Consider the following 42,115-nt stretch of genomic DNA (forward strand, 5'->3'; position numbering starts at 1 on the left):
AGGTTATCGCCACGTTCATCACCGGCTTTATGCCGGGCAAAGACCAGCTCAATCCACAATATTAACCAGCGGTCAATGCGTAACTTCTAAAGGCATATTAATAGGAACACGGATGAGACGGATTAGCACGGATTTTTACGAGACTCACTTATTATCCGTGTCAATCCGTACAAATCCGCGTCATCCGTGTTCCATCTTTAAAAGATCTTAGCGTCTGTCATTATTAATTCCACTTAAGTGGATTAGACTTCTATATCGATAGCGCAACCCAACAAAAGCAACCGGATATTGATTTTCGGTAATTTTAATCATGCAAAAGAAACAGCTCATCCAATCGGGGAAATAGTTTATGGTCAGCAGAAGACATTTTATCAAGAAGACCGCGGGCGGCTTGGCAGCGCTTGGCGGCTTAACTCTGTTGCAACGGTCAGGTCTGGCTGCAACCACGGCGGCAGCAGCGATTATGGATGCGCTTCCCGGCAAACAGCCGCTAATCAAAAAAACGTTCCGTCCGCCGAATTACGAAACACCGGTTAATGCTTTCGATACGCCGTTCACCCCCAATAATCTGTTCTTTGTACGTTACCATAACGCCGCCGCTCCCGAAATAAAAGCCGGCGACTGGCGGCTGCAGATAGGCGGCGACGCGGTTCATAGTCCATTGGCGTTCAACCTTGAACAATTACGCAGCGACTTTGAACAAGTCGAAATCGCCGCTCTGTGCCTATGTTCCGGCAATCGCCGGAGTTTGTTCGAACCGCCCGTGCCCGGACTACAGTGGGGACACGGTGCGATAGGCAACGCGCTCTGGCGCGGCGTCCGGCTGAAAGATGTGCTTGCGCAGGCCAAAATCGCCCCGTCCGCTCTGGAAGTGAGTCTGGCCGGAGCCGATTCCGGGGTAATACAAGCGACACCGGATTTTGTTAAAAGCCTGCCGCTGGCCAAAGCATTGGACGAAAACACGTTAATCGCTTTTGAGATGAACGGCGAACCGTTGCCGCACTGGAACGGCTTCCCTGCCCGGCTGATCGTTCCCGGCTGGACCGCTACCTATTGGATGAAGCACCTGACTGCGATTAATGTCATCTCCAAACCCTTGGACAATTTCTGGATGAAAACCGCCTATCGTCTGCCTAAGGACCGATTCCCCGGCGCGCAGTTCGCTTCCCAGCAAACCGAAACCAGCCGGCCCGTCACCGAGATCGTCGTCAATTCGTTGATCACCAACCTGGTCGACGGCCAAACATTGCCAAGCGCCCAGCCCATCGAAATCAAAGGCGTCGCTTGGGATTGCGGCGACGGCATTGCACGAGTCGAAGTGTCTACCGACGGCGGCAACAGCTGGCAGCAAGCGCTATTGAAGCAGGATTACGGACGCTTTTCCTGGCGCCAATGGCACTTTGCTTTCATGCCAAAACATCCGGGGACTTATCCAGTCATGGCAAAAGCGGTCAGCCGTTCCGGCGCAAGCCAACCGCTGGAGCCTATCCCGAATCCTTCCGGTTACCAGCACAATGCCGTGCAGAAAATCAGCATTCAGCTGGTTTAAGGAGAATATCATGCGAGTACTGATTTTATTGTTATCGTTTTTCGCCGCCACGGCTACTGCCGGTGAAAACCAGGTATTCCTGAAAGAGCGGCCGGGTAAAAGCCAGGTCGTCGCGCAATGCGCGATATGCCACAGCCTGGACTATATCACCCAACACGCCAAGATTCTGGACAGGGCCGGCTGGGAAAAAACAGTCGGCAAAATGATCAATACGATGGGAGCGCCGGTCAACGATACCGACAAGCGGATTATCATCGATTATCTGGCGCAAAATTACGCAAAATAAAAATAGACCTTCCAGGTTTTACAAAACCTGGAAGGTCTAACTACCGAGCTTTTCCTTTCAACCTTTCACCCTGGATTTTAAATGCTCCGCAAGGCGTTTCATTGCTGAAGAAGAATCATCGGCCGATAAATGAACGTTAATAATGCTGGGCATGGTTTGGTTGTTCAACGCACTGATCAGCGCGGTTTCAAACGCCTCTTCCGTCGTGACGTCGTAGCCGGCTAGAGGACCGAAGACTTCCCCCAACTTATCGAATCGCCAACTGCTAATATCGTTAAAAGGCCCTTCAAGGATGCCGCGCTCGGTGCTGTATCCCTGATTGTTAAAAACCACCACAATCGGATTCAAACCAAAGTGGGCATGTGTCGACAGCTCCGTGCCGGTCATTTGAAAAGCGCCGTCGCCGACCAGAACCAAAGTCCGATGATCGGGGCGGGCAATTTGCGCGCCGAGCGCGGCCGGCACGGCAAAGCCCATCGTCGCATAAAAACCGGAAGCTAAAAACTCGCTCTGCTCGTGTACCTGTAAATCGATAGCCGCAAAAAGACAATCGCCGACGTCGCAAACAACAATCATCTCATCGCTGAGCGCCCGGTTAATCCGCTCGATCAAGCGGACTATCGTGATGGCTCGGCCCGTTTCCGGAAATGCGCCTGACGCCAATGGGGCGGGCTTCACGGCATAGGCTTCGTTGCACGTTTTAACCGAGTCCGTCAATTTTGCTAAAAAATCGGCCAACGAGACGCGAGGATAACGATGGGCGCTAATCACCACTTCATCCATCGAAGCGCGGATCATCGAATGAGGATCGAGCTTTGCGGTATAGATGCCGGTATCTATGTCGGTCAACGTCACGCCCAGCATCAGCAGCAAGTCGGATTGCTCTACCGTATAACGCGCGTTCTCCGAACTCATCGCCCCTTGATAGATACCGAAATAAGCCGGATGCCGCTCGGCAATGACCGACTTGCCGGATAGCGTGGCAACAACCGGCAGTTTAGTCCGCTCGACAAACTTAACCAAAGTTTCCTGGAGCTTGTGCCGATGCAACTCAATGCCCGCTATGACCATCGGCGAAACCGATTTAGCCATCAGCTCCACCGTTTCGGCGATAGCTTCGGATAACGCGCCCTGATCGCTGGCGAACCATTCCGTGGCTACTTCCGGCATCGGATAGCCTTCAACCATGACCATATCGCGGGGAATTTCTATATACACCGGTTTACAGCAACGGCGAGCGGAGGCGATGGCGTGATCGATCTGACGAAAAGCAATCACCGGATCATTCAGCACCACGGATACGCAGGTAATGCGTTCGAAAATTTCGCGTTGGAACGTAAACGGACCGAAACGGTGATGGATCAACGGATCGTCCCGTTGTTCGCGCACTCCGGGGCCGCCGCTGATAACAACCACCGGCGACGATTCCGCATAAGCGCCGGCCACGGCATTGACCGTATTCAACGCCCCGACCCCGTAAGTGACTGCCAATGCCCCCATGCCCAGGCAACGCGCGTAACCGTCGGCCGCAAAAGCGGCGCTATCTTCCCGCGTGGTGCCGATATGTCGGACCGGGCTCTTGACCATCAAGTCGTAAAACCCAAGCACATAGTCACCCGGAACGCCAAAGATATGTTTAACCCCTGCCTCATAAAGACGTTTGAGCAGGTATTGTCCAATCGTGTCGAATTTAGCGGTGCTCATGACGATTCATCCTATAAAAAAGGTAACGATTCAGCATATATTCAATGGAACACTGATGACACGGATCAGACGGATTTGACACGGATTTTTAGCCCAAGCCAAATTCGATGACGCTTTTGAAATCAGTGATGATCCCCGCCTCGGCAGCGTTACTAAGCCACAGGGAAGCGGGGAATGCAGATATTGCATAAGACCATGGATGGTCTGTAGTAGAGCAACGCAGGAGCAGTTGCCGAGGAGCAAATATCTGTCCGTGCAGTCATTGAGGCGCCTACTTTTGGCATCCATGTTCCATTTCATTTTTCGCTGAGTAATTACTAAAAAAGAACTCATCAAACAAGTCGAACGACCAATCTTCCAGGCAAATAGCAAAGCCCGGAAAAACTGGAATTCTAATTACACTTTTAGAACGTTACACCTTTCCAATCTTAGTGGGCAAGAGATTTTGCAAGCATTGGGGCAGTAAGCAAATTAATTGGGTTTATAGGCGAACGCTCGTGCGACTCATCAAAGCCTGCCGGGTTGTGGTCCTGCCTACAAACGCGTGACTACGCAATTGCCGCTTGGTATGATTGTAAGACACTAATGACTTCCATCCGGCCTTGTGGCCAAGTAACAGGCAACGCCGAACCGCCAGCTAACCAGCTGTATTTAAAAATCAACCGGTGATTCCGAATAATCTATTAGCAGAGAAATATATTTATGAAGGGTATAGTCTTTACTGAATTCCTGGAAATGGTCGAAGCCAAATTCGGCGATGAAATGGTAGACAAAATCATTGACGATGCCGCCCTTCCCTCCGACGGCGTCTACACAGCCATCGGCACTTACGATCATCAAGAACTTCTTAGCTTGGTCGCGCTGCTCAGCGAATACACCCAGTTACCGATTCCCCAGCTTGTAGAAAAATTCGGACACCAGCTCTTTGGTCAATTTCTCGCGGGCTATCCGGGCTTTTTTTCCGGAATAAATTCCGCTTTGGACTTTCTCGCCAACGTAGAAAATTATATCCATGTCGAAGTGCTCAAACTTTATCCCGACGCCGAGCTGCCCACTTTCGAATACGACCGCTCCATCCCCGGCGCACTGGTCATCGTCTATCGCTCTACCCGGCCATTCGCTTCCCTCGCCTTGGGGCTGATCAAAGGCTGCATCGAACATTTCGGCGAAGAAATCGAACTCGAAGCAGAAGACCTCTCGTTTGGCAAAGGCACGGCTATGAAGTTTACCCTCGTCAAACAGGGCTAGAAAACATGGAGAAACTGCAGCAGGAAATCGAGCGGCTTAGACGCCGCTTGGAAAGAGAAAAGGCTGCCCGCAAGCAAGCCGAAAACTTGGCCGAAGAAAAGACTCGCCAGCTTTATAAGACCAACAATGAATTAACCCTACTCTCTACCGACCTGGAAGCCGCCGTCAGCAAGGCCGTTGGCGTCATTACCAATGCTGCCGAAGGCGTCATCATCACCGATGAAAACGGCATCATCACCACTTTCAACCCGGCCGCGGAAAAAATCTTCGCCACTACGGCCGCCCAAGTGGAAGGACTGAACATCAGCCGGCTAATGACTGGAGAGGATGCGCGCAATCACGACCGGCATATCCAAAAATACCTGAACACCGGAGAAAAACGCGCCGTCGATCAGGGCGTGCGTGAGCTTACCGCTCGCCGCGGAGATGGGAGGCTGATACCCATTGAACTGACCATTAGCGAGATGCATGTACAGGACCGCCGCATGTTCATCGGCATGGTCCGGGACATCACCGAAGCGAAGAAAGCCAAGGAAGAGCTTAGACGGGCCAAGGAACAAGCGGAAGTCGCCAACCAGGCAAAAAGTAATTTTCTCGCCAACATGAGCCATGAAATCCGCACGCCGATGAACGCGATTATCGGCTTTACGGAAGTGGTGCTCCAGGACCGGACACTTTCAACGCAAACCGTTCAGCACATCCGTACCATCCATAATGCCGCCAAGGGACTGCTGGGGATCATTAACAATATTCTCGACGTTTCCAAGCTGGAAAGCGGCAAGTTTATCTTGGAAAGCGTTTGTTTCCATCTCCCCAACATGATGACGGATACCCTTCGAACCGTACGTCAGCAAGCGGCGGAAAAAGGTTTGGTGATCGATTTCGTATGCGCCGCCAATGTTCCGTTGCGTGTACAGGGCGATCCGACGCGGCTACGGCAGGTGGTATTGAATCTCGTCGGCAATGCGATCAAATTCACCGAACAAGGACGCATCACCGTTTTAGCCGACATGGAGAATCGAGCGGACATGATTCATGTCTCGGTATCAGACAGCGGCATCGGCATGACGCCGGAACAGGTTGCGAAAATCTTCGAGCCCTTTTCGCAGGCGGATGCGAGCACCATACGCCGCTTTGGCGGCACCGGCTTGGGCACGTCGATTTGTAAGCAAATTGTCGAGCTGATGGACGGAAACATTTGGGTCGAAAGCAAGCTGGGTACGGGTTCCACCTTCCATTTCACCGCTCGCCTACCGGCAAAGCAGGATAGCACCGATTGCCTATACGAAGAAGCGGAGAGCATTGTCGAAGGCTATATTTCGCCGCGGCTGTTTAAGATCCTACTGGCGGAAGATGTCGAAACCAATGCGACACTGACCATGCTACGCCTCAACCAGCAAGGCCACGACGTCGAGTGGGTTAAAGATGGCAGGGAAGCGCTGGCCGCCTTCCAGCGCGGCGGATACGACGCGATCCTGATGGATGTGATGATGCCTAATCTCGACGGTTGCGAAGCAACGCGCAAGATACGGGCGCTGGAAAAAGAAACGGGCAAGCGTATTCCCATCCTGGCGCTGACCGCCAGCATTACCAATGAGGATCATCAGAACTGCTACCAAGCCGATATGGACAGCGTCCAGGCCAAACCGATAGATTTCGATGCCCTGCTTGCCGCGATGGAGTACATTATTCCCGCAGGAGCAGGAAAGCCGAATACGCACCATAAAATCGAGATCGGAAACACGGCCGATATTGACTTTTCCGTATTGAGCCCGGTAGCCGACTATCCAAAAGCGCTAAGCACCTGGAGAAATGCTTCGGCCTATGCCAAGGCGCTGTTGTCGTTTGTCCGCGAACACTCAAACGACGCGCAGGAAATAGAGCGCCTGCTAACCGCTTATCCCGAGCAGCCCGGACCGGCCCGCACGCTGGCCCATACTTTAAAAGGCACGGCAGGAAACTTGGCTTTACAGCAAATCGCCGGCCTTGCGGCTGAAATCGACACCGCTCTTAAGATTAGCTTGCCGGATAAAGCTTTACCGCTGTCGCAAAATCTCAACGATTCGCTTAACGAAGCGGCCGCCGCTATCGGCAAGCTTCGCCTGCCTGCAAGCCTTGAGGCAGAAAAAACCAAAACATTCGATGCCGAAGCGATCGGCGGACTTCTTGAACAATTGTCCTCGGCCATGGAAGAGTTGAATCCCGATGCGGTCGAGCCGATTCTCGCCCTATTGGCCGACTATCTGTCCGCTTCGGATCTCGCCCCGATCAGCAAATCGGTGGAAGCTTTCGATTTCGATGAAGCGCAAACCAGAACTCTCGCATTAGCTGAAAAACTAGACTTAACACTATGAAGAAAATTCTCGCTGTCGACGACGAGCCCAACAACCTGCAAGTGCTGCGGCAAATCTTAAAAGATCACTACCAAGTCATCTTTGCCAACAGCGGCGAAAAAGCCCTGGAAGCCGCCGGCAAACACCAGCCGAACCTGATCCTGCTCGACATCATGATGCCCTCGATGGACGGCTATGAGGTTTGCAAGCGGCTAAAAGACGATCCGGCGACCAAAGACATCCCGGTGATTTTCGTCACCGCGATGAGCGAGGAAGAGAGCGAAATCAAGGGTTTCGACGCCGGAGCGGTCGACTACATCCAAAAACCCGTTTCCGCTCCTATCGTGCTGCGGCGGGTACAAACCCACCTTTCCTTAGTGCATGCCCAGGAATTGGAAGCCAGCCAACGGGGGGCCATCTCAATGCTGGGCAAAGCCGGGCATTACAACGACACCGACACCGGCGTACACATTTGGCGCATGGCGGCCTACGCCCGCGCCTTGGCGGAGGCTGCGGGCTGGACGAAGTCGATGGCGAACTATCTTGAACTCAGCGCGCCGATGCATGACACCGGCAAAATCGGCATCCCGGATCATATCCTGAAAGCGCCTCGAAAATTAACGCCGGAAGAGTGGGAAATCATGAAGACGCATGCGGAGATTGGCTTCGCGATCGTCAGTTTAAGCGATACGCCGTTATTCCGGATGGCTTCCGAGATTGCCCTTTGCCATCATGAGAAATGGGATGGCAGCGGCTATCCTTCCGGACTTGCCGGAGAAGCTATTCCCGAGTCGGCACGAATCGTTGCTGTGGCCGATGTTTTCGACGCCTTGACGATGAAGCGCCCTTATAAGGAACCCTGGACCACGGCCGAGGCCATCGATGAAATCAGGCGAGGATCGGGCTGTCATTTTGAGCCGCGGCTGGTAAAACTTTTTGAAAAAATCCTGCCGGAACTTTTGCGGATTAAGGACGAGTGGGGACTAAAAGAATAACCGGACAGGCTCCTCATATCTGCCTGTCACGATAACCGGGCTCCCTTTACGATGCCGCTAAATTCTAAAATCCTCTCCTATAAGTATCTGCACATATTGAGTATCGAGCTCGATCTTATATATTGTTAATTTTAGTTATTAACAATTATTAACCGGATATTTTTTACATCCCAAACAGTATCCGGAGCATCATTTCAAGCCGAACCGCTTAATGCCGGCGGAAAATTTGACCGTCCTTGCGGATTGAAGCTTGATCATCAATAGTGAATAAAAATTCAATATTTTCAGCATATTGAATTCAAATACCACTAACTCTCAGCGGGCAAATGTAACCAAACTTCAAGAGGATCAACCATGAGTCTGTTTAATTCTATTCTTGAAAAACTGGGCATTCGTAGCGCCGGCGCTGCGAAAGCGCCTGACGTAAGCCAACAGCCCGCCCCGGTAGCCGCCGGCGGAATTTCCGAGATTGACGTCGTCAGCAAATTGGAAGGATTAGCCGCTTCCCATGCTGAAAAATTGAACTGGAAAGTTTCGATTGTCGACTTGTTGAAATTATTAGGGCTTGATAGTAGCGTAACTGCACGAAAAGAGCTGGCGACAGAATTGGGGTGTCCAGCGCAAACAATGACCGACTCGGCGCAAATGAATACCTGGCTGCATAAAACCGTATTGCAAAAACTCGCACAGAACGGCGGTAACATCCCCCAAGAGCTGTTGAGCTAAACGGCTGGATTCAAAAAACTTACTAAAGCCCTAACCATATTGCCGGGATTTATCTTATGTAGATTTCACGAGGAGAAACCTTATGAGCCTTTTTACAGAAATCGTTAAATCCGCCACCGGAGCCGATAATGCTTCGGGACAAGTTGAAAACAAGACCCACAACTTAGTAAACGGCGCGTTGGAAATGCTTGAGAAAATGGGCGGCGTAGACGGGCTGGTGAAAAAATTTCAACAATCGGGAATGGGGAATGTTGCCTCCTCCTGGGTTGGAACCGGAGAGAACAAAAGCATAAAGCCCGATCAACTGGCCCATGTTCTGGGTAAAGACCAGATTGCCGATCTTGCCCGGCAGGCAGACATTCCTGAATCCCAAGGAGCATCGGTGCTATCGCAAATTTTGCCCGCTATGGTCGACAAACTGACGCCGGAAGGAAAAGCCCCCGAATCAAGCAATCTCGCAACATGGGGCAAAGTGCTTCTGGGCGCGGCGGGAGCTGCGGTTGTAGGGAAAGCCGCCGCCTCTTATTTCGGCAATAAAGAAGATCAGGAGCTATCGCCCACTCCCGAACAACAAACAACAAACGCCGCTGTTGCTGAAACAGAAACCGGCTCGACCACCACATCCGCCCGAACCTACACCGTATCCAGCGGCGATACGCTTTCTAAAATTGCCAGACACTTCTACAACGACAGCAACGAATGGCAACGTATTTTTAATGCGAATCGGGATGTATTGAGCAACCCGGACCGCATATATCCGGGCCAGCATTTACGCATTCCTTAAATTTAAGACGATTACCTGGTTTCCGTTAAAGGTTGGATGAGAGCAGAAAGGATTAATCCGATACGCCGAGTCACGGCCATTATACAAGGAGTGCAAGCTTTGCTTGCTTTACTATAAAGGCTACGGACGCAGCCGCCCTGTAGCTTTGCTTGCCGCTATTATGACTTTGCTGCGCGAACACCGGCCGTTACGTATTCATGTCGAAGATGAAGACCAGGCATACGATTTGCGCACACTGATGATTTTCGTCAGCAATAACCGGCTGCAACTCGAACGCATCGGGCTTCCCGAAGCCAAAGCCTTGGAGCAAGGCCTGCTTGTGGCCACCGTACTTAAGCCCGTCACGACGATAGCCTTGCTGCAATTGATGCTGCACGGTGCACTGGGGCAATTGGCAGATGCCGAACACATCTTCAGTTTCGCGTTCCGGCAAATCACGGTACATCTTGCGCCGGCACTGCTTCGGCGCAGACAGCGTATTAAAGTGGCAATGGACGGCGAAGTGGCCTTGCTAGAGCCGCCTTTGTGTTTCCGTTTGGCGCCGGAAAAATTACTGTTGCTGAAGCCCGAAGTTCCGCCGGGCGAAAATCCGCCGGACCCCGACAGCCAATGACGCTGCTGATGCAGATTTCCGATACCCACTTCGGCACCGAGCAGCCCGCTGTCGTCGAAGCGCTGGTGCGCCTGGTTCATCGGCAAGCGCCTGAAGTCATTGTGGTTTCAGGCGACATCACCCAGCGCGCCACACGCAAGCAGTTCGATGCGGCAAGCGCATTCTTTAAGCGGCTGGGCAACATTCCGATACTGACAATCCCAGGCAACCATGACATTCCTTTGTTTAATCTTGCCGCTCGTCTGTTGGCGCCGTTCGGAAACTACAGCCGCGCATTCGGCGACGATTTGGAGCCTGTATTCAGATCGCCGCGTTGGCTGATCGTTTGCGTCAATACCACGCGCGCCTACCGTCATAAGGACGGCGAAGTATCGTCAGCTCAGGTACAACGCGTAGCCGATCTGCTCCAAACCGCGGCTCTGGAGCAATTGCGGATCGTCGTGGTGCATCAGCCGGTCGCGGTAATTACTGAAGTGGATCGGACTAATCTTCTGCATGGCCGGCATGCCGCCATGCGTGGTTGGGCCACGGCCGGCGCCGATATTGTCATGGGCGGGCATATCCATGTGCCTTATGCGCTGCCTCTGCACGAATGCTACGAACATTTACCCGGCCGGTTGTGGACCGTACAGGCGGGCACGGCGGTTTCCAGGCGCGTACGTCGCGAGAGTCCCAATTCAGTGAACCTGATTCGATATTCCGGACCGCGCCAGTGCATTTTGGAACGCTGGGACTGTAAAGAACCGGAGCTTGGCTTTCAATGTTATAGCGCGCTAACGCTTGCTTGAGTCATGACCAATTAGCACTCTCGGTTTCTTCAATAGACAAAAATGCTCAAACTAATTACATTGATCATTTTAATTAGCTGAGTATTGGGGTGGGGAACCTATGGAAATCCTGAACGCAACCGACGCCAAGCGCGAATTCGGCGATGTCTTGTTAAAAGCACAAAAGGAACCCATCGCCATTAACAAAAACGGGAAAACCGTGGCAGTTGTTATGTCCGCCGTTGACTATCAAATGCTGACAAACCAGCAGGAATCCTTGCTGAAGTTAGAACTGCAAAAAGGCATGGACGATCTCCAGGCCGGTCGGGTTGTAGACGGCAATACCGTCATCGAACGCTTGAAGAATCGGGTTATCAATGCCCCGCTATGAGTTTACCGCACAAGCCGAACGTGATCTTGAGGCCATAGTCGATTATACCGTGGAGCAGTGGAGCTCGCGGCAGGCGGAGGACTATTTAAATGGTTTGGGTAAATGGCAACTGGCGTGTCACGTTTGAATTTCATGACGGTCATGCCTTCGTTATCGATTACGAGGATTATCACTAAATGACTATGCACAATCCACCTCACCCAGGCGAGTTCATCCGGGAAGTCTATTTGGAACCATTCGCTATTACCGGCCGAGAACTTTCCTCGAAACTTGGCGTTTCGCCTTCCACTCTGAACCGTATTTTAAAAGGCAGCAGCGGTATCAGCTCGGAAATGGCGCTTCGGCTATCGAAAGCCTTGGGCCGCTCTCCGGAAAGCTGGCTGATCATGCAGGACAATTACAATCTTTGGCATGCAAGGCAAACGGTTAACCTTGATGCGGTTGAAAGGATTGAATTCAGGGCTGCATAACTAATCAGCCGGGCTGCAATAGTTAGGTAGGGGAGTAACGCTTTTCTGCCCATCAATCAACATTCGGGGTTGTTCTTTTTGATCCATCCCCAACGTGCCGAATAGCGCGTATCGCCTTCCGGCAGCGTCAAGATGGCATGAAGATGATCGTCAAGCAAAACCATCGCATCAATCCGAAACGGCCAGCGTTGGCGGCATTCACGAATCGCAGTTCGCAGAAAAACGCGGGAGATATCGGTACAAAGAATCGGAGCGCGCCGTTCCGTCACCACGGTAAAGAAGAAGGAACCGCCTGGAACATAAGCACGCCGAAAGTGGGACATAAACGCAGAACCGAAACGTAAATCAAAAAAATGTAGGGTACGCTGCGCGTACTTCACAATGGACGAGGTTGATTCTAGCACGGCAAGCCGGATGTTTGAGATCATGATATGATGCGTTAGACTTAAAGGTACGCACAGTGTACCCTACCGCGCTCGATGCATTAATTCATACAATTTTTTGGGATCAATTCATATGACTTTCAGCCGTGAAATCGAAGCTTTTGTCAAAGATTTCGTCAAAGACTTAGAAGAAAACAATGTAGCAGTTTTCGCTGGAGCCGGAATGTCCAAGAGTTGCGGCTACGTAGATTGGCCCGAACTGCTCAGGGACATCGCTGACGAATTGGGGCTTAAAGTTGAAAATGAACACGACCTCATCTCATTGGCTCAATTCCATGTGAACGAACGGAAAAGCAGTGCAGGACTCGCGAAAAAAATACTACAGGAATTTTCCGAACAGGCAGAGCCATCGGAAACCCATGAAATACTTGCACGCTTGCCTATCGGAACATACTGGACTACGAATTACGACAGCCTAATTGAAGATGCCTTGAAACGTGCCTATAAAGTGGCCGATATCAAGCATAGTGTCAGCCAATTGAATACAACTCGTCCGAAACGTGATGCAGTTGTTTACAAAATGCATGGTGATGTCACAGTCGCAAATGAAGCTGTAATCTATAAGCAACAATATGAACGATATTATCAGACCCACTCTTCGTTCGTAACAGCTCTAAGCGGGGATCTCGTTGCAAAAACTTTTCTCTTCATTGGCTTTAGCTTTACAGATCCGAATCTGGATTATGTTCTAAGTAGACTTCATGTCAATCAACCGATGAGACAGCACTACTGCTTCATGCGACGAGAGATGATGCAGATAGGAGATGACGATGAAGTCGCGAAGTACAAGCAACGTAAGCAAGAACTTCGGGTAGACGACCTCAAACGCTTTGGAATCCAGACGCTGCTCATAAATGATTACGTGGAAATTCCCTGTATCCTAAAAGAAATCGAAACTCGCTTTCGGAAGAAAACTGTCTTTATTTCAGGAAGCGCTGAGGAATTCGGTAACTGGTCTAGACAGGAAGGTCAAACTTTTGTTCATACATTGACTGCTGGCCTTGTACGTGAAGGTTTCAGAGTCGTAAACGGTTTTGGATGGGGTATCGGTAGCGCTGTTATAAACGGTGCACTTGAGGCAATTTACTCAAATCCTGAGAAATTATCCGAAGACCAGCTCGTGATGCGCCCGTTCCCACAATTTGCGAGTAGCCCGCAGGACCTGCAACAGCTTTGGGAAGAGTACAGGCAGCGAATGATCTCGCTGGCTGGCATAGCTATTTTCGTTTTCGGCAACAAGCTTGTCGACGGTAAGGCTGTCGAGGCAAACGGTGTTATTAGAGAGTTCGAAATTGCTGTACAGAAAGGAGTTATTACGATACCAGTTGGAGCTACCGGTTATGCAGCGAAAACAATATATGAGACGGTCATTGGCACCCCCGAGATGCACTATAAGGGCATCGAATGGGTCAAACAGCTCATCACAGAATTGTCTGACCCGGAAACACCGCATGCCGAATTAGCTCAAAAATTAGTGCAGCTCGTTAAGAAGCTAAACAAATAAGACGATCACTTAATCAATTTCACCCTTACACATTTTTTTCAATAAGGAACATACTAAATGGCTAGAAGAACTTTTTTCTCGTTTCACTATAAACCAGACGTTTGGAGAGCTTGGAACGTACGGAACTGTTGGGTTGTAAAACCGGAAGAACAAGTTGACAGCGGTTTTTTCGACAGTAGCGTCTTCGAAGCTTCCAAGAAAGAAAGCGAAGATAATCTTAAAACTTTCCTTAGAAATGGACTAAAGAATACTTCAGTCACTTGCGTACTGACCGGTGCAGAGACTTCGACTAGACGTTGGGTTAGGTATGAAATTGTCCAGAGTGTCTTGAAAGGAAACGGGTTGCTTACCGTCGACATTCACAAGGTTAAAAATAAGGACAGTCAGACCTCTACTAAAGGAGTAGACCCGCTCGCTTGCATCGGATTATATAAAACGGAAAACGGAATTTACTTCGCCGAGAAGAATGGGGATAAATGGATAAAATACAGTGACTACACACGTCCTATTCCAGAAAGCGACCTGTGGTTCGATGCTCCGACAAGCAATCAGGTAGTCGCACTTTCTAAGCACTATGAACGTTACGATTTTATAGCCCAAAACGGACGGGAAAACATAGCCGGATGGATAGAATTAGCCGCAGCCCTGACCGGGCGGCGGTAGCTTAATTTGTCAAACGGCCGATTGACTGGCCGTTTTCTACATTTCACCGGTATGTGCAAACCGGTGTATTGCCAGAACATTGGGCTAGCGATCTAGCGATTGAAGATGTTACCTGTGGCGAACGGTGAGTTGTTGGGCTTCATTGCATTCAGCCCAACCTACAGCCTATTTAAGCTATCACATCCAGCCCTTTGTTCTCGACAATAGACAGCAATTTAAGCGTTGCCCCGGTCGGTTTGGCTTCGCCTTGTTCCCATTTTTTTACCGCCCTGTCCGACACATTCAAATAAGCGGCAAAAACGCTCTGGCTTAAGCCCAATTTATGCCTGAGTGCCGCAATTTGAGTTGCCGTATAGTTCGGCACCGGCGGTAATGCATTTATATCAAAGCGTCTTAATGTGGTTTTATCGATGCCACCCACGCTATAGAGGTCTTTTGCCATTTCGCTAAGGGTTTCCTGGATTTTACTCATTTGCAAGCTCCACTAAATTCCGTTTGTTAATCAATATATTGATCTGTTCATCGGTTAAATTAAGGAAAGCTTCCGCCATTACCTTAAAACCTTCAAGTTCGTTTTTTGTGATATTGTCTTTTTCGCCTTTGGCAAATCCGTAGGCAAAAATAATTTTATCGTTTCGTTTCATCAAAAGCAGGGTTCGATGCGCTCCACTTTTCCCTTGTCCTTGTCTGCCAATACGCTTTTTATAAACATTGCCGCCTAAATTAGCATCGATTAATCCGTTTTCTATTTCAAGAACGGCTTTTTTCAAGTCTTCATCATTCAAGCCTTGTTTTTCCGCCCATTTTTCAAACGTTTTATATTTAAAAATCCTCATATCGAAAACAATCCCCCTACTACAGCCAAACTATACCCTTCTATTCACTGAATTACTATTCTTGTTCCGTGAATAGAAGGCAAAATCCGGTACGCGTCAACCACGGAAAGCTAGCCCACTCTGGAAATCCCCAACTTCAACATCCTAGACCGCAACGTATTCGGGTTCATGCCCAATATCGCCGCCGCGCCCTTGGCGCCGGAAATCTGCCAGTTGGCCGCATCCAGTGTGCGCATTATGTGTTCGCGCTCCACCGCCTCCAACGTCCGCAAGCGCACTGGTTGAACGCCGGCCAGACCGAGAACCGACAACGGCGCAATCTCCAGCAGCGGCCCTTGGGACAAAATCACCGCCCGCTCGATCACGTTCTGCAATTCGCGGACGTTGCCGGGCCAGGCATACTGTCTTAACTGCTCCAAACCGGCGGCATCGATGTCGTCAAAACGTTTGCCGAATTTTTTCGCGTATTTGCTCAGGAAAAAACGCGCCAGTAGTGGAATATCGGCCGGCCGCTGCCGCAATGGAGGTATCTCGACAGGAAATACGTTCAGCCGGTAATACAGATCGGAACGGAAGCGCCCTGCCCCGACTTCATCGGCCAAGTTACGGTTGGTCGCGGCAATGACCCGCACATCGACGCGGACGGTTTCGTTGCCGCCGACCCGTTCGAATTCCTGTTCCTGCAACACCCGCAACAGTTTGGCTTGCGCCGATAACGACAGTTCGCCGAGTTCGTCCAGGAATAGGCTGCCGCCGTCGGCCAGTTCGAAGCGGCCTTTGCGCTGCTGGGTTGCGCCGGTGAACGCGCCTTTTTCATGACCGAACAATTCGCTTTCGATCAGTTCGGCGGGCAGCGCCGCGCAATTGACTTTGACCATGATGGCCGCGCTACGGTCGCTGAATTCGTGGATCGCACGCGCCAGCAATTCCTTGCCGGTGCCGGTCTCGCCGAGAAGCAGAACCGGCGTATCGGTGCGCGCGACCATCCGCACTTGCTCCATGACGGTCCGCATCGGCTTGGAAGCGCTGACAAAATCGTCGGGATTGTGATCGTCGTTGAGCACTTCCTGCAAATAGCCTTTTTCCTGTTGCAGCCGTTCCAGTTTTTGTTCGGCAACGCGGCGGTCGTTCACGTCCCGCAGGATGATGGTGTAGAGTTTTTGGCCGTCGGTTTCCAGCGGCGAAAAAGTGGCTTCGATAGGAAACTCCTCGCCGTCCGCGCGCCGGGCGCTCAGGCCTTCCGGCGCCCAGGCTTGGTTTTTTGCGGCGGCGTTATCGAAGTCGATAAATTGCATGAACAGTTTGCTGCAATGCGGCGCGATAAAACGCTCGACCGGCTGGCCGAGCGCAAAGTCGGCCGCGCAACGGAAGATTCTGGCTGCCGCCGCATTGAACAGCGTGATGCAATGTTGCTGATCGACGGTAACGATCGCGTCCATCGCCGAACCGAGGATAGAGGAAATCCGCTGCTCGCTTTCGCTCAGCGCCTGCATTGTCAGCCGTTGCTCGGTGCGGTCGCGCTGGGTTTCGACAATCGCGACGACCTCGCCCTGCCCGTTGCTGATCGTGCCGGCATCGATAACCAAATACAGCCTGCGCCCGTCCGGCATCAGGCACCAGTTTTCGGTATGGCAAATATCGGAGTAGACGTTAAATAAGCTGGCCTGTTCGTAAAGATCGGTCACGTTGCCTAAGGTGCTGTCGAGCAGCAAATCCGCAAGGCACGGGCGCTTTTCGGTGTAAAAGCCGCGCCAATGCTGATCGCTACCGATCATGTCCGCGGCTTTCAGGCCGGTCAATTGCTCGCAGGCTTTGTTCCAGAGTACGACTTGATGGTTGGCGTTCAACACGAAAGTCGATACCGGCATGTGTTGTAATAAATGCTCGGCGGGTAGGTTTGGAATTAGCGGGTTTACTTTCATATGGGATTCGCCGGAAGGTCTGTTGCGTCTAACGGGGACGCTAAGACAGGTATTTTACAGCAATGTGCGCCGGAAACACCGGTTCGAGCGATAACAAAAAAACAGTGTTTCCGACCAACAAGTCCACAAGACTGGAAACCGGCAATAAACCGGTTTACTATGCTGTGCAAAGAGAGGATGCCGGCATTCACTGCCTTCTTCACACAAAATTAAGGACAGCTTTTAATGAACGACAAGATTGTGTGCCTAGACGTTAGACGCTATCCGACTTCTAGGAGCCTATGGTAACTAACAACATACACAAACTCGGCTTGCCGGTATTTTCCACCGGCGGCAAAGTTGTTTTCATTATCTCCCTGTTTGTGCTGATTTCAGTATTGCTGGGCGGAATGATCTTTTGGTACGGCAATATTTTCGACGGCGTTCGCTCTTATGTCAGGGGCGAAGGTTTGTGGGCTAAAGCGCAGAAAGATGCGGTCTTCTATTTGAGCAGTTATTCCTATAATCGTTCCGAAACCGACTACGCCGCTTATCAACAAGCGCTAAACGTGATCAGCGGCGATAAGAACGCCCGCTTGGCATTACTGCAATCCCCGCCAAATTACGAAGCCGCTAAAAAAGGCTTTCTACAGGGCCAAAATCACCCGGACGACGTCGATTCGATGATAACGTTCTTTTTAACGTTCCAGCACGTCTCTTATATGCGCGATGCTATTTTTGTCTGGCAGTCCGCCGATCAAACCATCGACGAATTGAAGCAGTTAAGTGAGCAAATTCGGACTGAAATCCGCACTAACCCAAATCCTGGAAAAATAATTGAATTGAGAGAACGCTTACGGCATCTGAACAGTGATCTTTACCAGATGGAAATTCGTTTTTCGTTGATTCTGAGTGAAGGGGCGCGATGGGTTAAACAGACAACATGGCGCATTACTGTTCTGGCGCTGGTTTTATTTATCGGCATAGGGTTATGGGTCAGCCGTCAGATCATCAACAGCATCACTAAAGCCGAGCGTGAGCTTATTATCAGCGAGTCGCGGTTTCGCAGGCTCAAGGAGTCGAATACGATCGGCATTATTTCCTGGCGGATAGACGGCACTATCGAGGAAGCGAACGATCTTTTCTTAACCATGCTCGGCTATAACCGCTCGGATTTCTTGGCCGGCGTCGTCAATTGGCGGGATATTACGCCGGTTGAATTTCAATCCAAGGATCAACAAGCCATTGATGAGCTTTTGACGCACGGCCGATGCGAACCTTATGAAAAAGCCTTGATACATAAACAAGGGCATTCGGTACCGGTCTATATCGGCGCGGCGATGCAGGAAGGCAGCCGGGAACAAGGCATTGCCTATGTGATGGACCTGAGTGAACGCAAAAAAGCGGAACAACAATTGAAATTGGCGGCAACGGTTTTTGCCGGCACCAGTGACGGAATTTTGGTAACGGATGCGTCGGCGCGCATCGTTTCGGTTAATCAAGCGCTGTGTAAGATAACCGGATACGATGAAAGCGAGTTTTTGGGCCAAACTCCGTCTATCTTACAATCGGGCTATACCAGCGACGAAGAATATAAACGCATGTGGGAATCGCTGTATGCCACCGGCCAATGGCAGGGAGATGTTATCGACCGCATGAAAAACGGCGGCTTAATACCGATGAGGATCAGCATTAACCAGGTAAGAAACGCCGATAACCAGCTCACGCATTATATCGCCATTCTGTCCGACATCTCGGAGCGCAAAGCGGAAGAAGAGCATCTGCGCCATATCGCTCATCATGATCCGTTGACCGGGCTGGCTAACCGGGTGCTATTCAATGACAGGCTTGAACAGGCCATTAAGTCGGCGACGCGCAATAAGACTCAGTTTGCCGTACTGTTTCTGGATTTAGACAAATTCAAACCGGTTAATGATCTTTTCGGGCATAAGATCGGCGATAAATTATTGCAGGCAGTGGCCGACAGGATGGTTCGCAACACCCGTAAAACCGATACGGTCGCGCGATTGGGCGGGGACGAATTCGTCATTCTGCTGGAAAACGTTAGCAACCGAAAAATGGTTAAAAAACTGCTTAACCATATTACCGATGCAGTATGCAGGATTTACCCCATTGATCATTACGCTATCGAGATTGGCGTTAGCGCCGGAATCAGCATTTACCCGGATCATGGAAGCGATGCTAAAACGCTGTTGCATCATGCGGATATACAAATGTACGAAAGGAAGGAAGCCAAGGGATCGCTCCCTTAAAATTATAAAATGTCAGTATCATCCAATAATTTAGTGATCGCCTCGAAATCAAATTGATTGACCCGGCCTGCCAATACTTCAGCTAACGATTCATCAATTGTTTTAATCCGTTCGATCACCGCCAGACTTTGCTCTATATCCAAACTGACCGCAGCTTGCTGTAATTCAGACAACAGCGCTTCGGGAAGCTGCTTTAAATGCTGTCCATTAAGCTCTTGCTCAGTAGCGGTTTTCTGACCGGCAAGTTCATCGTAGACAAAGCGCACGCCTAAATGCTTGGTCATGCAAGCGAAAATCTCGGCATCGCGATAGGGTTTGCCGACAATATCCTCGACGCCTGCATCTATGAACTCTTGCCGTTGCTCGGTAAAAACCGACGCGGTCACGGCAACGATTTTCACTTTATCGCCGCCGGGCAATGCGCGAATTTTTTGCGTAGCGGTTATGCCGTCCATAATCGGCATGCGTCTATCCATCCAAATAAGATGCGGCTGGCAGTGTATAAATTGTTTTATGCCTTGCTGGCCATTGACGGCTTCAAATACTTCGAAGCCAACGGATTCCATTAATTTTCTGAGCAGCAACCGGTTTTCCAATTGATCTTCAACAATCAAAATACGATAGTTGGGCTGCCCCGGCGCCAAGCCGAGAATTTGCTTACCGTCGAGGACCAGTTTATCGATAATCTCCGATTGATTGACCGCGGTAACCGGCAGCTTCAACGTAAAAGACGAGCCCTTATTCAATTCACTGGTCACAGTCACTTGGCCGCCCATTAGTTCCGCGTATTGCTTGGTAATGCGCAGGCCTAAACCGCTGCCTTGCTGATCGGATTCCCTGCCGACTTGGACAAAGGTATCGAAAACAAACGGCAAATCATGTTCTGAGATGCCGATCCCGGTGTCTTTAATCTCGAACAGTAACAAGCATTTTTGTATTTCAGGCAGGTCCTCGGCCGTTAAACGCATGACCACTTGACCTTTTTGCGTGTATTTAATGGCGTTGCCGACCAAATTCAGCAAAATTTGCCGTAATTTTGGCTCATCGCTGCTAACAAAACGCGGAAAATCGGATGCTTGATCCAATAGCAATTCCAATCCTTTCGCTTCGGCTCGTTCGTGCATCATGTCGATGATGCTAAGAACCAGCGCGCCAAGATCAAAATTACCGTTTTCAATGACCACTCGCCCGGCTTCGATTTTCGCCATATCCAACACGTCGTTAATCAGTTCCAGCAGATGTTTACCGCTGTTATTGATGATATTCAACGTCTCGCGTTGCGACGGACTGAGATCGCCGTCTCTTTGCATTAATTGCGAAAAACCCAACACCGCATTCATCGGTGTCCGTAATTCATGGCTCATGTTGGCCAAGAATATACTTTTGGCCCGATTCGCCGCTTCCGCCTCATTTTTTGCTGCGACCAGTTCCCGCTCGGTTTGCTTACGAATAATAATTTCTTGCTGTAACAGGCTATTAATATGCTGTAAGCGGGTATGCCCGAGAATTTCGTTTTTTAATACCAGCGCCGCATAGTTAAAAAATAACGGCAATTGGCTATGCAGGTCGCGCATTGCCACGTGCAGGCTTTCCATTTTAAATACGCCGATTACGGTCGAACCGACTTTGAGCGGGTAAATCCAGGTATAGGCATGGGTAAACGCCGGCGTCAGCATCCGGGTATCGCTAAAATCATGCTCAAATTCGCTGGCCTCTCCTGTTGCAAAAGCATCGCTGACGCGCTGATCGTCGACTCGATGCAAATGATGCTTTTCGCCATAGACATCGGCAGAAAAAATATCGGCATCGATTTTGTAATACAGGACCAGGTTCGCTCCGCCGATAACATCGACGATCGAACGCAGCATATTGTCGATCACATTGTTCAGGCCGGAAGCTTCACCCATTTTTCTCATCAACTGCATAACCAGTTGTTGATTGGATTTATCCAAAGCGAGCTTGGTTGCGCGTTGTTTGAGTTTCTCCCACTCGGCAACGGAAATGGTCATTTGCTGATCAGGCATGCACGGTATCCAATTTACGGCTGATGGCGGTTTGCAAGACGTTTTCGAGATGGTCCAAGTTTACATCGCGCCATTGCACGGGCAGTTCCAGCATAGCGCCGATGCGTGCGGCTTCTTCGCTATAATCGTCGGATAGCGGCGTGCGCAGGCATAACAGATAACGGTGCTGGTCATGAAAAATGTCGCGAATAACGTTAATATTCGAGCCGAAGGTTTTAGCAATCGCATCATCCCAACCACGAACCCAATCATTCAATAAGAAGTACGCGCCGTTAGCCAGCTCGCGATTAAACTCTTCCGCGCCCAGCAGCATTTCAATGCAGTTTTGTCCCAACGTCCGCAAGGTACGAGCCTGATCCAGCATATTATCCATCATCGGATGGCAGGCCCCGTAAAAGACAACGGTTTGTTCGCCTGCATGTCGAGATAAACCTTCATGCAGCGCGTAGGCCAAGCGATCGAAGTCAATATGCAACGATGGCGGTAAAAAATCCGTCGTTAACGGCCAGTTATTTTTTGCAATTAAAAAACTCACTTCTTTTTGCAAAATGCCGCAGCCGACCAGGCTTAGTGTTGATGATGACATTGTTTTTACGATTAATTAAAACCGCCCATATTCATAAACAGCATCCAGCATCGCCCTGATGTTGCGTTCGGGGATTTTGTACGGCATCAGAATAGTGCCGAAAAGAAATTTACCGCCGGCCATACCGGCCGTCAACATGCGTTTTACTTCCTGTTTAACTTCTTCTTCCGACCAGTCGATCAGCTTAATATCGTTGATAACGCCGCAGGTTAGGCCTCGACCGTTGATAATCCGCTTGCCTGCGCCAATATCATCCAACGGGCTTAAATAATAAGTTTCTATGCCGATTTCAGAAATAACGGTTTCAATCACCTGATTAAAACGGGCTCCGCCGCAGTAATAAACGATACCTTGCAGCCCTGCGCTTAAGTCTTGTTTCATCCACGGTATCGCATTTTTAATAATGTACGGGAAAGGCACAAAATCGGTGGAACCGAACGGATTGGCGTAAACAATCACATCGGCGCCCAATTCTCTCAACGCGGCAATATGGCGCCGGCAAAATAACGAACATTTCGTCAATAACTCATCGCGTACTTCAGGCGGTCCCATGAACAATAATTCGAACCATTTGTCCATGCCCATCAACAATGCCGGCAACGCCATGCCGGCAGTGACATAACCGCAGATCGGATAACGCCCGCCGACTTCCCGCTTCAAGATTTGCAGGCACTTTAATTCTTCGGCAAAAACAGGGTGATGAATAAAATCGTCCGGAATCTCCAGGTTGTGGATATCGTCATAGGATTGAATCACAAAATGTTCAACATTCGGCGGCCCGTCGGGCGAGAACAAAATCTTTTTACAACCTAACAGTTCCGCTTCCTTGCCGACGTAAAACAAACTCCAGACATTGTCGTAACCGTATTTTTCGCGCATTTTCAACTGCCCTTCGGCAACATATTCACCGCGCTGATAATATTCGTATAAAGATTTTAAACCCAGCTCGTTAACGCCTTGATCCAATAAATTGCAAAATACCGGAATGCGATCCGACTTTTCGCCGTTTATTGCAGCAACCAACCTATCCATTCCAGTAATCATTTACGCATCCCCACAATTAAATCCTTAATAACTTTTCCTGCCGAAACACCATCGCTCGCCCATGCGTCGGCCTGGACAATTTTATAAAGCTCAGTATCCCAAGTATAAGGCGCACCGCCGACGACGATTTTAATACGGTCTTCCAAGCCGCGTTCCTTCAATAATTGCCGTACCGCCAGACAGCCGTGTTCGCTACGCGCGGTATGCACCATCATCGAGGAAATCGCGATGATGCTTGCGTCATGCTCCAATGCCGCATCGACAAAACGCTCCGCACTGACATTAACGCCTAAATCGACCACATCAATCATCAACGAACGCAGACAACCGCTGACAATGCGCTTGCCCAGCGTATGCATATCGCCATGCGAGGTGCCGATAACGATACGACCAATGGTTTCGGGACTTGATTGAAACAGCGCCACCATTTCATCGGTGACTTGGGACGCGATTTGCGACGCCATGAAGTGTTGGGCGAGATTGGCGTCGAAATCTTCGCTGATCGCTTTAATCATCAGTTCCATGGCCGGAATGACCACCTTGAAAACAATATCCTCGGGCGTAAGCCCCTGGGCCATGGCTTCGTGAATGACTTCAAAGGCTTTATCACGATCCGTATCAAAAACGGCTTCGTTATAGGCCGCGATAACATTTTTCAATATCATAGATTTTTTAGCTAAGGTGAGTCGTTTTGTCGGAGCGGTTTTAAATAATCATGTTCAGGGCAACAGATTGTAACTCTGTTCAAGAAAAAGACTCTGGCAAGCATCCACTACCTCGGGATTGTACATGATGCCTTTGTTACGCGTAATTTCATCCAACGCCGCCTCGACCCCGAGCCCGGCACGGTAAGGGCGATGCAAGACCATGGCTTCGACGACGTCGGCTACTGCGACAATCTGGGCCTCAAGCAGGATTTCACCGTCTTTTCGTCCATGCGGATAACCCGAACCATCAAGCCGCTCATGGTGCTGCAATACGATTTGCGCAATCGGCCAAGGGAAATTGATGGATTTGAGTATTTCATAGCCGGTTACCGGATGCTCCTTGATCAGGCCGAATTCCAACTGGCTGAGGCGCCCCGGCTTGCTGAGTATTTCAGCCGGAATCCGGATCTTGCCAATATCATGCATCATGCCGGCCAAGTTAAGTCCTTCGATTTGCTCGGCCGGTAGCTGTAACTCCCTGGCCATTGCCGTAGCCAAATCGGCGACGCGGCGCTGATGGCCGGCCGTATAAGGATCGCGCATCTCAACCGTGGCGGCAATTGCGGTGACGAAATCCAACAGGCTCGCCCGCAGCATTTTTTCGCTTTCCCTAAGCTCGCTGGTACGCGCTTCGACCTGTTCCTCCAGATGGTTACGCAAACGGTCGACTTCCAGGTGAGTACGAACCCTGGCCAGCAACTCTTCACGCTGAAAAGGCTTGGTGACAAAATCCACGGCACCCAGTTCAAAACCTCGCACTTTCTCCTCGATATCCAATACCGCGCTGACAAAAATGACCGGCACGTCGTGGGTTTTAGGATGTTTTTTGAGCTGCCGGCAGACTTCAAAACCGTCCATCTCAGGCATACGGATGTCCAGCAGAGCCAATTCCGGCGGATTGTTGAAGGCGGAATGTAAAGCCAGTTCCCCGTTAATCGCGGAGCGCACTTCATAACCTTCTTCCATCAGAATGTCCGACAACAATTTGAGAGAAGCCGGAGTATCGTCGACGGCTAGAATTTTGCCTTTGTCTGTCATTAGGTTCTCAATCGGTTTCCCGCAATGCTTCCAGGATCGCCGGATAATCAAAATTTTCGGCAAGATAAGCCAGTACTTTATGTAATTCCAAGTCGATTGGAGCAATCTGACGGATAAGCGAAGCAATGCGTTTGCTCTCCAGATTCTCCAGCGCATCCTTTAGCTGGCTACGCAACGCCTCGGGCAATGCCGCCAGCATTTCCGACGTCAACGCCATGCCCGGCTTATCGGCTTCGGGAGCGCCTTCGTAAATATATCGTACGCCCAATTGCTGCGAAAGACACCCGTAAATTTCATTAAACCGGTAGGGTTTTCGCACAAAACCGTCCATGCCGGCATCAAGGCTTTCAGCCCGTTGCTCGATAAAGGCGGACGCGGTGACAGCCACTATTTTCACGGCCTTGCCTCCGGGAAGACTGCGAATCGCCCGCGTTGCTTCCAGCCCATCCATGACCGGCATGCGGCGATCCATCCAGATCAGATGCGGATGCCAGCTCTGGAACAGTTGCACGCCCTGCTCGCCGTTCTCGGCCACCTTGACCTGGAAACCGACCGACTCCATCAGTTTTGCCAGCAGCACCTGGTTTTCAAGCTGATCTTCGACAATCAGGATGCGGTATTCGGGCTGTCCTTCAGCCAAGCCCACCACGTCGCCTTTTTCCACTTCCCTCGCTTTGGCGATGTCGGCTTCCATGACCTCAACCAAAGGCAAATCGATTCTAAATAACGCCCCCTTGCCCGGCTTGCTTTCCAAACTGATATTTCCGCCCATTAATTGCACGAATTGGCGCGTAATACTCAAGCCCAACCCGGAACCCTTGCTGTCCTTCTGTGAACCCAGTTGCACGAAAGGCTCGAAGATACGCTGTTGATCTTCCGATGCAATGCCGGAACCGGAATCCTCAATTTCAATCACGAGATGCGAAACGCTGTTTTGACGCGTGCCCAAACGTAAGGTAACGCCTCCTTGCTGGGTAAATTTGACCGCGTTCCCTATCAAGTTGATCAGTATCTGGCGCAGACGGGCCTCATCGCCAACAATGTAACGGGGAAATTGCGAGGATTGGTCGACCTGCATCCGTAGGCCTTTTTCCTCGGCACGCACCTGCATCATGTCGGTAACATCCCGCACCATGCCGCCCAAATCAAGCGGGATATTTTCCAATTGCACCCGCCCGGCCTCGATTTTGGCCATTTCCAGTACGTCATTGATCAGGGCCAGCAGGTGTTCGCCGCTACGGTTGATAATGTCGAGATTCTGCCGGTGATTCTCCGGCAACAACATGTCTTTCCGCATCAGGTTGGAGAAGCCGAGAATCGCATTCAGCGGCGTACGCAATTCGTGGCTCATGCTGGCTAGGAACACGCTCTTGGCTTGATTCGCCGCTTCCGCCGCATTGCGCGCCAATACCAAGTCCGCAGTACGCTCAACGACCCGTTGCTCGAGTTCTTGATTGAGCTTATGAATTTCATCTTCAGCCCGCTTACGCTCAGCAATTTCCCAGGCTAGACCTGCTATCAGCGAAACGCTCTCGACATCCTTTTCTAAATAGTCGGTAGGCTTATTGCCGACTCCCAAAATGGCGGCTATTTTTTCGCCGCGCATTACAGGCACAACCAATTCGCGCGTCACAGCGACATCGCCTTCCGGCATGCCGCTACGATGAGGAAGCGATGCATAGTCGTTATGGATAACCGCTTTACGCTGATGGATGCAATCAACCCACACGCCGGCGTCCGCTATTGCGTAATGCAAGTCCTGCCCTTCCGCTTTGCAAAACCTCGCTTTGGTTCCGGTTGACCAATTCTGAAGCGTCAAGGTGTTCTGGTCCTCTTCAACAAAATGATAAAAACCGATCTCGCTGCCGGTCAGTTTCTCGGTTTCATTCAGTGTTTCCTCAAGCAATTCGTCCAACGAATGCGTGAGCGAGAATTGCACCAAATGCAATCGCGCGGCATTGACGGCTTCATTCTGTTTACGCTCGGTGATGTCCCTAACGATCGTTGAAATCCCGGTGATACTGCCGAAAGCATCCTTGATCGGCGAGAGTGTCAACGCAACATTGATCAAAGCCCCGTCCTTGCGGATTCTTTCGGACTCGCGATTGACAACGGTCTCGCCCATTCGCGTTTTTCCCAGAAATTCATGAATCTCGTTATAACGCGAAGCCGGCGCCAGCATAGTGACGGGCTTGCCGATGATCTCTTCGGCGGTATAGCCGTATATTCTCTCGGCGCTTTTGTTCCAATGGGTGATGATGCCGTCCGGCGTTTTGCCGACAATTGCATCGTTGGAGGACTCGACAATCGCGGCCAGTTGCGTGCGCATCGCTTCCGCCTGCTTGCTCTCTGTAATGTCGCGCGCCGCTGCAAATACGCCCAGCACTTGGCCTGCCTCGTCGCGATAAACACTGGCGTTATACAGTACGTCGGTAATATGCCCGTCCTGGTGACGGATGGCCAGTGGGCAATCGGTGACCGAACCCTCGAAAAAAGCTTGCAGGTAGCCGTCACGCGCTTTGTCCGGCTCAGTAAAATAGCCTGAAAAATCCGTCCCGATCAGTTCCGCCCGGCTTTTGCCGGTAACTTGCTCGGTTGCGTAGTTGACATCGGTGATGATGCCTTCCGGGCTGATAGTCACCAATGGATCAAGACTCGCTTCGATCAAACTCCGGGTATATAGGGATGCCGTTCGCAGTTGCTTTTCATTTTCTGCCAGCACATCCAACATACGGTTGAAGTTATCGGCCAGCATGCTGATTTCGTCCCCGCGTCCTGGAATATGCGCGCGGGTATTTACATTCCCGGCCTGCACTTCCTCTGCCGCCTGCATCAATAAACCGATGCGCGCGCCCAGCCGCTTCGCGATAACTGTCGCGGCCAGCAAGGAGAGCATAGTGGCGAGTAACACGAAAACCGTATTGTCGATTAGCATTTTACGCAACTCGCCGGCAATACCATTCCGTCCCACTGCCACTCTGGCCCAGCCTATATAGCGCTTGTCAATCTCGATAGGCACGGCAACATCGATACCCGATTCGGTGGCCGCCACCACACGGCTCTCAACCGGGGCCTTAAGCAAGGCCAAACTGGAAGCGTCGGACAGGAACAGGCCCACTTTGCTTCGGTCGCTATGCGCAATAACGCGGCCCGAGGGTGAAATGACCATCGCATAGCGCAGCTCCGGATAGGCTTGAAAGGCATTGACGACTTCCTGCAAGCCCATCAAGTCATTCGCCAAAACCCACGAACGTGAGCTGACCGCAAGCGATTGGGCCACGCCTAGCGTGGTGCTATTAGCGTCTTGATAACGGTAAACGCTTTCGGTCTTTATCATGTAAGCGGCGAATGCGCTAATCAAGCAAAAGGAACCGACCACGAAAGCAAGAATGATCTGCCGTTTGAACGATCCCGGCAGCGAAGATTTTCCTGTCAACGCTGTCATTGCTGCCGCCCCGGCAAAGGCCGAACAGCCTGGCTGAACCGACTCAGGAAATCATCGATTAAGCGGTAACGCCGATCGTCGGCAAGCTCGAAGCGGGATAACGGCATGCGTGCCAATATGGCTTTGCCTTCCTCGGTCGTATGCAAAGTATCCAGCAGTTGAGCGACCTGCCTGACCAGCGGTTCAGGCAGGTCGTCCCGCGCCACTACGCTGTTATTAAGCAGCGGCTCGGTTTCCCATTTGACTTCCAGTTCTTTCGCCTGGTCCAGATGTTCATGCTGGAAAGCTTCCCAAGGCAGCGGCCAAGTGGCGCCGGCAGCTACGTCGCCGAGATAAACGTTCATGATCGACGACTCCTGCGAGCCGACATACAAGTTCTCAATGTCATGATTGACGTCCAGGCCGTGAGTTTGAAGATAATATTGCGGCATCATCGTCGCAGCCAGCGCCGTCGCGGCGGGATACGATACTTTCTTGCCTTTCAGGTCGGTGATTTTTTCGATACCGCTGTCGCGCCTGATCAGGATAATGCCGGTGAATTTATAGTCGTCGCCCATCTTGGCAATCACATGATAGCCGTGGCCGAGAGCCTTAAATGTCTGGTAAGGGTTGGGTAACGCGAATGCAAGCTCGCGCCGGTAAAGCTTGTTTTCGAACGCCTCGTAATTGCGCGAAGCCTCTAACCGGAAAACAGCGCCGGAAATATGCCGGTTCAAGTAATCGATCAGCGGTGCATAAATCTCGAACAAACGCGTCGGATTGTGCAGGGGATGAATCGCAAAAACATATTCCCGGTCAACCTCCGGCTTTTGCGTAGAATATTGAGGTTCGGTTGTCCCGCTTTCTTCGTTCTGTCCACAAGCGGCAAGCATTAACGCAATGCACGCAAACAATAGATTCCTCATACCTCACCCCATGCGTAAAAGCCCCGGTGAACCTGTCCTCATTACCGATGCCTAGCCAGCAATTGAAAATTGTTTGTAACTATTCAGCGCGGCAAAAGAATTGCCATTGTGGCGAGATTTGCTCCCTCTCCTGCCGGAGAGGTTTTTTGAGCTTCGCACTGAATAGTTACAATTGTTTGATGTAATTGAGAGGCTTGGCGTTTTAACATACTAATCAGGCGCCGTATATTCATTCCTGATAGCGATAAACTCGTCCAGATGATCGAAAAACAGCGTAACCATATCCGGATCAAAATGCCTGCCTTTTTCCAGCTGGAAAATTTCCAGAATCTCTTCCAGGCTCCGAGAGGGTTTGTAACACCGCATAGCGCCGAGCGCATCGAACACATCGGCAACAGCCGTAATGCGTCCCGCAACACTGATTTCTTCGCCTTTAAGACCGTAGGGGTAGCCGCTGCCGTCCCATTTTTCGTGATGTTCCAACGCAATAGTAGCCGCTAATTTAAACAACGGCCGCTGAATCGTGTGTTGTGACAGGTTGAGCATCTGAAAACCCAAATGGCTGTGAGTCTTCATTACTTCCCATTCTTCCTCTGTCAACTTGCCGGGCTTGTTTAAAATACTATCGGGAATAGCGACCTTGCCGATGTCGTGCATCGAAGCGGCTTGCTTCATTAGCTCCAGCTCTTCAAAGCCATACAGCTTTGCCAATAAATACGAGTATTCGGCGACGCGTTTTACATGTTGCCCCGTTTCGTGCGAACGGGTTTCGCAAATCTGCCCCATCGTAAAAATCAGCTCTTGCTGCGTATCGATGATTTCCTGATTCAACGCTTCAATTTCGCGAATGCCAAGCGCTATTTCCGCGGCCATGTCATCTTCATAGGCTTTTAAGCGCAAATGCGTGGCAACGCGGGCTTTTACTTCCTCAAATTGAAAGGGCTTATTAATATAATCGAGCCCGCCTGCATTGAAAGCTTTGACTTTATCGGCAACGTCGTTCAAGGCGCTGATAAACAAAACCGGTACGTTTTTAGTTTCGGGATTGCTTTTTAATGCCGAACAAACTTCGTAACCGTCCATTTCAGGCATTTTGATGTCCAGCAAAATTAAATCCGGCTTTTTTTTAGCGACCGCTTGTAAAGCTAGAACGCCACTATTAGCAGGACGTACTTTATATCCTTCTTCTTTTAATAGGGTCGATAATAGCTGTAAGTTGGCTAACGTATCATCGACGATTAAAATGTCCGCTGTATGTTCCAAAAGGTAACCCTATCTAATCTAAATAAATTTTTGATGAACCTGAAATTTTTGCATAAAAATAGCACGTAGCGCTTCGTTTCCCAACACACAACCACGCCCATCAGGCAGATGCCTAGTACTCAGTCAATGCTATTTTGACGAGTAAAAGTAAATCCGTTCGTCCTGAATCCTTCGATAAACTCAGGAGAGCCTTGTCGAAGCCTGTCATGAGCTTGTCGAATGGGATCAGCGGATTTACGCTGAGTTAAATGCTTTGTACTCGACATATCAATACTGACTGAGTACTAGTCACTTGTATTCGTCCGCAAGCCAAGCTCCTAAAAACTCAAAACGAATTAATAATAGCTAAATAAAACAGAAACACTATCAGGTTTTGCGGCCATCCGCCGTCCCGGCCAGATGAATAATCCGGTCAAATTGATATTGTTGAGCCAGCCCCTGAAAACCGTCGGCAACATCGGGAGCTAATGCACGAATTCGCTCGATAATAGCATTGGTTTCTTCCATATCCAGATTAAGCGCGGCCTCGTGCAATTGCTGCCGTAAATCTAAAGGCAGCTTGGCCAGCATTTCAACCGTCGTCTCCGGGACAGGCGATGGCACAAGAACCGGAGCATCCAGATAAACAAATCTAACTTCCAGATGTTTTGCTAATTCGGCAAAAATTTCCGGTATATGAAAAGGCTTGTGCAACACCTCGTCGCAACCTGCATCAACAATGCGGGCGTGCTGTTCCTTAAAAGCACTGGCTGTCAGGGCGATGATTTTAACGTCATCGCCACCTTGTAATTGGCGAATTTTCGCGGTGGCTTCATAACCGTCCATCAGCGGCATGCGCATATCCATCCAAATTAAATGCGGGCGCCATTGCTCAAAGAGTTTAACGGCTTGTTGGCCGTTTTCCGCCTCGCGCACTTGGAAACCGGCATCTATCAGGATGCTGGTTAGTAATAAGCGATTGTCGGCATTGTCATCGACGACTAGCAAGCGCAAAGGAGGCTGGCCGGGTGCTATGCATTTAACCGGATGCCATTCTTCTTCAATGGTAATACGATCAACGCTTGCGATAGCCACCGGTAATTCAATCTTAAATGTCGAACCTCTCCCTAAGACACTGGTGAAACCGATACAGCCGCCCATCAATTTTACTAAAGATTTAGAGATGGCTAAGCCCAAGCCCGTACCTTTAGTATCTGAATTTTCCTGTACCAATTGCACGAAAGGCTTAAATAGCTCCTCTTGCTTGTCTTCGGCTACACCCACCCCGGTGTCGGCCACTTCAATTCTCAGTGTTGCCATAGCCATGGCAGGCAATGGCCGGGTATCGGCACGAAGTATGACTTCGCCCTGCTGAGTAAATTTTATCGCATTACCCAGCAAATTAATCAGGACTTGCCGCAATTTTCCGCTGTCGGCTTCAATATACCGCGCTATATCGGACGCTATTTCCAATCTAAAACTTAGCTGTTTGTCGTTAGCGCGAACACTGATCATGTCGCCAATATCTTGCAACAGGCCTATCAGATCGAGAGCCTGAACATCCAAATCAAGGCGTCCGGCCTCAATTTTCGAAATATCCAACACATCGTTAATCATGCTCAGCAAATGCGAGCCGCTGCGCTCTATGATAGCTAACGTGTCTTGCTGTTTGGCTGTCGTAGCGCCATCCCGGCTCATTAATTCGGAAAAACCCAAAATCGCATTTAACGGCGTGCGTAATTCATGACTCATCGTGGCGATAAAAGTGCTTTTGGCAATATTGGCGGCTTCGGCGGATTCCTTGGCAACCGATAGCGCCGCAGTGCGTTCTTCGACCAATTGTTCCAAATGGTCATGATGCCGCTTAAGCTCGGCTTCCGCCTGTTTACGCTTGTAATTCAAGCGATACTCGCGCCGATAAGACAAACCTTGCCCTATAAAACCTATCAGCCAGATTAGGCCGTGAGATAAGGTCAATTCGCTGCTTTGTTTTTGTTCCTGCTGCAAATAACCGCTTAATAAGATAGACGTGCCGATACCGCCGCGAATCTCGCCTACTTTGTAACCCTGGATTGCATGACATTTCATACAGTCCGGCTCAACGGTGAAAGGTTGCATCAATCTCAAATAAGACTGCCCATCTATCTGTTGCTCTTCCATTAACTCTTTACCGCCGCGTTCGAAACCCTGTAGCGCTTTAGTTTCCCAGTCATCGGGGCCATTATGCGGATTGAGAGGTTTTAAGCTGGTCAGGTGGCTGCGATTACCGTATTCATCGCCAAAGTTGCTTTGCAATTCGCGCAAGATGTAGGCGGGATTCATTAAGGTCAAAGTTTTACCCGTTGTAGTAACTACATCGCGTTCGGGCAGTTTAAGGTAAGGATTAGGCGGAGTGATTTTTGTGGGCGGCACATAAACGCCGCCGTGGGAAGCCGCCCACTTGCGAAATGTAATGTCTTTGTTCAGACTGGTACGTGCAGCGGCTGCGGCAGTCAACAGCGTGTTTTCATGGAGTTGGCGAATATTCCAGAGCAGCGATAAGGCAATCAGTGCGCTCCACACTATAAAGAAAAAAATGTATTTGCGCTGCTGAATACTAATTTTAGGCAGCGGCAATAATTTCATTAACTTAGGCATCGCACTACCTTTGGGATTTCGCCGTTTTAGTTAACATCCTCTGCCTCGCTAAAATAAATGATCCGCCAAATACTGTTCTCATAAACCATCGCCAGCCTCGGAAACGTGGACGCTCAGCGTTTCGCGGCGCACTTCCCCGAACACAAAGAAAATTGCTGTTTTATGAAGTGATTGCCGCATCCCATACGGATTATTAAAGAGAATGGTACGGCAAAGACTGCGTTCGTCAATAGCTACCCGGAATTAATCCCAACAATGTGAATTGATTTGATAACGGGATGACTAAACAAGCATTAACTCTGTAAAATAACCGCTTTTTATTGACCAACTCGTTAAAATACAATGCGTACTTCTCAATTCCCGCTCAATACTGTTAAAGAAACACCGGCTGATGCTGAAATAGCCAGCCATCAACTGATGATCCGCGCAGGCCTGATCCGCAAACTGGCCGCCGGTCTTTACAGCTGGTTACCCTTAGGACTGCGGGTAATGCGCAAAGTCGAAAAGATCACCCGCGAAGAAATGGAAAAAGCAGGCGCATTGGAAGTGTTAATGCCCGGCTTGCAACCCGCCGAGTTGTGGCAGGAAACCGGCCGTTGGGAACAATACGGCCCTGAGCTGGCACGCTTAAAGGACCGTCATCAGCGCGATTTCTGCCTGGGGCCTACGCATGAAGAAATCATTACCGACCTGGCGCGTAACGAGATCAAAAGCTACAAGCAATTGCCTATCACCTACTATCAAATTCAATCCAAATTCCGCGACGAAATCCGTCCCCGCTTCGGCGTGATGCGTTCGCGCGAATTTATCATGAAAGACGCCTACTCCTTTCATCTGGATCAGGAATCGTTGCAGCATACCTATGATACGATGTATCAAGCCTATACCAACATTTTCAACCATTTGGGCTTAAAGTTCCGCGCTGTTATCGCCGACTCCGGTTCAATCGGCGGCGCGGTGTCGCATGAATTCCACGTACTGGCCGATTCGGGCGAAGATGCAATCGCGTTCTCGACCGACAGCGAATATGCCGCCAACGTTGAAAAAGCCGAAGCCGTCGCGCCTACCGGCTCTCGCGCTACGGCGACGGAAGCCTTGACGCTGGTCGATACGCCTGACCAACACAGTATTGAAGAAGTTTGCGGCTTTTTAAACATTCCCGCCACGCAGTGCCTGAAAACACTGATCGTCAGGGGCGAGGAAGACACGTTGGTTGCGCTGCTGTTACGAGGCGACCATAACCTTAACGAAATCAAAGCCGCAAAAATCGACGGCGTTATTTCCCCGCTGCAATTCGCCAGCGACGAAGAAATCGCTGGCGCATGCAACTGCAAACCCGGCTCTATCGGCCCGATTGGCCTAAAAATTAAAGTGATTGCCGACCACAGCGTTATCTTGATGTCCGACTTTGTTTGCGGCGCGAACCAGGACGGCAAGCATTATAAAGGCGTCAACTGGGAACGCGACCTGCCGGTCCCCGATCACGTTACCGACCTGCGCACGGTAGTTGAAGGCGACCCCAGCCCGGACGGCAAAGGCCAGATCACGTTGGCGCGCGGCATTGAAGTCGGCCATATTTTCCAATTAGGCACCAAGTACAGCGAAGCGATGAAAGCCGGCATCATCAATGAAGGCGGCAAGAACCAGATCATGATCATGGGCTGTTACGGCATCGGTATTTCCCGCGTCGTTGCGGCTGCGATCGAACAGAACCATGACGACAAAGGTATCATCTGGCCGGCCAATCTTGCGCCGTTCCAAGTCGCGCTGTGTCCGATGAACATGCATAAATCGGAACGTTTGAAAGAAGCATCCGAAAAACTGTACCGGGAATTGCAGGCCGCCGGCATTGAAGTATTATTCGACGACAGGAAAGTTCGCGCCGGCTTCATGTTCTCCGACATGGAACTGATCGGCATCCCGCACTGCATCGTAGTCGGCGACCGCGGACTGGATTCCGGCACGGTGGAATACAAGGCCAGGACCGCCGACGCAAACGAGGAAATTCCGTTTGCGGATGTTATAGACTTTTTGAAAGCTAAGCTGGCTTAAAAACTTTATCCGCCACGAAGAGAGTTTCGTTTCTCTTCGTGGCACTGTAGTTTACCGCCGCTCACGTCGTTATCGAAATGGCGGCAAAGCTTATCCTAATTTAAAAAAACCGATTTCCTGATTCAAAATCCGGCTCTGGTCGTTCAACATATGCGCAGTTGCCGACAATTGTTCCGACGCTGCCGCATTCCGCTGAGTAACGTCATCAAGTTGCTTCATCACCTCGCTAATTTGTTTAATCGATGCAGCCTGCTCATCCGACGTAGTGCTGATTTCCTGAACCAGTGTGGCGGTTTTCAAAATGTCCGGCAACATACTGGTAAATAATTGCTCAACTTTTTGTGTCACTTGTCCGGAAATTGTAATTAAGCTGCGAATTTCTTTGGCCGAATCATGGCTGCGGCCGGCCAATTTACGGACTTCAGTAGCAACCACTGAAAACCCCAAACCATGGCGGCCGGCCCTAGCTGCTTCGATGGAGGCATTCAACGCCAAAATGTTCGTCTGATAAGCAATATCTTCAATCAAACCGATTTTTTCGCTGATTTTCTCCATAGCGTCTACAACGTCCTCAACCACCTGATAGCCCTGCTTAGCCGAATCCGCACAGGTTTGCGCAATTTTTTCGGTAGCTTGGGCATTGGCGAAATTATGTTCTATCGAGCTACGCAATTCATCGACTGACGCTGTCGTTTGGTCGATACTGACGGCCTGGTGACAAGTGCTCTGACTCAACGATCCCGCCGCCGAACTGGTTTCTTGCGCGGCATCTAAAATCTGCTGGGCGCAACCATGTATTGTCTTAATAATATTGTTTAACCGCGACTCCATCATACGCATTGCCGCGAAAATGCCATGATGACGCTGATGATCGTTATGCTGCAATAAGTGGCCTTCGGCAATATTCTCCGCCATTCTATAGACTTCGGAAGGCTCGCCGCCTAGTTGACGAGCAATATCCCGCCGCAGAACGACAAACAGACTTAATGCTAAAAATACTAATAAACTAACCGTAACGCAGATCAGAGTTAAATAGGTTTCAGCCTGATTTTTTAACGCGCTGGTTTTATCAAACAACAATGAGGCTAAATGATCCTCTACTTTCTTCAAAAGATCGATCTTACCGGTTTGCATGCTAAACCAGTATTTTGCATCAACGGCGAACTGCCCTTGTTCTGCCTGTTTAAGCGCAATTCCACGCATACGCTGGGTTTCATCGACATATTGACCGCTGAGTGTCTGTTGATAAACCTGCAGCGCGGGCTGATCGGCAAATGATAAAAACACGTCCATGAACGTGTTTTGAATAGCAATCAAACTGACTAATCGCTCATACATTCCCGGCCCGAAACGATCCATGGCGAATGTATTCGACAGAACCGCCCGCTCAATGCCGGCCCGTTCTTTACTTTTAAGAAAATTAGCATAAGCCGACAATTGAGCGCTCATGGCCGTGTCGAGACTCAACTTCGGCAAATAAGAAATAATGTCCAAAAACAGCCCGTTAACGTCCGAATAATAACCAATCGCCTGAGCGGCGGGTACGGATAAGTTGATAATGTTTTGACGCATTCCTGCCAATCGATCCAATTCCCCGAACGCTTTATGCAAACCTTCCGCAAGACGTGGATCGGATTGAATAGCTAAACGCTGCAAATTTTCCTGCAAGGTATTCAGCTTTTCCGTGCTTAACTGCTGCTGCGCCAATAACTCGCTTTGGAACTGTTGGCCTTTGCTGCCCAGAAAGCCTGCCGACATGCCGCGTTCTTTTTGCAATTCATGCACCAAGGCACTGGCGTGAAATGAAAATACAGTCAATTCGCTGACCTTATCCGCCGCTGACATTGCTTTAAATTGCTGTGTGATGGTAAGTGCGGATAAACCCAGCACCCCTAACAGAGGAAAAATCACTAAAACGATGATTTTCTGATTGAATGATAAACGCTCAACTAACATTATCCGCCCTCTTTGATTTTTTATTATGTGGACTTAACTTGGAGCCTAACAGTATTCGGAATCACCGTAAAAACAATCTTTCCTGCATAGAACAGGACTGTCCCTATTATTGATGTTAAACATGGAACGCTATGTATTTTATTTTAGACCGATTTATTGTTGCTGAATCAGGCTCAGCGTCTTTTCCGGCAAACTTTCGACACTCCCGCCTTCCAAATGCAGGCGTGCGTCTTCATGTACCGTCGTCATAAAACGGATTAACTCCATCTCGTGCTGGATTTTTTGTTCAAAGTCTTCCGCTTCCCACATTTTATTCAACAAATATTTCGCATGGTGATGAATGGTGAAGGCAACGGCTTCGGGCAGATGGGTATAACTGGCCTGAATTGAACTTTTAAGCTGATCCAACGCGACCAGATACTGCTTGTAGTCTTTAATATCCTGCTTGCATTTGGTTTTAAACATCGACAGCTCGGCATTGTGCTTGGTCTTTAGCAAGTTAATGTCGTGTTCCAACTGTACGCTTTTCTTTTTTAATTCGGCTTCCAGCGCCTTCTCGGCCAGGACGCGGGCATGTTTAAGTTTTGCCTGGCTGTGCTGGTTAGCCTGCCGCCATTTCAGGTTTTCATCTTTGACCGAATGGAGCAGCTTAGTCATGTTAAGAAGCCAGTTTTTTAATAGAGTCATGTGCTAAACAAGAGTGGAAATTTTTTGCTGCAATTCCAGCAACGCTTCAATATCCTGCCGGTTTCGATAGCGGGCATTATCCTGTTGCAATTGCAGGTAAGTAGAGCCCGGTAGTTTCGTCTTGATTAACAGCAGGTCTTTATCGATCGACCGGGATAGCGAGCGGATATGCTTGCGATTATTGCGTTTTAACAGGCGCTTTCTATTCAGCTCGTTGATATATTGTATTTGCTTGGTTTTGAAATAAAACAACCGTTTAATTTGCTCTTGCCTGGACTGCACAAACCATACGCGCCGTTGCGCCCGCTGTTTAGCCGAAAAATAATCCACCGTTGCGAGAATAACGATTTTAAAAACGGCCAATAATCCGGCGAGAATCAACACCGCAAATGCGCTTAACAACATTGCCGAGCCTAACAGGGTTAATGCGTTCGGCAGTCCGGGCACAGCCAGCCGCACCAACAGCTCCACCAGTAAAAACACCGGCAATGAAGCCAAAATCAACAACAGGGAGATTCTAATAATCAAAATAAAAACCGTGACATCCAAGAGGCGGCTCCTGATAGGAGCAACGAGTATTCTACTCAACTTTCCGCCAAAGGTTTATCCATCACTGACCGGCAACCGATGCCAACTGTTCATCATAAAGCGCGGCAATTAAATCGGCCTGATAGATCATACCGACCAAACGCTTTTCGTTGTTTATGATCGGAATCTGCCGGTAACCTTGAGTAGACATCAAGGAAATAAGGTCGGCGATATGGGCATCTTCAGGCAATACGGTAACCGAAGAGGTCATCATGTGGCCGACGGACTCCGGTTTATCGGTCGACACATCCGGCGTACGGCGTATAAAGGCCCGGAATCTATCCTGGAAGCTTTCGTAAGCCCCCAGATCCACAAACTTAAAAAAATCATTCCAGGTGATGATGCCAATGACTCGTCTGGCCCTATCGATAACCGGCATGGCTTTGAGCTTTTGCTTATGCATGATCATCCAGGCTTCTTCAACATCCGTCCCGTATTCAACAGCCGGCACATCCGAGACCATAATATCGGCGCAGGTGATATTGCCTTTAAAGCGTTTAAAGCTTCTCGCCTCCGCATCGACAAGCAATTTCTGCAAATCTCTCGGCGAAACATCCACAAACGTATCCATGCTTTTCAACGCCTGCTTCACGTCCTGATTCGAGATGCCGGTTTTCTGCGCCGGTTTATTGCCATTATCGGAAATTGTCGGATAGTCATGTCCTAATAACCAGCGATTAATAACGATCACCATAGCCAGCATAATCATCACGTTTAAGCTTACCGGTATCAGCACAAAACCGTAGCCCATCGCATGAATCGGATCGCCGACCAGGATCGGCGCAATCGCTGTCGCGGCGCCGGGAGGGTGCAGACAGCGCAACAACAGCATTGCAAAAATACTGCCCCCGACCGCACATGCCGATGCTAAAGCAATATTGCCAAACCACAATGCACAAGAAACGCCGATAATAGCGGATACCACTTGCCCGCCCAGAAACGACCAAGGCTGCGCCAACGGACTATGTGGAATAATAAATAAAATAACGGCGGAAGCGCCCATCGAAGCAACGATAATCGGATAAGCTGAACCAATGCTTAGTTTCTGGGTGGCTAATGCCATAACCAAAATGGTACTGAAACTGGAAACAATCGAAAAAAGCTTGCCCTTAAAGCTTAGGTTTACGGGTTCAACGATGATGAAACGGATAAGCCGGCTGATATTTATCATAAAATTAAACTTCCCTCCTGCGTCAATAAGGCGAACAAATTTCGAAGCCTAACCAAGTATAAAGCAATCAAAACGATATTTCAGTTCTATTGGATCAAACCAAATTATCCACTTCAGCTCCCGGATTCTTGTGTATCGAAACTAAAACAGTCTCAACGATTCTGTTATATTTCTACTGCTAAAATAACAACAACGTTTTACCTAACCAAACTTCTACAGATTAGAATAATGAATAGATTAAGAGATAAAATTCGCGACATCCCCGACTTTCCAAAACCGGGCATTATATTTAAAGATATTACGCCGCTGGTAAAGGATCCTGCTACGTTAAAACTGGCCGTCCATCAATTACTACACCCTTTTTTAGGTAAAAATATTACCGTCATTGCCGGCATGGAAGCGCGCGGCTTTATTTTCGGTTCTTTGGTCGCGTGGGAATTAGGGCTTCCGTTTGTGCCGTTAAGAAAACCCGGAAAACTGCCTTACGATGTGCAAAGCGTGTCGTACGACCTTGAATATGGCTCAGCCACCTTGGAAGCCCATATTGACGCGTTTGATGCGAACGATCGTGTTTTATTGATTGACGACCTGCTGGCGACCGGCGGAACAGCGAAGGCAAGCTGTGAATTAGTCGAACAGCTCGGTGCCACGGTAGAGGCGTGTGCGTTTGTGGTGGAACTGGATTTTCTGGGGGGAAGGGAAAAATTGGGAAATTACGAAATCCATTCTTTACTGCACTATTAAATTGGAGCTACATCCTTGTAGCTCCAATAGAAACATTATCTTCTGCGTTTCTTTGATTTTTTTAATTGATCCAGTTTAACACCGGCATCTTCAAACGATTTGGCGGTGTTATCGAATGATTGGGCCACGCTGCTAAATGAATGCGAGACTTGAGTGATCTCTTTAGTTTTCGCATCCAACTGCAAGGCAAGATCTGCTTTACCGTCGCCATTTGACGAAACTTGTACGGAAGCTGCGCTTTTATCGCCGCCAAGGACCTCGTCTTCAAGACCGTCAACATCCGAAGATGTCTCAGCCTTTCCATCCGTAGCCAGATTGTTACGCCATTGCAAGAAAGACTCGCGTGTAAATACGTAAGGATCTAAAGCGGCTTCATCGATAAACTTCAATGCCCCTTCCGCACTGGCTCGTGAATTCAACATGGACACCAGCTGTACAGGCATTCCCACATAACTGGCCGGGTTTGCCGCCGTATCGAATATCGCTCCCGGAATGCCGCGGGCAGTCGAGGGCCCCAAAATAGGCAGCACCAGATAAGAACCTTGAGGCACCCCCCATACCGCCAGCGTTTGATCGAAATCTTCCTCGTTTTGTTCCAGCCCCATATGTTTGGCTACATCGAACAAACCACCTAAACCCACTGTTGAATTGATCGCAAACCGCCCGGTATCTTCAGCACTTTGTGAAAATTTAGCCTGCAGCACGTCATTGATGACCACATTGACATTCTTCAGGTTATTAAAGAAATTGAAAACGCCTGTTTGCATGAACTGCGGGGTTATCCATTTATACGCATTCGAGATAGGTTCGGCAACGTAGTTATCAATGTTATCGTTAAGAGCAAACATTTTTCTGTTAAAGCTTTCATAAGGATCGGCTTTATTAGCTACGGTTTGTTGCTCAATAACCTCTGTTGTTGCACAGCCGCTTAGAGTGATCGCAACTCCGATTAATAACCCTGAAAGCGCATGTTGCTTTCTAACTCTACGATTGCCGTTTTGTGGTCTGTTGTTCATTAGCCTAAAACCTATTGTTTTGAATAATTGTCAATTTTTTCATTGATCTTATTGATTAAGGCATCAAAGCCTTCACGCTGAAGAATAGTCGTGTATTCAGACCTCTTCAATGCCAAATCGCTTACACCGTTGGCAATGATATTAATAATGCGCCAGCTGTTGCCCTTCTCTTTCAACATGTAATCGAATTTAACGGGCTTATCGTCAGGCACAACAAAATGAGAATGGACAACAACGCCGCCTCTTGTTGTTTCTTCTTCAGAATCGAATACAAACGACTCCCCTGAATAATCTTTAAAATTGTGCGCGTAAGAAGCAATACTCAATCGGCTGAATACATCGACCAATTTTTGCTGCTGTTCTTCGGATAGTTTTTCCCCTTCCTTACCGACCACAATACGAGCGATTTTTGTCAATTCGTGGCTATTGGCAACAGGATCTTTTAATCGCTCATATCTTCCTGCATAGCCCAATTTCTTGCCGTCCTTCATCACCGCAATCAGCTCGGCTTGAAATTTCTCTACGACTTGTCTAGCCGTTGCCGCGCCTTCATCCGCTGCAAAAGCGTTCGCTGTCCCAAATAAAAGGAACATAAAAACGACAGCTAACTTAATTTTTTTTAAAACCATAATCAAAACCTCGCAAAACCAATTTAAATCAGGCAAAAGGCCAAGGGCGAAGGACCAAAAACCGCCCCCTTTAGCCTTTAGCCTTTAGCCTTTAGCCTTTAGCCTTTAGCCTTTAGCCTTTAGCCTTTAGCCTTTAGCCTTTAGCCTTTAGCCTTTAG

Annotated in this window: 37 protein-coding genes; 17 read left to right on the top strand and 20 right to left on the bottom strand. The window is 49.6% G+C overall.

All coding sequences use genetic code 11. The features are described 5' to 3' along the window. Positions 1-349: 349 nt before the first annotated feature. Both EKO24_RS10160 and EKO24_RS10165 read left to right on the top strand, forming a co-directional pair. Positions 350-1,549, top strand: a complete 1,200-nt coding sequence (locus tag EKO24_RS10160; RefSeq protein WP_127029940.1) for a molybdopterin-dependent oxidoreductase — start codon at positions 350-352, stop codon at positions 1,547-1,549. Positions 1,550-1,559: 10 nt separating this feature from the next. Further along, a complete protein-coding gene (locus tag EKO24_RS10165) occupies positions 1,560-1,835 on the top strand; it encodes a cytochrome c (RefSeq protein ID WP_127029941.1) in 276 nt (91 codons plus the stop codon). A 57-nt stretch (positions 1,836-1,892) separates the two neighbouring features. Here the strand turns inward: EKO24_RS10165 and EKO24_RS10170 are convergent, their stop codons facing one another. Next, positions 1,893-3,539 carry an alpha-keto acid decarboxylase family protein gene (locus EKO24_RS10170; RefSeq protein ID WP_143733211.1) on the bottom strand — a complete coding sequence of 549 codons (1,647 nt, stop codon included), beginning with the start codon at positions 3,537-3,539 and terminating at the stop codon, positions 1,893-1,895. 702 nt (positions 3,540-4,241) lie between these two features. On the opposite strand from EKO24_RS10170, the gene EKO24_RS10175 reads away from it, so the two are divergent. The 10 genes from EKO24_RS10175 to EKO24_RS10225 all read left to right on the top strand — a co-directional run bounded on the left by EKO24_RS10175 (position 4,242) and on the right by EKO24_RS10225 (position 11,866). Beyond that, positions 4,242-4,787 carry a heme NO-binding domain-containing protein gene (locus EKO24_RS10175; RefSeq protein WP_127029943.1) on the top strand — a complete coding sequence of 182 codons (546 nt, stop codon included), beginning with the start codon at positions 4,242-4,244 and terminating at the stop codon, positions 4,785-4,787. A gap of 5 nt (positions 4,788-4,792) precedes the next feature. Continuing rightward, complete coding sequence (locus tag EKO24_RS10180) at positions 4,793-7,141, top strand: ATP-binding protein (RefSeq protein WP_127029944.1); 2,349 nt, start codon at positions 4,793-4,795, stop codon at positions 7,139-7,141. Beyond that, on the top strand, positions 7,138-8,115 hold the full coding sequence (locus tag EKO24_RS10185) for a response regulator (protein WP_127029945.1): 978 nt from the start codon (positions 7,138-7,140) through the stop codon (positions 8,113-8,115). Before EKO24_RS10180 ends, EKO24_RS10185 begins: the two co-directional genes overlap by 4 nt. Before the next feature lie 354 nt (positions 8,116-8,469). Further along, a complete protein-coding gene (locus EKO24_RS10190; RefSeq protein WP_127029946.1) occupies positions 8,470-8,841 on the top strand; it encodes a DUF3597 domain-containing protein in 372 nt (123 codons plus the stop codon). Between the two features lie 82 nt (positions 8,842-8,923). Continuing rightward, positions 8,924-9,625, top strand: coding sequence for a YidB family protein (locus EKO24_RS10195; protein WP_127029947.1), 702 nt, complete (start codon positions 8,924-8,926; stop codon positions 9,623-9,625). Positions 9,626-9,728: 103 nt separating this feature from the next. Next, positions 9,729-10,238 (top strand): diacylglycerol/lipid kinase family protein, encoded by a 510-nt coding sequence (locus EKO24_RS10200; RefSeq protein ID WP_127029948.1) that lies wholly within the window; start codon positions 9,729-9,731, stop codon positions 10,236-10,238. Further along, entirely contained in the window at positions 10,235-11,026 is a 792-nt protein-coding gene (locus EKO24_RS10205) for a metallophosphoesterase family protein (protein WP_127029949.1), read from the top strand. Before EKO24_RS10200 ends, EKO24_RS10205 begins: the two co-directional genes overlap by 4 nt. Before the next feature lie 100 nt (positions 11,027-11,126). Beyond that, complete coding sequence (locus EKO24_RS10210) at positions 11,127-11,396, top strand: type II toxin-antitoxin system Phd/YefM family antitoxin (protein WP_127029950.1); 270 nt, start codon at positions 11,127-11,129, stop codon at positions 11,394-11,396. Next, positions 11,383-11,523 (top strand): type II toxin-antitoxin system RelE/ParE family toxin, encoded by a 141-nt coding sequence (locus tag EKO24_RS10215; protein ID WP_127029951.1) that lies wholly within the window; start codon positions 11,383-11,385, stop codon positions 11,521-11,523. The genes EKO24_RS10210 and EKO24_RS10215 overlap by 14 nt, the downstream gene beginning before the upstream one ends. Before the next feature lie 49 nt (positions 11,524-11,572). Further along, on the top strand, positions 11,573-11,866 hold the full coding sequence (locus EKO24_RS10225; RefSeq protein ID WP_127029952.1) for a HigA family addiction module antitoxin: 294 nt from the start codon (positions 11,573-11,575) through the stop codon (positions 11,864-11,866). A gap of 56 nt (positions 11,867-11,922) precedes the next feature. Here the strand turns inward: EKO24_RS10225 and EKO24_RS10230 are convergent, their stop codons facing one another. After that, the gene (locus EKO24_RS10230) at positions 11,923-12,294 is read right to left on the bottom strand and encodes an REP-associated tyrosine transposase (RefSeq protein WP_241674458.1); all 372 of its coding nucleotides are present in this window, start codon (positions 12,292-12,294) and stop codon (positions 11,923-11,925) included. 88 nt (positions 12,295-12,382) lie between these two features. On the opposite strand from EKO24_RS10230, the gene EKO24_RS10235 reads away from it, so the two are divergent. Both EKO24_RS10235 and EKO24_RS10240 read left to right on the top strand, forming a co-directional pair. Then, positions 12,383-13,813, top strand: coding sequence for an SIR2 family protein (locus tag EKO24_RS10235; protein WP_127029953.1), 1,431 nt, complete (start codon positions 12,383-12,385; stop codon positions 13,811-13,813). A 57-nt stretch (positions 13,814-13,870) separates the two neighbouring features. Next, positions 13,871-14,476, top strand: a complete 606-nt coding sequence (locus EKO24_RS10240) for a TIR domain-containing protein (RefSeq protein ID WP_127029954.1) — start codon at positions 13,871-13,873, stop codon at positions 14,474-14,476. A gap of 169 nt (positions 14,477-14,645) precedes the next feature. Here the strand turns inward: EKO24_RS10240 and EKO24_RS10245 are convergent, their stop codons facing one another. The 3 genes from EKO24_RS10245 to EKO24_RS10255 all read right to left on the bottom strand — a co-directional run bounded on the left by EKO24_RS10245 (position 14,646) and on the right by EKO24_RS10255 (position 17,234). Further along, the gene (locus tag EKO24_RS10245) at positions 14,646-14,948 is read right to left on the bottom strand and encodes a helix-turn-helix domain-containing protein (protein WP_127029955.1); all 303 of its coding nucleotides are present in this window, start codon (positions 14,946-14,948) and stop codon (positions 14,646-14,648) included. Then, positions 14,941-15,312: a type II toxin-antitoxin system RelE/ParE family toxin gene (locus tag EKO24_RS10250; protein WP_127029956.1), complete on the bottom strand. Its 372-nt coding sequence runs from the start codon at positions 15,310-15,312 to the stop codon at positions 14,941-14,943. Before EKO24_RS10250 ends, EKO24_RS10245 begins: the two co-directional genes overlap by 8 nt. 110 nt (positions 15,313-15,422) lie before the next feature. After that, a complete protein-coding gene (locus EKO24_RS10255) occupies positions 15,423-17,234 on the bottom strand; it encodes a sigma 54-interacting transcriptional regulator (protein WP_127029957.1) in 1,812 nt (603 codons plus the stop codon). Positions 17,235-17,515: 281 nt separating this feature from the next. Here EKO24_RS10255 and EKO24_RS10260 point away from each other — a divergent pair, with 281 nt between their 5' ends. Then, positions 17,516-19,486, top strand: coding sequence for a sensor domain-containing protein (locus EKO24_RS10260; RefSeq protein ID WP_127029958.1), 1,971 nt, complete (start codon positions 17,516-17,518; stop codon positions 19,484-19,486). A 2-nt stretch (positions 19,487-19,488) separates the two neighbouring features. On the opposite strand, the gene EKO24_RS10265 is transcribed toward EKO24_RS10260, so the two are convergent. The 9 genes from EKO24_RS10265 to EKO24_RS10305 all read right to left on the bottom strand — a co-directional run bounded on the left by EKO24_RS10265 (position 19,489) and on the right by EKO24_RS10305 (position 33,114). After that, positions 19,489-21,510, bottom strand: a complete 2,022-nt coding sequence (locus EKO24_RS10265) for an ATP-binding protein (RefSeq protein ID WP_127029959.1) — start codon at positions 21,508-21,510, stop codon at positions 19,489-19,491. Beyond that, on the bottom strand, positions 21,503-22,096 hold the full coding sequence (locus EKO24_RS10270; protein WP_127029960.1) for a DUF1638 domain-containing protein: 594 nt from the start codon (positions 22,094-22,096) through the stop codon (positions 21,503-21,505). Before EKO24_RS10270 ends, EKO24_RS10265 begins: the two co-directional genes overlap by 8 nt. 15 nt (positions 22,097-22,111) lie before the next feature. Further along, on the bottom strand, positions 22,112-23,140 hold the full coding sequence (locus EKO24_RS10275; protein ID WP_127029961.1) for a uroporphyrinogen decarboxylase family protein: 1,029 nt from the start codon (positions 23,138-23,140) through the stop codon (positions 22,112-22,114). Next, complete coding sequence (locus tag EKO24_RS10280) at positions 23,137-23,805, bottom strand: cobalamin B12-binding domain-containing protein (protein WP_127029962.1); 669 nt, start codon at positions 23,803-23,805, stop codon at positions 23,137-23,139. The genes EKO24_RS10275 and EKO24_RS10280 overlap by 4 nt, the downstream gene beginning before the upstream one ends. A 54-nt stretch (positions 23,806-23,859) precedes the next feature. Then, complete coding sequence (locus EKO24_RS10285) at positions 23,860-24,885, bottom strand: HD-GYP domain-containing protein (RefSeq protein ID WP_127029963.1); 1,026 nt, start codon at positions 24,883-24,885, stop codon at positions 23,860-23,862. Between the two features lie 7 nt (positions 24,886-24,892). Continuing rightward, positions 24,893-28,330, bottom strand: coding sequence for a PAS domain S-box protein (locus EKO24_RS10290; RefSeq protein WP_127029964.1), 3,438 nt, complete (start codon positions 28,328-28,330; stop codon positions 24,893-24,895). Next, positions 28,327-29,235, bottom strand: a complete 909-nt coding sequence (locus tag EKO24_RS10295; RefSeq protein ID WP_127029965.1) for a phosphate/phosphite/phosphonate ABC transporter substrate-binding protein — start codon at positions 29,233-29,235, stop codon at positions 28,327-28,329. The genes EKO24_RS10290 and EKO24_RS10295 overlap by 4 nt, the downstream gene beginning before the upstream one ends. Positions 29,236-29,445: 210 nt before the next feature. Then, on the bottom strand, positions 29,446-30,498 hold the full coding sequence (locus tag EKO24_RS10300) for a response regulator (protein WP_127029966.1): 1,053 nt from the start codon (positions 30,496-30,498) through the stop codon (positions 29,446-29,448). A gap of 366 nt (positions 30,499-30,864) precedes the next feature. Further along, complete coding sequence (locus EKO24_RS10305) at positions 30,865-33,114, bottom strand: response regulator (RefSeq protein ID WP_127029967.1); 2,250 nt, start codon at positions 33,112-33,114, stop codon at positions 30,865-30,867. Between the two features lie 342 nt (positions 33,115-33,456). Between EKO24_RS10305 and EKO24_RS10310 the strand changes: the two genes are divergently transcribed. Beyond that, complete coding sequence (locus EKO24_RS10310; protein WP_127029968.1) at positions 33,457-35,166, top strand: proline--tRNA ligase; 1,710 nt, start codon at positions 33,457-33,459, stop codon at positions 35,164-35,166. 90 nt (positions 35,167-35,256) lie between these two features. On the opposite strand, the gene EKO24_RS10315 is transcribed toward EKO24_RS10310, so the two are convergent. The 4 genes from EKO24_RS10315 to EKO24_RS10330 form a co-directional block, all read right to left on the bottom strand. Continuing rightward, positions 35,257-37,122 (bottom strand): methyl-accepting chemotaxis protein, encoded by a 1,866-nt coding sequence (locus tag EKO24_RS10315; protein WP_127029969.1) that lies wholly within the window; start codon positions 37,120-37,122, stop codon positions 35,257-35,259. A gap of 153 nt (positions 37,123-37,275) precedes the next feature. Continuing rightward, on the bottom strand, positions 37,276-37,779 hold the full coding sequence (locus tag EKO24_RS10320) for a hypothetical protein (RefSeq protein ID WP_338324004.1): 504 nt from the start codon (positions 37,777-37,779) through the stop codon (positions 37,276-37,278). Positions 37,780-37,812: 33 nt separating this feature from the next. Continuing rightward, positions 37,813-38,358, bottom strand: coding sequence for a hypothetical protein (locus EKO24_RS10325; RefSeq protein WP_127029971.1), 546 nt, complete (start codon positions 38,356-38,358; stop codon positions 37,813-37,815). Positions 38,359-38,419: 61 nt separating this feature from the next. Next, positions 38,420-39,568, bottom strand: coding sequence for an HPP family protein (locus tag EKO24_RS10330; protein ID WP_127029972.1), 1,149 nt, complete (start codon positions 39,566-39,568; stop codon positions 38,420-38,422). A 228-nt stretch (positions 39,569-39,796) separates the two neighbouring features. Here EKO24_RS10330 and EKO24_RS10335 point away from each other — a divergent pair, with 228 nt between their 5' ends. Next, positions 39,797-40,312 (top strand): adenine phosphoribosyltransferase, encoded by a 516-nt coding sequence (locus EKO24_RS10335; protein WP_127029973.1) that lies wholly within the window; start codon positions 39,797-39,799, stop codon positions 40,310-40,312. A gap of 35 nt (positions 40,313-40,347) precedes the next feature. On the opposite strand, the gene EKO24_RS10340 is transcribed toward EKO24_RS10335, so the two are convergent. Further along, positions 40,348-41,328 carry an MlaA family lipoprotein gene (locus EKO24_RS10340; RefSeq protein ID WP_127029974.1) on the bottom strand — a complete coding sequence of 327 codons (981 nt, stop codon included), beginning with the start codon at positions 41,326-41,328 and terminating at the stop codon, positions 40,348-40,350. Positions 41,329-41,339: 11 nt separating this feature from the next. Then, positions 41,340-41,957 (bottom strand): ABC transporter substrate-binding protein, encoded by a 618-nt coding sequence (locus tag EKO24_RS10345; RefSeq protein ID WP_127029975.1) that lies wholly within the window; start codon positions 41,955-41,957, stop codon positions 41,340-41,342. Positions 41,958-42,115: the final 158 nt, after the last annotated feature.

Source organism: Candidatus Methylobacter oryzae (assembly GCF_003994235.2).
Classification (GTDB): Bacteria; Pseudomonadota; Gammaproteobacteria; order Methylococcales; family Methylomonadaceae; genus Methylobacter_A; species Methylobacter_A oryzae.

Excerpts from the sequence above, each read along its gene's own strand:
- EKO24_RS10160 (WP_127029940.1), top strand. The coding sequence starts at position 350 with ATGGTCAGCAGAAGACATTTTATCAAGAAGACCGCGGGCGGCTTGGCA.
- EKO24_RS10165 (WP_127029941.1), top strand. The coding sequence starts at position 1,560 with ATGCGAGTACTGATTTTATTGTTATCGTTTTTCGCCGCCACGGCTACT.
- EKO24_RS10170 (WP_143733211.1), bottom strand. The coding sequence starts at position 3,539 with ATGAGCACCGCTAAATTCGACACGATTGGACAATACCTGCTCAAACGT.
- EKO24_RS10175 (WP_127029943.1), top strand. The coding sequence starts at position 4,242 with ATGAAGGGTATAGTCTTTACTGAATTCCTGGAAATGGTCGAAGCCAAA.
- EKO24_RS10180 (WP_127029944.1), top strand. The coding sequence starts at position 4,793 with ATGGAGAAACTGCAGCAGGAAATCGAGCGGCTTAGACGCCGCTTGGAA.
- EKO24_RS10185 (WP_127029945.1), top strand. The coding sequence starts at position 7,138 with ATGAAGAAAATTCTCGCTGTCGACGACGAGCCCAACAACCTGCAAGTG.
- EKO24_RS10190 (WP_127029946.1), top strand. The coding sequence starts at position 8,470 with ATGAGTCTGTTTAATTCTATTCTTGAAAAACTGGGCATTCGTAGCGCC.
- EKO24_RS10195 (WP_127029947.1), top strand. The coding sequence starts at position 8,924 with ATGAGCCTTTTTACAGAAATCGTTAAATCCGCCACCGGAGCCGATAAT.
- EKO24_RS10205 (WP_127029949.1), top strand. The coding sequence starts at position 10,235 with ATGACGCTGCTGATGCAGATTTCCGATACCCACTTCGGCACCGAGCAG.
- EKO24_RS10210 (WP_127029950.1), top strand. The coding sequence starts at position 11,127 with ATGGAAATCCTGAACGCAACCGACGCCAAGCGCGAATTCGGCGATGTC.
- EKO24_RS10215 (WP_127029951.1), top strand. The coding sequence starts at position 11,383 with ATGCCCCGCTATGAGTTTACCGCACAAGCCGAACGTGATCTTGAGGCC.
- EKO24_RS10225 (WP_127029952.1), top strand. The coding sequence starts at position 11,573 with ATGACTATGCACAATCCACCTCACCCAGGCGAGTTCATCCGGGAAGTC.
- EKO24_RS10230 (WP_241674458.1), bottom strand. The coding sequence starts at position 12,294 with ATGATCTCAAACATCCGGCTTGCCGTGCTAGAATCAACCTCGTCCATT.
- EKO24_RS10235 (WP_127029953.1), top strand. The coding sequence starts at position 12,383 with ATGACTTTCAGCCGTGAAATCGAAGCTTTTGTCAAAGATTTCGTCAAA.
- EKO24_RS10240 (WP_127029954.1), top strand. The coding sequence starts at position 13,871 with ATGGCTAGAAGAACTTTTTTCTCGTTTCACTATAAACCAGACGTTTGG.
- EKO24_RS10245 (WP_127029955.1), bottom strand. The coding sequence starts at position 14,948 with ATGAGTAAAATCCAGGAAACCCTTAGCGAAATGGCAAAAGACCTCTAT.
- EKO24_RS10250 (WP_127029956.1), bottom strand. The coding sequence starts at position 15,312 with ATGAGGATTTTTAAATATAAAACGTTTGAAAAATGGGCGGAAAAACAA.
- EKO24_RS10255 (WP_127029957.1), bottom strand. The coding sequence starts at position 17,234 with ATGAAAGTAAACCCGCTAATTCCAAACCTACCCGCCGAGCATTTATTA.
- EKO24_RS10260 (WP_127029958.1), top strand. The coding sequence starts at position 17,516 with ATGGTAACTAACAACATACACAAACTCGGCTTGCCGGTATTTTCCACC.
- EKO24_RS10265 (WP_127029959.1), bottom strand. The coding sequence starts at position 21,510 with ATGCCTGATCAGCAAATGACCATTTCCGTTGCCGAGTGGGAGAAACTC.
- EKO24_RS10270 (WP_127029960.1), bottom strand. The coding sequence starts at position 22,096 with ATGTCATCATCAACACTAAGCCTGGTCGGCTGCGGCATTTTGCAAAAA.
- EKO24_RS10275 (WP_127029961.1), bottom strand. The coding sequence starts at position 23,140 with ATGATTACTGGAATGGATAGGTTGGTTGCTGCAATAAACGGCGAAAAG.
- EKO24_RS10280 (WP_127029962.1), bottom strand. The coding sequence starts at position 23,805 with ATGATATTGAAAAATGTTATCGCGGCCTATAACGAAGCCGTTTTTGAT.
- EKO24_RS10285 (WP_127029963.1), bottom strand. The coding sequence starts at position 24,885 with ATGACAGACAAAGGCAAAATTCTAGCCGTCGACGATACTCCGGCTTCT.
- EKO24_RS10290 (WP_127029964.1), bottom strand. The coding sequence starts at position 28,330 with ATGACAGCGTTGACAGGAAAATCTTCGCTGCCGGGATCGTTCAAACGG.
- EKO24_RS10295 (WP_127029965.1), bottom strand. The coding sequence starts at position 29,235 with ATGAGGAATCTATTGTTTGCGTGCATTGCGTTAATGCTTGCCGCTTGT.
- EKO24_RS10305 (WP_127029967.1), bottom strand. The coding sequence starts at position 33,114 with ATGCCTAAGTTAATGAAATTATTGCCGCTGCCTAAAATTAGTATTCAG.
- EKO24_RS10310 (WP_127029968.1), top strand. The coding sequence starts at position 33,457 with ATGCGTACTTCTCAATTCCCGCTCAATACTGTTAAAGAAACACCGGCT.
- EKO24_RS10315 (WP_127029969.1), bottom strand. The coding sequence starts at position 37,122 with ATGTTAGTTGAGCGTTTATCATTCAATCAGAAAATCATCGTTTTAGTG.
- EKO24_RS10320 (WP_338324004.1), bottom strand. The coding sequence starts at position 37,779 with ATGACTAAGCTGCTCCATTCGGTCAAAGATGAAAACCTGAAATGGCGG.
- EKO24_RS10330 (WP_127029972.1), bottom strand. The coding sequence starts at position 39,568 with ATGATAAATATCAGCCGGCTTATCCGTTTCATCATCGTTGAACCCGTA.
- EKO24_RS10335 (WP_127029973.1), top strand. The coding sequence starts at position 39,797 with ATGAATAGATTAAGAGATAAAATTCGCGACATCCCCGACTTTCCAAAA.
- EKO24_RS10340 (WP_127029974.1), bottom strand. The coding sequence starts at position 41,328 with ATGAACAACAGACCACAAAACGGCAATCGTAGAGTTAGAAAGCAACAT.
- EKO24_RS10345 (WP_127029975.1), bottom strand. The coding sequence starts at position 41,957 with ATGGTTTTAAAAAAAATTAAGTTAGCTGTCGTTTTTATGTTCCTTTTA.